The sequence below is a fragment of the Collinsella aerofaciens genome, assembly GCF_028206995.1.
GTDB lineage: Bacteria > Actinomycetota > Coriobacteriia > Coriobacteriales > Coriobacteriaceae > Collinsella > Collinsella aerofaciens_AQ.
The window spans coordinates 1-57,671 of record NZ_JAQLFL010000005.1 but is presented as its reverse complement, the minus strand read 5'-3'; the positions used below and the strand labels follow the sequence as shown (position 1 = coordinate 57,671).

At 57.0% G+C, this 57,671-nt stretch carries 41 protein-coding genes, 4 tRNA genes and 1 pseudogene; 31 read left to right on the top strand and 15 right to left on the bottom strand.

Annotated elements, in window-relative coordinates; genetic code table 11:
* Positions 1–155: 155 nt before the first annotated feature.
* The 6 genes from PMX60_RS05025 to metK all read right to left on the bottom strand — a co-directional run bounded on the left by PMX60_RS05025 (position 156) and on the right by metK (position 8,820).
* The gene (locus PMX60_RS05025) at positions 156–1,370 is read right to left on the bottom strand and encodes an ABC transporter permease (RefSeq protein ID WP_035138239.1); all 1,215 of its coding nucleotides are present in this window, start codon (positions 1,368–1,370) and stop codon (positions 156–158) included.
* The gene (locus PMX60_RS05020; protein WP_271747118.1) at positions 1,367–2,140 is read right to left on the bottom strand and encodes an ABC transporter ATP-binding protein; all 774 of its coding nucleotides are present in this window, start codon (positions 2,138–2,140) and stop codon (positions 1,367–1,369) included. Before PMX60_RS05020 ends, PMX60_RS05025 begins: the two co-directional genes overlap by 4 nt.
* Positions 2,140–3,573, bottom strand: a complete 1,434-nt coding sequence (locus PMX60_RS05015) for an efflux RND transporter periplasmic adaptor subunit (protein WP_271747117.1) — start codon at positions 3,571–3,573, stop codon at positions 2,140–2,142. Before PMX60_RS05015 ends, PMX60_RS05020 begins: the two co-directional genes overlap by 1 nt.
* Before the next feature lie 132 nt (positions 3,574–3,705).
* The gene (locus PMX60_RS05010) at positions 3,706–5,439 is read right to left on the bottom strand and encodes a L,D-transpeptidase (protein WP_271747116.1); all 1,734 of its coding nucleotides are present in this window, start codon (positions 5,437–5,439) and stop codon (positions 3,706–3,708) included.
* A 149-nt stretch (positions 5,440–5,588) separates the two neighbouring features.
* Positions 5,589–7,196: an L-serine ammonia-lyase, iron-sulfur-dependent, subunit alpha gene (gene sdaAA / locus PMX60_RS05005; RefSeq protein ID WP_271747115.1), complete on the bottom strand. Its 1,608-nt coding sequence runs from the start codon at positions 7,194–7,196 to the stop codon at positions 5,589–5,591.
* A gap of 343 nt (positions 7,197–7,539) precedes the next feature.
* Complete coding sequence (gene metK / locus PMX60_RS05000; protein ID WP_271747114.1) at positions 7,540–8,820, bottom strand: methionine adenosyltransferase; 1,281 nt, start codon at positions 8,818–8,820, stop codon at positions 7,540–7,542.
* Positions 8,821–9,103: 283 nt separating this feature from the next.
* Here metK and gltX point away from each other — a divergent pair, with 283 nt between their 5' ends.
* The 5 genes from gltX (at position 9,104) to PMX60_RS04975 (ending at position 16,299) form a co-directional block, all read left to right on the top strand.
* Positions 9,104–10,579 carry a glutamate--tRNA ligase gene (gene gltX, locus PMX60_RS04995; protein WP_271747113.1) on the top strand — a complete coding sequence of 492 codons (1,476 nt, stop codon included), beginning with the start codon at positions 9,104–9,106 and terminating at the stop codon, positions 10,577–10,579.
* Positions 10,580–10,650: 71 nt separating this feature from the next.
* On the top strand, positions 10,651–13,095 hold the full coding sequence (gene priA / locus PMX60_RS04990) for a replication restart helicase PriA (RefSeq protein ID WP_271747112.1): 2,445 nt from the start codon (positions 10,651–10,653) through the stop codon (positions 13,093–13,095).
* An 18-nt stretch (positions 13,096–13,113) separates the two neighbouring features.
* Positions 13,114–13,650, top strand: coding sequence for a peptide deformylase (gene def, locus PMX60_RS04985; protein ID WP_118384748.1), 537 nt, complete (start codon positions 13,114–13,116; stop codon positions 13,648–13,650).
* A 331-nt stretch (positions 13,651–13,981) separates the two neighbouring features.
* Positions 13,982–14,902 carry a methionyl-tRNA formyltransferase gene (gene fmt / locus PMX60_RS04980; RefSeq protein ID WP_271747110.1) on the top strand — a complete coding sequence of 307 codons (921 nt, stop codon included), beginning with the start codon at positions 13,982–13,984 and terminating at the stop codon, positions 14,900–14,902.
* Entirely contained in the window at positions 14,899–16,299 is a 1,401-nt protein-coding gene (locus tag PMX60_RS04975; RefSeq protein ID WP_271747108.1) for an RsmB/NOP family class I SAM-dependent RNA methyltransferase, read from the top strand. The genes fmt and PMX60_RS04975 overlap by 4 nt, the downstream gene beginning before the upstream one ends.
* A gap of 140 nt (positions 16,300–16,439) precedes the next feature.
* Here the strand turns inward: PMX60_RS04975 and PMX60_RS04970 are convergent, their stop codons facing one another.
* From PMX60_RS04970 to glgB, 7 genes are all read right to left on the bottom strand, one after another.
* Positions 16,440–16,676, bottom strand: a complete 237-nt coding sequence (locus PMX60_RS04970) for an FmdB family zinc ribbon protein (protein WP_055310612.1) — start codon at positions 16,674–16,676, stop codon at positions 16,440–16,442.
* Positions 16,677–16,764: 88 nt separating this feature from the next.
* The gene (locus PMX60_RS04965) at positions 16,765–20,061 is read right to left on the bottom strand and encodes a 4-alpha-glucanotransferase (RefSeq protein WP_271747107.1); all 3,297 of its coding nucleotides are present in this window, start codon (positions 20,059–20,061) and stop codon (positions 16,765–16,767) included.
* Between the two features lie 218 nt (positions 20,062–20,279).
* On the bottom strand, positions 20,280–22,571 hold the full coding sequence (gene glgA, locus PMX60_RS04960) for a glycogen synthase GlgA (protein WP_271747106.1): 2,292 nt from the start codon (positions 22,569–22,571) through the stop codon (positions 20,280–20,282).
* Positions 22,572–22,660: 89 nt separating this feature from the next.
* On the bottom strand, positions 22,661–23,788 hold the full coding sequence (gene glgD, locus PMX60_RS04955; protein WP_271747105.1) for a glucose-1-phosphate adenylyltransferase subunit GlgD: 1,128 nt from the start codon (positions 23,786–23,788) through the stop codon (positions 22,661–22,663).
* 4 nt (positions 23,789–23,792) lie between these two features.
* Positions 23,793–24,941, bottom strand: a complete 1,149-nt coding sequence (locus PMX60_RS04950) for a glucose-1-phosphate adenylyltransferase (RefSeq protein ID WP_006233920.1) — start codon at positions 24,939–24,941, stop codon at positions 23,793–23,795.
* A gap of 105 nt (positions 24,942–25,046) precedes the next feature.
* A complete protein-coding gene (locus PMX60_RS04945; RefSeq protein WP_271747104.1) occupies positions 25,047–27,473 on the bottom strand; it encodes a glycogen/starch/alpha-glucan phosphorylase in 2,427 nt (808 codons plus the stop codon).
* A 94-nt stretch (positions 27,474–27,567) separates the two neighbouring features.
* Positions 27,568–29,829, bottom strand: a complete 2,262-nt coding sequence (gene glgB, locus PMX60_RS04940) for a 1,4-alpha-glucan branching protein GlgB (protein ID WP_271747187.1) — start codon at positions 29,827–29,829, stop codon at positions 27,568–27,570.
* A 331-nt stretch (positions 29,830–30,160) separates the two neighbouring features.
* On the opposite strand from glgB, the gene PMX60_RS04935 reads away from it, so the two are divergent.
* From PMX60_RS04935 to PMX60_RS04925, 3 genes are all read left to right on the top strand, one after another.
* Entirely contained in the window at positions 30,161–30,850 is a 690-nt protein-coding gene (locus PMX60_RS04935; RefSeq protein ID WP_271747103.1) for an HAD family hydrolase, read from the top strand.
* A gap of 9 nt (positions 30,851–30,859) precedes the next feature.
* A complete protein-coding gene (locus tag PMX60_RS04930) occupies positions 30,860–31,501 on the top strand; it encodes a thiamine diphosphokinase (RefSeq protein WP_271747102.1) in 642 nt (213 codons plus the stop codon).
* A 70-nt stretch (positions 31,502–31,571) separates the two neighbouring features.
* Positions 31,572–31,647 (top strand) — tRNA-Ala (locus PMX60_RS04925).
* 146 nt (positions 31,648–31,793) lie between these two features.
* On the opposite strand, the gene rhuM is transcribed toward PMX60_RS04925, so the two are convergent.
* Positions 31,794–32,729: a RhuM family protein gene (gene rhuM / locus PMX60_RS04920; protein ID WP_271747101.1), complete on the bottom strand. Its 936-nt coding sequence runs from the start codon at positions 32,727–32,729 to the stop codon at positions 31,794–31,796.
* Positions 32,730–33,861: 1,132 nt separating this feature from the next.
* On the opposite strand from rhuM, the gene loaP reads away from it, so the two are divergent.
* From loaP to PMX60_RS04830, 19 genes and pseudogenes are all read left to right on the top strand, one after another.
* Positions 33,862–34,413: an antiterminator LoaP gene (gene loaP, locus PMX60_RS04915; protein WP_271747100.1), complete on the top strand. Its 552-nt coding sequence runs from the start codon at positions 33,862–33,864 to the stop codon at positions 34,411–34,413.
* 66 nt (positions 34,414–34,479) lie between these two features.
* A complete protein-coding gene (locus PMX60_RS04910; protein WP_271747099.1) occupies positions 34,480–35,229 on the top strand; it encodes a sugar transferase in 750 nt (249 codons plus the stop codon).
* Entirely contained in the window at positions 35,230–35,697 is a 468-nt protein-coding gene (gene pssD, locus PMX60_RS04905; RefSeq protein ID WP_271747097.1) for a PssD/Cps14F family polysaccharide biosynthesis glycosyltransferase, read from the top strand. It begins immediately after the preceding gene.
* An 11-nt stretch (positions 35,698–35,708) separates the two neighbouring features.
* Positions 35,709–36,194, top strand: coding sequence for a glycosyltransferase (locus PMX60_RS04900; protein ID WP_271747096.1), 486 nt, complete (start codon positions 35,709–35,711; stop codon positions 36,192–36,194).
* Positions 36,195–36,198: 4 nt separating this feature from the next.
* Positions 36,199–36,942 carry a glycosyltransferase family 32 protein gene (locus PMX60_RS04895; RefSeq protein WP_271747095.1) on the top strand — a complete coding sequence of 248 codons (744 nt, stop codon included), beginning with the start codon at positions 36,199–36,201 and terminating at the stop codon, positions 36,940–36,942.
* On the top strand, positions 36,942–37,838 hold the full coding sequence (locus tag PMX60_RS04890) for a glycosyltransferase family 2 protein (protein ID WP_271747094.1): 897 nt from the start codon (positions 36,942–36,944) through the stop codon (positions 37,836–37,838). Before PMX60_RS04895 ends, PMX60_RS04890 begins: the two co-directional genes overlap by 1 nt.
* Complete coding sequence (locus PMX60_RS04885; RefSeq protein WP_271747093.1) at positions 37,835–38,977, top strand: hypothetical protein; 1,143 nt, start codon at positions 37,835–37,837, stop codon at positions 38,975–38,977. The genes PMX60_RS04890 and PMX60_RS04885 overlap by 4 nt, the downstream gene beginning before the upstream one ends.
* 510 nt (positions 38,978–39,487) lie before the next feature.
* The gene (locus PMX60_RS04880; protein ID WP_271747092.1) at positions 39,488–40,438 is read left to right on the top strand and encodes a glycosyltransferase family 2 protein; all 951 of its coding nucleotides are present in this window, start codon (positions 39,488–39,490) and stop codon (positions 40,436–40,438) included.
* On the top strand, positions 40,422–41,348 hold the full coding sequence (locus PMX60_RS04875) for a hypothetical protein (RefSeq protein ID WP_271747091.1): 927 nt from the start codon (positions 40,422–40,424) through the stop codon (positions 41,346–41,348). The genes PMX60_RS04880 and PMX60_RS04875 overlap by 17 nt, the downstream gene beginning before the upstream one ends.
* Positions 41,349–41,847: 499 nt before the next feature.
* Positions 41,848–43,278 (top strand): lipopolysaccharide biosynthesis protein, encoded by a 1,431-nt coding sequence (locus PMX60_RS04870; protein ID WP_271747090.1) that lies wholly within the window; start codon positions 41,848–41,850, stop codon positions 43,276–43,278.
* Between the two features lie 62 nt (positions 43,279–43,340).
* Positions 43,341–44,600, top strand: coding sequence for a nucleotide sugar dehydrogenase (locus PMX60_RS04865; protein WP_271747089.1), 1,260 nt, complete (start codon positions 43,341–43,343; stop codon positions 44,598–44,600).
* Between the two features lie 333 nt (positions 44,601–44,933).
* Entirely contained in the window at positions 44,934–48,563 is a 3,630-nt protein-coding gene (locus PMX60_RS04860; protein ID WP_271747088.1) for an nSTAND3 domain-containing NTPase, read from the top strand.
* A 32-nt stretch (positions 48,564–48,595) separates the two neighbouring features.
* Complete coding sequence (locus tag PMX60_RS04855) at positions 48,596–48,757, top strand: hypothetical protein (protein WP_271747087.1); 162 nt, start codon at positions 48,596–48,598, stop codon at positions 48,755–48,757.
* Positions 48,758–48,982: 225 nt separating this feature from the next.
* Positions 48,983–49,789, top strand: a complete 807-nt coding sequence (locus tag PMX60_RS04850; RefSeq protein ID WP_271747086.1) for an endonuclease/exonuclease/phosphatase family protein — start codon at positions 48,983–48,985, stop codon at positions 49,787–49,789.
* The gene (locus PMX60_RS04845) at positions 49,779–50,348 is read left to right on the top strand and encodes a hypothetical protein (protein WP_271747085.1); all 570 of its coding nucleotides are present in this window, start codon (positions 49,779–49,781) and stop codon (positions 50,346–50,348) included. Before PMX60_RS04850 ends, PMX60_RS04845 begins: the two co-directional genes overlap by 11 nt.
* 256 nt (positions 50,349–50,604) lie before the next feature.
* A complete protein-coding gene (locus PMX60_RS04840; RefSeq protein ID WP_271747084.1) occupies positions 50,605–51,705 on the top strand; it encodes a hypothetical protein in 1,101 nt (366 codons plus the stop codon).
* A gap of 378 nt (positions 51,706–52,083) precedes the next feature.
* On the top strand, positions 52,084–52,338 hold the full coding sequence (locus PMX60_RS04835) for a hypothetical protein (RefSeq protein ID WP_271747083.1): 255 nt from the start codon (positions 52,084–52,086) through the stop codon (positions 52,336–52,338).
* Between the two features lie 657 nt (positions 52,339–52,995).
* Positions 52,996–53,115, top strand: a pseudogene (locus tag PMX60_RS10235) (DUF3990 domain-containing protein); the annotation flags it as partial.
* 22 nt (positions 53,116–53,137) lie between these two features.
* Positions 53,138–53,623 (top strand): helix-turn-helix domain-containing protein, encoded by a 486-nt coding sequence (locus tag PMX60_RS04830; protein ID WP_271747082.1) that lies wholly within the window; start codon positions 53,138–53,140, stop codon positions 53,621–53,623.
* 36 nt (positions 53,624–53,659) lie between these two features.
* Here the strand turns inward: PMX60_RS04830 and PMX60_RS04825 are convergent, their stop codons facing one another.
* Positions 53,660–54,319, bottom strand: coding sequence for a hypothetical protein (locus PMX60_RS04825; RefSeq protein WP_271747081.1), 660 nt, complete (start codon positions 54,317–54,319; stop codon positions 53,660–53,662).
* Between the two features lie 288 nt (positions 54,320–54,607).
* Here PMX60_RS04825 and PMX60_RS04820 point away from each other — a divergent pair.
* The 4 genes from PMX60_RS04820 to PMX60_RS04805 all read left to right on the top strand — a co-directional run bounded on the left by PMX60_RS04820 (position 54,608) and on the right by PMX60_RS04805 (position 57,092).
* Positions 54,608–54,682, top strand: a tRNA-Val gene (locus PMX60_RS04820).
* 369 nt (positions 54,683–55,051) lie between these two features.
* Positions 55,052–56,209: a hypothetical protein gene (locus PMX60_RS04815; protein ID WP_271747080.1), complete on the top strand. Its 1,158-nt coding sequence runs from the start codon at positions 55,052–55,054 to the stop codon at positions 56,207–56,209.
* Positions 56,210–56,745: 536 nt separating this feature from the next.
* A tRNA-Ala gene (locus tag PMX60_RS04810) sits at positions 56,746–56,818 on the top strand.
* 198 nt (positions 56,819–57,016) lie between these two features.
* Positions 57,017–57,092 (top strand) — tRNA-Ile (locus tag PMX60_RS04805).
* The last annotated feature ends 579 nt before the right edge of the window (positions 57,093–57,671 follow it).

The following is a 57,671-nucleotide window of genomic DNA, read 5'->3' as shown; positions in this document are numbered from 1 at the left end:
TCGACCCGTACAAGCCTGTCATCCGTCAATCGCTCGAGGACGACGCACGGAACTGGCGCAAGCAGCCCTTCAATAAGTTGCGGTGAAATAGCGTCTGTTTTTGCTGCTAAATAGCATATTCAGTCCCTAATTCACCGCAACTTGTTGGTGGTGGCTTACTGGTAGCGTAGGCATTCCACCGGGTCGAGCTTTGCTGCACGGCGAGCGGGGTAGAAGCCAAAGATTACGCCGATGCCGACCGATACGGCAAACGCGATCAACACTGTTGTAATGGAGAAGCTTGGCGTGATCGTCCCGGTAGCTCCAAACTCGCTCATGATGCCCGAGCTTGCGGCAAAGAACGTGAGTCCCCATGCCAGCAGATAGCCAATCAGGACACCCAACAGTCCGCCGGTGACGCACAGCGCCGAGGACTCGGCCAAAAACTGCGCGGTGATATCGCGACGACTTGCGCCCAGGGCACGGCGAATGCCGATCTCACGGATGCGCTCAGTCACGTTGGTGAGCATCATATTCATAATGCCGATACCGCCGACAAGCAGCGAGATGCTGGCGACAGCGCCCATGATGAGCGAGAACGCGCCCATAAAGGAGTTGAGTGCATCGATGGCGCTTTTCATGGAGGTCGCCGATACACTGTCGTACTCATCATCCTCCGCGATGCCCTTCATTGCGCGCACCTTGGACTCGATGGTCTTACAAAGCTCGTCCATGTCTGTGCCCTCGGCGGCAAGAGCCGTCACGCTGGGGAATGAAGGATTTTCGTCGCCAAACAGGCCTGAGATGGTTTCGCGCGGCATATACAGCGTGAGCGAGCCCATGGAGTCGTTGCCGCCATCAATCACACCTACAATCTGCACCTCGCCGTTGGACACCTTGATGGTTTTCCCCAGCGCATCCTGTTCGTTGCCGTAAAGCTGATCGGCGCCGCCGCGGCTGATGAGCGCCACGCGCGAGCCTGATTGGGACTCGGCCTGGGAATAGGTGCGCCCCGCAACGAGCTTGCTGGCCCCCACGGCGTCGAGCATGTCGCTATCGACACCCTGTGCCATGACGGTATAGCTTTTATCGCCGGTCTTATACTCGGTATACGCGCTGTCGACAATGCCGATCTGCTCTATCTGCGGCACCAGTTTTTGAAGCTTCTCGATGTCGGACTCGGTGAGTTCTTGCGACGAATAGATTTGCACCATGCGTGCCGCATTGAGGCCCAGACTGTTGACCAGGCTGTTTTGGATGCCGCCGATGAGCGAAGTCATGGCGATAACCGAGGCGATGCCGATGACAATGCCCAGGATGGTGAGCAGGCTGCGCCCCTTGTTAGCTTCGAGCGAGTGAAGGGCTTCCTGGATGAGATCGCGGGCGCTCATGCCACCACTCCTTTCGGCGGGTTGGCGGAGGCGGAAATCATGGGCAGGCTATCTACAGCGCTGCGTAGGGTCCGCGGTGCATGTGGAATATACGCGCCGTCGTGAATGCGACCGTCGCGGATGGTCACGGCACGGTCGGCCTCGGCGGCGATGCCGGGGTCATGTGTGATAAGCACGATGGTTTTGCCGCGCTCCTGAAGTCTATGGAAGGTCTCCATCACAAGCGCTCCGGTGGCGGAGTCAAGGTTTCCCGTCGGCTCGTCGGCCAGAATGATGGGCGGGTCATTGACGAGGGCGCGTGCGATGGCGACACGCTGCATCTGGCCGCCCGAGAGCTCGGATATGCGGTGGTCCCAGTGGTCGACGGGCAGCGTGACGGCCTGCAGCGCGTGCACGGCGCGCATTTCGCGCTGGCTACGGGGCACATTGGTGTAGGCCAGCGGCAGCATGACGTTTTCGATAACCGACAGGCGCGGCAGCAGGTTGAAGCTCTGAAAGACAAAGCCAATGCTCAGGGCGCGAACTTCGGTGAGCTCGTCATCATCGAGCTCGGCCACGTTGACCCCTTGCAGGTAGTAGTCGCCTGCCGTTGGCTTATCCAGGCAGCCTAGGATGTTCATGAGCGTTGATTTGCCCGAACCCGAGGGGCCAGTGATAGCGACGAATTCGCCGGGATTTACCGCCAGGCTCACGTTGTGCAGGATGTGGGCGCAACCTGCCTCGCTCTCAAAGATGCGGTGCACGTTGCGGATGTCGATAACGGGACGCATTACATGTCCTCATCGGCAGACATGCTGCCCGAATCCGCGCTGTAGCCGCCGTCAGCCGTTGCGTCCGCTCCGGTGTCCATGACGAGGGTGTCACCATCGCGCAGCTTGGTAACCGGCACGTTGGGGTTGATCTCGTTGCCCTGGTCGTCGCGCTTGACCTGTGTCTTGCCGACTACGGTTTCGTTGTCGTTTTGCGTCACGACGGTCACCTTGACGCGGCGGGTTTGCTTGCCCTCGTCATCGGTTGCCACGTTGACGTAATAGTGTTCGCCGTCTTCGGTCATGAGCGCCATCGTCGGCACCATCACCACGTCGTCGAGCTGCTCGGTCACCACCGAGACCTCGGCCGTCATGCCCGGCTTCAGGCGCGCGTCGGGCGCCTCGATGAGGATGTCGACGTTAAAGGTCACGCTGCCGCCGCCGTTGGCGGCGTCGGAGTTTGCCACCGACGCGATAGCCGTGACGGTTCCCTGGCTCACGATATCGGGAAACGCGGGATACGTGACGTTGGCGCTCTGCCCAACGGCGATCTTGGCAATGTCCTTTTCGCCCACCTGCACGGTCACCTTCATCTTGGATAGGTCGGCGATCTGCATGCACTGCTTGCCGCCGCTCGTATCGCTTTCGCCCATGATCATGCCGCCTGTTACCGTTGCGCCCACCTTGGCGTTAAGCTCCACGATGCTACCCGAGCTCGGGGCCGTGACCGTGCGACTGGCGGCCTTGGCGTTCGCCTGGTCTAGGTTTGCCTGGGCCGAAGCGAGGCTGCGCTGCGCGGCCGATACGGCGTTCGTGTCCGCTGATGCGTCAGAGACGCCAGCCGCTGCGGAAGCTCCCTCGACGTCCGTCGTTGGGGTGGCCTGCGCGGCAGCTGCGGCTTTCTGCGCGTTGGCGAGGTCTTCCTGAGCGGCTGCAACTGCACGCTGCGCCTCGGCAACGTTGCGATCGAGCTCGTCGTTTTTAATGGTCATAAGCATGTCGCCCTCGTTGACGGATTGGCCTGCCTGCACGTTGATCGAATCGACCGTGCCGTCGACAGAAGGGGAGACCACTGAGGACGAAATGGGTTTGAGCTGGCCTTTCGCCTCGACCGTTGTGGTAAACGTGCCCTCGGTCACCATGTCGGTCACAGGCCCGCTAGCGCTCTGAGGCTGCGCATTGATAACCAGGGTTGCGACAATGGCAATGAGCGCGATGGCACCTACGACACCGGCAGCAATACCGCGTCGAATCAGCTTTTTGCGTCGGCGCTCGGCACGTTTTGCTTTGAGCTTGGCATATGCCTCTTCATCGGAAATCTCGGCCGTATCGTTCGTGCGTCCGTTCTGCTTATTGGCATGTACGTCTGTAATCAGAGGAATCGTTTCGGTGGCACCTTCGGGCGTGCGCTCGGTATCATCCGGGCCCGGGGTGATCGTGGGGACATTCGGCATAGCGTCTCCTTTATAGAAAGAACCTCGATAATTATATGCGCCCACCGGTTGGGGCGGGCGCATAGGACGGTTTCTTTCGGAACTGTTAGATTGGTCGCAGCGGTTCCACGTTGTAGGAATGCGCGCGTTGCACTACGAGTGGACAACCACGCACAGGCCGACTTTGATGCAGTCGTGAAGTGCCTTGGCGTCTGCCAGGCGCAGGTTGATGCAACCGTGGCTGCCGCACCACTTGTACGACTCGGCATTATCGAAGCTCTTGTCGTTTTGCCAGGTGGCGTCGTGGAAGCCGATCATGTTGCCCTCAAACGGCATCCAGTAGCTCACCGGGCTCTCGTATTTGGGCTTACCGGTCTCGGGGTCCTTGGCTCCGATCAGGGTGCTGCCGCCGTCGTTGCTGTTGATCTGCCACACGCCTTCGGGGGTGGCGTCTTCGCCCGGTTTGCCGGAAATAAAGTTGGCCTCCCAAACGATATTACCGTTCTCGTCGTAGTAGCGCGCGTGCTGCTCGGACAGATCGACATCGATGTATGCCTTCCAGTCGGGCTCTCCCTTTGCGGTAAAGGTGTCGGCCTTCTGGGAGTACTTGATCTCGATCTCGCCGGTCTGCTTGTTGTTAATGGCGTCCTCGACCTGCTTGGCGAGCGAGCTGCTGTCGATGGACCAACCAAAGTCGCCGCCTTCGACGGCGCACTGCTTGCCATCGGCGCGCGTCCACCAGCGAGTGGAGCTAACGGTATTAAAGCCATTGGCGAGCTCGGCTGCCCAGCTGCTGATCTGCGACGTATCGAGCGTGGGGTTGGCCGGATCGGCAAAGCTGATCCACTGCAGCACGGAGCTGCCGTCGACCTTTCCGGCATCCTCGCCGTTGAGCTTGAGGGTCACGTTGACGCCCAAGAAGTTGTTGGCGGCATCGCATGCGGCCTGAATCTGATCATCGGTCAGCGTTCCATTGAGCGGCTCATAGGCATCGTTGCCGAGCTTGGAAAGATCTACGGTCTCGGCCAGCGAGGCGAGCTCGAGCTCGGCATATTTAATGACATGCTCGCGGTTGAGTTTTTCGTTGGAGCGCGCCTTCTCGACGGTAAACTTGCCCGCTTGCTCGTCATAGGAGCTATTGGCCTCGAACGTGCCCGAACGTCCTTCGTTAAACTCGTCGATGGCGGCGCCCAGATCCTTCTCAAACTTCTTTTGGTCAAAGGTATCGGAGAGCATGGACAGGTCGATGTCTTGATCAAGATCGACTTCGTTGGTGGTAGCGGTTGTTTTGGTCTTGCCGCTTAAGGATTCCACAAGGCGGACCGGCCATACAAAGGCTTCGTTGTGGCTGATGATCTCTTTTGCGGCAGCTTCACCGTCGACGATGGGTTCATCGGACTCGGGCTGATAGGACCAGCTAAAGTCATCGCCTGTCACGGTGAGCTTATAGTGCTTCCATGCCGAGTTGACCTTGGTGGCGGCAGACGAAGCGTTGGAGAACGAGACGTCGACGCCGGCAATGGTGGTGTTGGGGTATGCTAGCTGCGAAAACGCTACGATGCCTACGATATAGACAATGACGATTAGACCCAGGACGACAAAGAGCGTCGTCTTTTTGCCCGACTTATTGTTGCCGGCGGACTTGCGCGCGGGGCCGCGATCGCCTCGAGCGTTCGTCGGGGGCTGCTTGGGCGCATTGCCGTTTGCCTGGCGCTGCTGACGTTGTTGACGCTGCTGTCGCTGTTGGTTCGGGCGTTGGGAAGCGTTTGCTGCACTACGCTGCTGACCGTGGCTCGGCGCGATAGGACGCGGCGACTGAACGCCGCCGGTGTGCCTGCTCGGCTGCTGCGGATCGGGAATCAGTTGAGTTCGATCGTTTTGCGACATCGTATGCATATCCTTCGATTTTCGCCTTGCGGTTCATCGTGTTTTTACTGGGCTTGCATTATAGCGATTGCCCTGCTGTTTGTGGTACGGAAACGGTGGCATTCAAAAGAGGTGGGACATTTGTCCCAACTTTGAGTCGTTCTTTGCCGCTATCCGCACACACCGCATTTTGCACAGGCCGAAAGTGCGGCCGGAGCCTGCGCGATGCCGCCCTTTGCCGTCTCGCGCAGCGTGGCCGGCAACGCGTGACCCACCGAGAGCATGACATGTGCCATCTGGTCAAACGGCACCAGGCTCTTAATGCCTGCGAGGGCGAGTTGTGCCGAGCTAAAGGCCGCTGCCACGCCAATGGCGTTGCGGTTTTGGCAGGGCACCTCCACGAGGCCACCGACGGGGTCACAAACGAGGCCCAGCAGGTTACTCAGCGCGATGGAACTGGCGTCGAGCGCCTGCTCGGGCGTGCCGCCGAGCATCTGCACCAGCGCGGCGGCTGCCATGGCAGCGGCGCTTCCCACCTCGGCTTGGCAGCCGCCCTCGGCGCCGGCAACGCAGGCGCTTGTGGTGAGGTTGAGGCCGATGGCGGCTGCGCAGTAGAGCGCGTCCATGACCTGCTCGTCGTCGAGCTGCAGGCGATCGGCGAGCGCCAGCACGCAGCCGGGCACAACACCCGCGGAGCCTGCCGTGGGGGCGGCGACAATCACGCCCATGGTAGCGGAGCGCTCGAGCACGGCCATGGCGCGGGCAACGGCGTCGGTCTGGACGGCGCCCATCAGGCTTGCACTCAAATCGTTGCGGCTGGTGGCATCGACGAGTTTGGCCTCGCCGCCGATAAGACCGCCGAGCGAACGCTGCGGATTGGCGATGGGGGCCGTGGTCTCCTCGCGCATGACGTCGAGCACGCGGCGCATGGCGGCGACGGCGTGGGCCTCGCCGGTCAGACGCGCCTCGCGAACGGCCATGACGGCGCCGATGCTGAGCCCCAGTTCCTCGCACGCATCGAGCAGCTGCTCGCCGTCGTCGAAGATTTCCTTGGCCGAGACGCCGGGGGAGAGCGACGAGGCAGAACCGGGGAGCTCGATAAAGGTCGCGTAATCGACATTGTCGAGCTTGCGGAGCATGGGGACGACGGTGTCGTCGGGCGCACCGTCGGTCTCAAAGACGGAGTAAGCCTGGCCGCCCACTTCGGTGCGGTAGGTGCGGCAGAAGGCGATGTTCACGTGGGCGTAGGCGAGCAGGTTGGTGAGCGCGGCGAGTACACCGGGGACGTCCTTGTGTGCCACGAAGAGCGTGGAGTACATGCCCGAGATGTCGACGCCGACGCCGTTAATGCGGCTAATGCGCATCTTGCCGCCGCCCAGGCTCTCGCCGCGGACCTGTGCCGTGGCGCCCGTGTCGTCGACCATGTCGATATCGACGGTATTGGGGTGGATGGAGGCGTCGTCGCCCTTGATGTCAAAGTGATATTCGAGGCCCTGCTCGCGTGCGAGGTTGAAGGCCTGCTTGATATTCTCGTCATCGGTGTCGAGGCCCAGGATGCCCGCGACGAGCGCACGGTCGGTGCCGTGGCCGCGGTAGGTGTGGGCGAAGGAGTTCCACAGGCCAAAGGTGACCTTGGTAATGCGGCCTTCTAGCAGGCTGGCGGCAACTTGGGCGCAGCGCAGGGCGCCGGCGGTGTGCGACGAGCTGGGGCCGACCATGACGGGGCCCAAGATCTCGAATGCCGAGGTCGTAGCTAGTGTTTGCGGCTTGCCTGCCATGGGTGCTCCTTATCTATCCCGTCGTCCCGAGGGGTGGGGCATACTCTGTCCCGCCGTTCCGAGGGCTTTAGTATTTGGTCGCCTGCTCGGACAGTCCTGCTCGCACGGAGGCCACATTAAGTGGCCTCCGGCTCGTGCGGAACTCGCGATCGACCAAATACTAAAGCCCTCGGAACTTAGGATACATGGTTGGAGTCGCTCTGCTGCGAAATTTATGGGCCTATGACCTATTCCATGTCCCAGGTCGGATCATCTTCACCACCTTTAAATAAAAAAGAAGTACCAGTTGGAGCCGGTACTTCTTTTGGTGCGTTGTTTCTTGGCTGCAGCTTTTGCCGTTGGCTTACAGGCCGCAGGCTGCTTTGAGTTCTTCGACTCGGTCGGTTTTTTCCCAGGTGAAGTCGGCGTCTTCTCGGCCGAAGTGACCGTAGGCTGCAGTCTTTTCGTAGATGGGGCGGCGTAGGTCCAGGTCGCGGATGATTGCGCCCGGGCGCAGGTCGAAGGTCTTCTCTACGGCCTCGACGATCTTGTCCTCGGCAACATGTGCGGTACCGAAAGTGTCGACCATGATTGAGAGGGGCTTGGAAACGCCGATGGCGTAGGCAAGCTCGACTTCGCAGCGGTCGGCTAGGCCGGCGGCGACCACGTTCTTGGCGACCCAGCGCGCGGCATACGCGGCGGATCGGTCGACCTTGGTGCAGTCCTTGCCGCTAAAGGCGCCGCCGCCGTGACGGCCGTAGCCGCCGTAGGTGTCGACGATGATCTTGCGGCCGGTCAGACCCGTGTCGCCCATGGGGCCGCCCACGACAAAGCGACCGGTGGGGTTCACGTAGATGTCCGCGTTATCCCACGGCATGTTCTCAGCGGCCATGACCGGGGTGATGACGTGCTCGATGAGGTCGGCCTTGATCTTGCCCATGTCCTCGATCTCGGCGGCGTGCTGCGTGGAGATGACGATGGTCGTTACCTCGACGGGCTTGCCGTCTTCGTAGCGCACGGTGACCTGGGTCTTGCCGTCGGGACGCAGATAGGCGAGGGTACCGTCGTGACGCACGGCGGCCAGGCGCTCAGCCAGACGGCTTGCCAGGTAGTGCGGCATGGGCATGAGGGTCTTGGTCTCGTTGGAGGCATAACCGAACATCATGCCCTGGTCGCCGGCACCGATCAGGTCGATCGGGTCGGTGGTAGCGCCGGTCTGGGTCTCGAAGGACTCGTCGACGCCCTGGGCGATATCGGGCGACTGCTCGTGGATGAGGCTCATAACGCCGCAGGTGTCGCAGTCAAAACCGAATTTGGCACGGTTGTAGCCAATGCGGCGGATAACGCCGCGGGCGATTTCCTGTACGTCGACGTAGGCCTGGGTCCGAATCTCGCCGGCGACAATGACGGTGCCGGTGGTCACGAGGGTCTCGCAGGCGCAGCGGACGTTCTCCACGTTGGCGGGCGCACCGTTGGGGGCGATGTAGCCCTGCTCCTGGAGCTCTATTTCTTTGGAGAGGATTGCGTCGAGGACGGCGTCGCTGATCTGGTCAGCGATCTTATCTGGATGACCTTCGGTCACCGACTCCGACGTAAAAACAAAGGACCCGTGTTGGGGCGGGATGGAACGAAGTTCTTCTGACATGATTGTCCTTTCAAAAACGTGTCCCGGCGACCGTTACCATTCCGCCGGGCTCTCTATGCAAGGGCACATCATAGCGCGTAAATCAAACATTCACACCCTTTCCGCACCTACTCATTGGGGACAGACTTAAATGATCAGCCTTGCCTAAGTGCCGACAGGTTGCCCAAAGACTGGTCATTTAAGTCTGTCCCCAATGAGTAGGTCGGTGCCCTTTGTGCGGAGGTTGCTTTGATGCTTTATACTGATGCGGTTAGACATCCATCCTGCAATCGAGGAGATTTCCATGGCATCAGACGTTCGCGTCCGCTTTGCACCCTCACCGACGGGCAAGCTGCACATCGGCGGCGCCCGCACCGCTATCTATAACTGGGCTTTCGCCCGCGCAAACGGCGGCACGTTCATCCTGCGCATCGACGACACCGACCCCACCCGCTCCACCGACGAGAACACGCAGATCATCCTGCGCGCCATGCGTTGGCTGGGCCTGGACTGGGACGAGGGTCCCGAGGTGGGCGGCGACTTTGGCCCCTACGCCCAGACCGAGCGCCTGGACCTGTACAAGCAGGCCGCCCAGAAGCTTTGGGACGAGGGCAAGGCCTATCCCTGCTTCTGCACCAAGGAGCAGCTCGACGCCGACCGCAAGGCCGCGCAGGAGCGCAAGGACCCCTTCCAGGGCTATCAGCGCCGTTGCCGCGATCTTGATCCCGAGGAGGCCCGCCGCCGCATCGAGGCCGGCGAGTCCTACGTCCTGCGTATCAAGGTGCCCGAGGACCGCGGCGACGTCGTCATCCACGACGCCGTCCACGGCGAGGTGACCTTCGACGCCAAGGAGCTCGACGACTTTGTCATCTTCCGTTCCGACGGCACGCCCACGTACAACTTCGCGACCGTCGTCGACGACGCCATGATGAAGATCACCCACGTCATCCGCGGCGACGACCACTTGTCCAACACCCCGCGTCAGGTCATGGTCTACGAGGCTCTCGGCGCGCCCGTGCCCACGTTCGCCCACATCTCCATGATCCTGGGCGCCGACGGCAAGAAGCTCTCCAAGCGCCACGGCGCCACCTCGGTGGAGGAGTACCGCGACGCCGGTTACCTGTCCGACGCCTTCGTCAACTACCTGGCTCTGCTCGGCTGGTCGCTCGACGGCGAGACCACGATCATCCCGCGCGATGTCCTGGCCAGCAAGTTCTCGCTCGACCGCATCTCCAAGAACCCCGCGACCTTCGACCCCAAGAAGCTCGATTGGGTCAATGCCGAGTACATCAACGGCATGTCCGATGCTCAGTTTGCCGACGAGATCATGGTCCCAGAGCTGCACGAGGCGGGTCTCATCGAGGGTAATGTCGAGTACGGCGAGGATTGGATCGACGCGCTTGCCGCCATTGTCAAGCCGCGCACCAAGATGCCGGCCGACGCCGTGACCGTCGCCGCTCCCATCTTCGCTACGGTCGAGACGCTCGAGTATGACGAGAAGTCCGTCAACAAGGGCCTGGCCAAGGACGGCATGGGCGCCATTCTTGATGCCGCCAAGGCCGCGCTCGAGGGCGTGGACGAGTGGACGGCCGCCAACATCGATGCCGCGCTTGAGCCGCTCCCCGAGCAGATGGACCTCAAGAAGCGCGTGGTGTTCCAGGCCGTGCGCGTCGCCGTCTGCGGCAACATGGTGAGCCCTCCGCTGGGCGAGACCATGGCGCTCGTCGGTCGTGACGACTGCCTGGCGCGTATCGACCGCGCCCGCACGATGGCGCTGTAACAGTCGCGTAAACGCATGTATCCGAGCCCCGCTCACCACGAGTGGGGCTCTTGTTTCTAAAGACGTATGGGATGGGAGGTACAGAGACCATGGCCGAGCAACTGTCACTGTTTGGTTCGCCGGAACCGGAGGAGACTCCGGCCAAGCCTGAGTTCGCACCTGAACCCGTCGCCGCCTATGCGAGCGTAGTCCTCGACATTCCCACCCGTGCGCTGTCCGAGCCGTTTGCTTACGGCATCCCCGAGTCCCTTGCCAACGAGGCGCAGATTGGATCCACGGTCCTGGTCCACTTTGGCAACCGCGCCGCCGCGGGCTATATCGTCGACACTACGCCTGAGCTGGGCGACCTGCAGGGCAACAACGCCATCGACCCCGCGCGCATTAAAGCTGTCGAGGCTATCCTCAGCAAACCGCTCTTTACCGCAGAGGCCGCCCGCATCGCGCGTTGGATGAGCCGCGAATATGTCGCGACGCTTTCCGAGTGTCTGCGCCTGTTCTTGCCCCCGGGCGGCAGCCCGCGCGTGGTCAAGGGCGATGACGGCGCATGGTCGGTTGAGCGCCCAGCCGTCAAGCCTATCCAAAACCGTTGGGTCATGCTTACGCCCGAGGGCTTCGACTATACGCCTCCCAAAACGGCGGTTCGTCAGCGTCAGCTCATCGAGGCGCTCCAGTGCGGACCGGTCACGACGCGCGACCTCAACCTGCTCTATAACAGCATGTCGGCGACTATCAAGGCGCTCGAAAAGCGCGGCGTCGTGGTGGTGGAGGAGCGCCGTGCGTGGCGTGGCTGCAGCGAGCAAACCACGCTGTCCTCGGCAAGCGGCAAGGCGCCGGTCGCACTCACCAACGGCCAGCAGCAGGCGCTCGCGCAGATTGAGCGCGCCCGTCTGGACGCTCATGGCGACGTGGTGCTCGTTGATGGCGTCACCGGCTCCGGCAAAACCGAGGTTTACCTTTCGGCGATTGAGCGCGTGCTGGCAGCCGGCCGTTCGGCCTGCGTGCTCGTGCCCGAGATCTCGCTGACGGCCCAGACCGTCGGCCGCTTTCGCTCGCGCTTTGGCGAGACGGTTGCCGTGTTCCATTCGCGCCTTTCGGCTGGCGAGCGCCTGGACCAGTGGGATATGGTCGCCAGCGGTGCGGCCCGCGTGGTTGTCGGCGCCCGTTCGGCGCTCTTTTGCCCGCTCAGCGACCTTGGCCTCATCATCATCGACGAGGAGCACGAGACCAGTTACAAGCAGGGCTCCAGTCCGCGCTACCATGCGCGCGAGGTGGCGGCCGAGATGGCGCGCCGCTACCGCTGCCCGCTCGTGTTGGGCTCCGCCACGCCTTCTGCCGAGGCCCTCGACCGCTGCCGCCATGGCACGTATTACGGTGCCACTTGGACGCGCGTTGAGATGCCCGAGCGCCCGGGACACGCCGTGCTGCCTACGGTTCGGATTGCCGACCTGCGCCGTGAGTTTTCTCACGGCAGCCGATCTATGTTCTCAAAACCCTTGATGGAGGGCTTGGAGCGTGTGGTCGAGCGCCGTGAGAAAGCCGTGTTACTGCACAACCGCCGCGGTTTTGCGCCGTTCCTTATGTGCCGCGAATGCGGCTGCGTCCCCACCTGCAACCACTGCTCCACCGCGCTTACGTATCACGAGCGCACGCACACGCTGCAGTGTCATACATGCGGTTCGTCTTGGCGCGTGCAGCCGTATCCCGCGCCCACGAGTCGCTGCCCCAAGTGCGGCAGCCGTTACCTGGCAAAAATGGGTCTGGGCACGCAGCAGATCGAGGACGCACTGCACCAGATGCTGCCCGAGAATGTCGCCATCATTCGCATGGATGCCGATTCCACGCGCGGCAAGGATGCGCACAAAAAACTGCTCGAGCAGTTCGATGCGGCGGATTGTGCCGTGTTGCTGGGCACCCAAATGATCGCAAAGGGTCTCGACTTTCCCGAGGTCACGCTCGTGGGCGTGGTCAATGCCGACTTCGCCCTCAAGCTGCCGGACTTCCGCGCAGGGGAGCGCGCCTACGACCTGCTGGAACAGGTGGCGGGCCGTGCCGGTCGCGGCGATCGCCCCGGCGAGGTGATCATCCAGACCTACCTGCCCGAGGATCCGGTCATTCGCGCCGTCGCTGAGCATGACCGTTCGATCTTTACCGACTACGACCTGGATCAGCGCCGCGACGCGCTGTACCCGCCGTTTGTTCGTCTGGTCAACATCTTGGTGTGGTCGGCGAACCGAGACGACGCGCAGAACTACATCGGACGTATCGCAAAGCTTCTTAAGCGCCGCTGGCATGCCGCCGCGCCCGACTTTTTGCGGGCGGGGAGTGCCGTGCCGCAGGTGCTGGGTCCGGCTTCGTGTGTAATCGAAAGAGCCAAGGACCGTTATCGCTTCCACCTGCTTGTGAAGTCGCCCGTGGGGTACCATGTCTCTGATGATATCGACGCCTGCCTCAAAGAGGTGGGCTCTGTGCGCGGCGTGAGCGTGAGCGTTGACGTCGATGCCTATGATTTGATGTAACAACCCGAAAGGATGGCCATGGAAGCCAACGGAATCGTACTGTCGCCCGACCCTCGTCTGCGCCAGGAGTGCGCCGTCATCGAGGAGATCACCCCGGCGATCGAGGCGCTTGCCGAGAAGATGAAGAAGATGATGTTCGAGAACGGCGGCTGCGGCTTGGCTGCCCCACAGATCGGCGAGCTCATTCAGCTCGTCACCATCGACTGCGACTACAGCGACAAGAACGACTACGACCCGTACGTGCTTATCAATCCCGTCATTGTTGAGCAGAGTGACCATCTGGTGCCCTTTAGCGAGGGCTGCCTTTCCATTCCTGGCATCAGCTGCGAGATCGAGCGCCCTGACCACGTTGTCGTCGAGGCATACGATCTGGATGCCAACCTGATTCGCTACGAGGCCTCGGGCGACCTGTTCTGCGTGTGCCTGCAGCACGAGATCGATCACCTGCACGGCAATACCATGTTCGAGCGATTGAAGCCGATGCAGAGGCTCAAGGCCGTCAAGGAGTACCAGGACGCCCTGGCGCGCGGCGCTCGACCGGGCGAGACCGAATAGGTTAATTGTCCGTCCCTGGGATGGGGCCCACACATATCATCCCGTGCTCAAACATTCTCGCTGCGCTGCGAAACTGCGCGCGGGACGATATGTGTGGGCCCCATCCCAGGGACTGCGTTGTTGCTCTTCGTTTCGCCCGGGTGCCGTCGGGCCAGGGAAGGGCGTCTTTGCTGATAGGTGCTTTGCTGAAAGAGCTGCTTTTATTGCGGCTCTTTCTTTGGTTTTGGGTATATTTGTTCTTGTTGAATTGTTATTGCGGATGGGCTGGGTACTTGGCTTTCCGCCGTTATTTGTAGCTATCTCGGCTTTGGTTGAGAGGAGACTAACTTTTATGCGTATTGTGTTTATGGGTACGCCTGATTTTGCTGTGCCTTCGTTGACTTCGCTTGTTGCGGCTGGGAATGAGATTGCGCTTGTTGTTACTCGTCCTGATGCTGTTCGTGGGCGTGGTAAGAAGCTTGAGCCTTCTCCTGTTAAGGCCAAGGCGCTTGAGCTGGGGTTGCCGGTTGTTGAGGCTGATCGTATGACGGCCGAGGTTGTTGAGGCGCTCCAGGCTGCCCAGGCTGACATTTTCTGCGTGGCTGCCTATGGTTGTATTTTGCCCGATGAGGTGCTACATATGGCGCCGCTTGGCATTGTGAATGTTCATGCGTCCTTACTGCCTCGTTGGCGTGGGGCTGCTCCTATTCAGCGTGCCATTCTTGCTGGTGATGAGGTTGCTGGCGTTTCCATTATGCGCATTGGACATGGCGTGGATACTGGTGCTTATTGTGCTCAAGCTTCCACGTCGGTTGCCGGTAAGCATGCTGAGGCGCTGACCATGGAGCTTGGTGAGCTTGGCGGCAAACTGTTGACTGATACGCTTCCCTCGCTTGCCGATGGCTCGGCTGTTTGGACTGAGCAGGATGAGTCGCTCGTCACACATGCTGCCAAGATTTCTAAGCAGGAGATGCGCCTGGATCCGCAAATGGCGGCACTTGATTGCGTGCGTCATGTGCTTGCTTCGTCCGATACCGCGCCTGCTCGTTGCGTGATTGCCGGCAAGACCGTGCGCGTACTCGATGCTGCGCTGGCCGATATTTCGCTTGGCGAGGGCGGCGTTGACGTTAAGAATAAGCGTGTTTTCCTTGGCCTTTCCGATGGTGCGGTTGAACTGCTCGAGGTTAAGCCCGATGGCAAGCGTGGTATGGCCGCTTCTGCTTGGGCTGCTGGGCTGCAAGGCGCCGATCTTTCGTGGGGTGTTCTGTCATGAGCAAGCTGTCTCCCGCGCGCAAGCTTGCGCTCGATGTGCTCATGGAGGCCGATCGCCGCGGCATGTATGCGCGTGACGTGCTGTCCTCTCGCGCATCCGCCAAGGCTATTGACCAGCGCGATTCCGCTTTTGCCGCTCGCTTGGCGCTGGGTGTCGCCGCCACGCAGGGTATTTTGGACGAGCTTCTCGATCAGTTTCTCGATAAGCCTAAAAAGGTTGCGCCGCGTGTTCGCATGGCGCTTCGTATCTCGGCCTTCGAGATGCTCTACCTTCATACCCCAGGCCGCGTTGCGGTGAGTCAGGGTGTTGAGCTGGTTCGCTGCGGCGCTAAGTCCGCCGCTGGCTTGGCCAATGCTGTACTGCATAAGGTTGCTGACAATGTTGATGACTTTGCTACTGCGTCCGATGTGGATGAGTCTAAGCGGCGCTTGGTTCGTCTGTCGCGCCTGATGGGTCTGCCGCGCTGGTTGTGCGCTCGTATTATGGCGTCGTTTGACACGCCAGAGGGTGCGCTTAACTTTGCCGGTAATCTGGCCCCCGCGCCGCTGGCCCTGCATGAGAATGCCTTTGCGACCAAGCCCGATCCGTATATCTCGCAGCTCGTCGCGCCTGTCTTCCCAGGCTGCCATGCCCCGGTTGATGCCCAGGTTACGGTTGCGTCGGGTGTGTTTGAGCGTGCTGCCGCGGTGGCCTCGGACCTTAACGCGCAGCTTATCGCCACAGCTGCCACGCGCCCTGGTAGCTGTCTTGAGATTGGTGCCGGTCGTGGCACCAAGACCTATGTGATGATGTGTCAGGCCAAGCGTGCGGGGTATGAGCGTCAGCATACGGCGCTCGATTTGCATGATCGCAAGTGTGACCTGAATCTTGCTCGCCTGCATAAGGCGGGTATTCAGGGCGTTCGCACGGTTTCGGGCGATGCATGCGAGCTTGATGAGGTGCTCACATCGTTTGATGCCATGCTTGGCGAGCCGGTTAAATTCGACACGGTCTTTATCGATGCGCCGTGCTCGGGCACCGGAACCATGCGTCGTCATCCCGAGATCCCGTGGCGTCTGACCGAAAAGGATGTGACGGTTGAGCTGCCCAAACTGCAGCTGTCGATGCTCAAGGAAGCCGCCGCGCGCGTGGCTGCCGGCGGCGAGCTCATCTATGCGACGTGCTCGGTCTTCGACGAGGAGAACACGCAGGTGGTGGATGCTTTCCTTGCTTCTCCTGAGGGCGCCGGCTTTAGCGTGGCACCGCTTTCCGAGGCACAGATTCTGCAACTCCCTGAGTTCGATCAGGCCAAGAAGCTCGTTTCCGTACGCCAGAACGATCGGGGCCTCTTCCAAAGCGTGCCGGTAAACGCCGATTCCTACGACGGTCACTTCTGCGCCAGACTGGTCCACAAGTAACTACTAAGTTGCGGTGAAATAGGGATTGAATAGCGGCTTCAGCCCACCAAACAGTCCTTATCTCACCGCAACTCATAGAGCCACCTATAGCGCAAAGAATCAGCCCCGCGATCGATGTCGGTCGCGGGGCTGTTTGGTTTCTAGTGGCTGTGCGGGCAGTTGGCGCAGCAGCCGCTCGTGGCGCTGGTGCTGGAGCCGCCGCTTCGCTGGTCGGTGTTGTAGAAACCGCTGCCCTCAAATTTTATGCCGCTGGCTGAGAACGTCTTGGCCGCCGGGGCACCGCAGCTGGGGCACACGACCTCGGGGGTCTCGGACATGGGATGCTCAACCTCAAACACGTTGCCGCAGCTCGAGCACTTGTAATCGTAGCGTGCCATATTACTTCCTTTTCAGCACAAAGCGGGCAGATCGCTCTGCCCGCAAAAATTCAAACGTCTGTAACTGTACCCTATATCGGGCGTTTTATCACGCTTCGCCCCAGAATCTATGGGTGTTGCGCAGGAGCTGTGCAGTTTTGCCCTCGGCGGCCGCAACGTCGGCCTCGTCAGCCTGCCAGGTCCAGTTGCCCGTGGCCACGCCCGGTACGTTCATGCGCGCGTCGTCGCCAAGCCCCAGGACATCTTGCAGCGGCATCATCACCAGGGGAGCGTCGCTTGCCAGCGCGTCGCTCATCAGCTTAGCCGCCACCTCAACACCGCTTGGTTCATCGCCGCCCGCAAAGGAACGCGTGCACCAACCGGCCAGCGTCGACGTATCGTGCGTCGAGGTGTACAGAATCTTGCCAGGCGTGGGGTGCACACCGCAGCGAACGTCGTAGTCGCTAAACTCCAGCACGTCCATGCCGGGGAAGCCGCAGGTCGAAGCCATCGCACGAACACCGGGCGTCAGATAGCCCAGATCCTCGGCGATAAAGTTGAGCGGACCAAGCTCGTCGTAGGCGGTCTGGAACAGGTCCTTGCCTGGGCCCGCCAGCCAGCGGCCGTCGGCGCATGCCTTGCCCGCGGGAATGCTGTAATAGCTGTGGAATCCCAGGAAGTGATCCAGACGCACGCGGTCGTAGAGCGAGAACGCGCGGCGCAGGCGATCCATCCACCAGCTATAACCGTTCTGCTTCATGTGGTCCCAGCGGAACGTCGGGTTGCCCCACACCTGACCCTCGGGCGCAAAGTTGTCGGGCGGCGCACCGGAAATCTCAATCGCCTTTCCGGTATCGGACAGCCAGAAGTTCTCGGGCTCGCTCCACGCATCCGCCGAATCGTCCGAGACATACATCGGGATATCGCCGATGACCTCGATGCCCTTCTTGTGCGCATAGTTCATGAGCTCGCACCAAGCTAGGTCAAAGCGGTACTGCATGTACGCCTGAAGCTCGGCCTCGTCCTGGAAGCGCTTGTCGTCGATCAGATGCTCGTTGTAGCGCGCGACATCTGCCGGCCAATCATGGCGCGACTCGCCCTCAAAGTACTTCTTAACGGCCATGTAGACGCAGTACTTCTCGAGCCAATCGGCATTGCGATGTTTAAACGCGGTGTACAGCGGATCGGCATCCTCGCCTCCGCGGGCCTTCCAAGTCTCAAAGTCGGCTGCCAGCTCCTCGTGGCTCTCGGGTAGCAGGTCGATATTGCCTGCAAAGGCCGAAGGACCGGCGTAAGGGGAGCGAAAGAAGTCCGTGGGGTTGACGGGGAGAACCTGCCAGTAGCGCATGCCCATGGCGGTCAGATGGTCGATAAAGCGACGCGTGGGTGCGCCGATCGTACCGGGCTTGCCGTCGTCGGTCGGTACCGAGGTGATGTGACAAACGACGCCCGCGCCGTGATCGAGCGGCTCTTGCAGACGCTGCTCGGCGTGGTGATAGATGATCGACGACCCCAGCGGATACAGATCGAGCGTGACGGTACCGTTGTGGATTTCGCATTCGTGGCCGCTGATCACGTCGCTCGCACATTCGCCGAGCGCCGGGATCGTCACGCAGTGCGAATTGCGCAGACTGCGGTTGATGATAACCGTTGCGGCCTCACCGTCTTTACCGGTGCGCGTATAGGCGAGTACCTCGTCGTTGAGCGCGAAGGCCTTGATCTCGCCATCAACCATAAACGGCAGGGCGCGGCGCACGGCCGAGGCGTTTTTTAGGATGGCGAGTGTATCGAAGTCGTGCAGGTCTTCCTTCATGGGCAGCGTGCGGCGATTGCCCGGATCAGTCAGGCCCTCAAGGCCGTACTCGTCACCATAGTAAATCGAAGGCACGCCGGGGAACGTCATCTGCATGAGCGTTGCAAGCCAAAAACGGCTCTTGGCCAGGCCCATCGAGTTCTCGTCCAGGCGCCACTTGCTGCGCTCGCACTCGGGTAGCTGCGACTCGTCGGGGCCACCGCCGAGCACCGAGATGATGCGCGGGCGGTCGTGGCTCGACAGTAGGTTGAGCGCGCAGGACAGGGCTTCGCGCGGATAATTCTCGCGCAGGGTCTCGATATCCTCGGCTGCCTGGTAGGCGTTCTTGTAGCCCATCAAAAAGCCGATGACCATGTCGCGGAAGGGGTAGTCCATGGCGGAGTCGAGCTCAGAGCCCTGTAGATAGCGGCGCAGGTGGCCATAGCTGATCTTGTTGGAGGCGTCTTCCCAGACCTCGCCGAGCAGCAGCGCGTCGGGCTTCTCGGCGAGCACGGCCTTTTTGATCTCGGCTAGGAAGCCATCGGAAAGCTCGTCGGCCACATCCAGGCGCCAGCCATGGGCGCCAGCGCGCAGCCATTTGCGTATGATACCGTCCTTGCCCAGGAGCCGCTCGCGCACCAGCTCGGAGCTCTCATTGATGGCGGGCATATTGCCCACGCCCCACCAACAGTCGTACGAGCCGTCCTCGTGGAAATAAAACGCATCGCGCCACGGCGAATCCTCGCTCTGCCAGGCACCGACGCCGGGATAATTACCGTAGCGGTTAAAGTAGATCGAGTCGTCGCCCGTGTGGTTGAACACACCGTCCAGAATGATGGAAATGCCGAGCTTCTCGGCCGCCTCGCACAGCTCGGTAAAGTCCTGCTCGGTGCCCAGAATCGGATCGATCTTGGTGTAATCGGCGGTGTCGTAGCGGTGGTTGCTCGCGGCTTCAAAAATGGGGTTGAGGTAGATGGCTGTAAAGCCCAGCTCGGCGATGCGAGGCAGGTCTTCCTGGATACCCTTGAGCGATCCGCCGTAGAAGTCCCAGGTCTTGATGGAGCCGTCCTCGGCGCGCTCGTACACAGGCGGTTCGTTCCAGTCCTCGACCATGCGGCGCTGAATGCCCTTACGCGGTTTTTCGACCTCGGCCAGTGTGCGCTCGCGCCAGTGCTCGTCGCGGGCATAGCGATCGGGGAAGATCTGGTAGACCATACCGCGCTCGTACCAGGTGGGACGGTTCTCACGGTGTTTGTAGACGGTGACCTGGAATGACGGCACCTCGGCGTAGTTGTAGGTTACGCCTTCGCCGCCGGTGCGTCCTTGCGGTGCGCCCAAGCGGACCTCGGGCTGGCCTTCGATATTGCAGATAAAGCTGTACCAGATAAGACTGGGCTCGGCGCACTCCAGCTCGGCGGTAAAGATGCCGTCGCCCTCGTGCGTCATGGGATACAGAGACTCACCGATCTCATCGACCCAGGTGCGCAGCGTAAGCGTTGCCTGCGCGGGGTCGGCATCCTCCAGAATCACGGAGAGCGAAAGGGTAGTTCCTGTGGTCACAGCGCCAAACGGAGTGCGAAACTGCGGCAGACGGCTGTTGTGTATCAATCTCATAGTACGGTCCAGTTCAATAGAATCATGACCTGCTGGCCATGGGCTTTACGCACAGGATGTAAGTATATCTGTTGCACACAGGCTGTATAAACAACATCCGTTTACCATCGGCGAACGGTTGTCCTAGAAAATCGTTTTACCAACTATCTACAGATAAGGGGCGCCCGGTTGGAGCGCCCCTTGCTAAGGGTTTGATGAGGTTTTGGATCGTCTGTGGGCTAGCGGCGCTTGCGGGTGGCCGTTGCCTTGCGGACGGACGTCTTCTTGGACGGGGCCTTTTTCTCTGCCGGAGCGGCGGGGGAGACCGGGGTCTCCTTGGCAGGCTCGGGCTTAGTCTCTGCCTTCGGTGCGGCCTTGACCTCAGCGGCCTTCGGCGCCGGCTTAGTCTTTACCTCGGCCTTGGGCTCCTCTTTGGCAGCTGGCTTAGTCTCTGCCTTGGGAGTCGTGGTCTTTGCCGTGGTCTTCTTGGCCGTCGTCGTGCGCTTTCGCGTGGTGGTCTTGGCGGCGGGCTTGGTCTCGACGGTTACCTCCGCCTTGGACTCTGCAGGCGTCTCCTCGACCTTGGCTGCCGGCTTTGCGGCTGACTTGGTCGTGGCGGCCTTCGTGGTCGTCAACTTCGTTGCCGTGGTCTTCTTGGCTGCCGTTGTCTTCTTGGCAGCAGTCTTTGCCGGAGCCTTGGTGGCCGGCTTGGCCTTAGCGACCTCGGCCTTTACCTCGGGAGCAGCCTCGGCTTCGGCGGCCTTCTTGGCAGCGGCGGTCGTGCGCTTGCGCGTGGTCGTTGCCTTGGCAGCCGTTGTTTTAGTCGCGGCAGACTTGGTCGTCGTAACCTTCTTAGTGGTCGTCTTGCGGGTCGTGGTCTTCTTAGCTGCGGGCTTTGCAGCGGGCTTGACCTCAGCCTTTGCCTCAGGAGCAACCTCAGCCTTCACCTCAGGCTCGGCCTTTGCGGGCTCAGCTTCAACCGGCTTCTCCTCGGCCTTGGGCTCCTCTGCGGCCACCGGATCAGGTGCAGCCTCAGGCTCGTCGACAACCGCCGCCGGGCGCTCAATCTCCGGGTGCATAAAGAAGTACAGGTCCAGATATTTATCGGCCGAACGCGTCCAGCTAAAGTCCTGGCTCATGGCCTGCGTGACCAGCTGGTTCCAGGCGTCGCGGTTATCCCAGAACAGACGCGCCGCGCGGAATACCGCATCGCCCATCTCGTCGCCGTTAAAGTTGCTAAACGAGAAGCCCGTGCCCTCGCCGGTAAACTCGTTGTACGGCTGCACGGTGTCCTTCAGGCCACCGGTCTCGCGAACAATCGGCAGCGTGCCGTAGCGCATGGCGATGATCTGCGACAGGCCGCAGGGCTCAAACTTCGAAGGCATCAGGAACATGTCGGCGGCGGCATACATGCGCTGCGACAGCGCCGGATCGAACGCGATGCGTGCGGCCATGGTGCCGGGGTACTTGTCCTGGAAGTAGCGCAGGCCGTCCTCGTAGTCGCGGTCGCCGGTGCCTAGCACCGCCACCTGCACGCCGCCGGACAGGATGCGGTCGAGCGCGTACATGACCAGATCCATGCCCTTCTGGCGCGTCAGGCGCGTGACCATCACCATGAGCGGACGGTCGTCGCGAACCTCGAGGCCCAGTTCCTCCTGCAGCTTGGCCTTGCACACGGCCTTGCCGGAACGGTCCTCCACGGTATAGTTGGCGGCAATTCGCTTGTCTGTTGCCGGGTCAAAGCCCGCGACGTCGATGCCATTCAAAATGCCCTGCAGCGCGTACGAGCGCTCGCGTAAAACGCCGTCCAGGCCCTCGCCAAATTCGGGCGTCTGGATCTCGTTGGCATAGGTGGGGCTCACCGTAGTGATGGCGTCGGCATAGCGCAGGGCGCCCAGCATGTAGTTGATGCTGCAGGCGTCACAACGCAGCTGCGAGGCAGCCGCCGGAATATGCGCCACACCAAGGATGTCCTCCATCACGGTGTCGCTAAACTGCCCCTGGAACGCCACGTTGTGGATCGAGAACACGGTCTTGACGCGGTCGTACAGCGGCAGGCCCTGGTAAAACTCGCGCAAAAACACGGGCGCCAGCGCCGTCTGCCAGTCGTTGCAGTGCAGGATGTCGCACTCAAAGCCGACCGGCAGGTGCTGCAGGCTCTCGGTGATGGCCTTGGAGAAGAACGCAAAGCGCTCGCCGTCGTCAAAGAAGCCGTATGGATAGTCGCGCGCGAAGTAGCGCTCGTTGTCGATGAACATATACGTGACGCCGTCGTGCTCGAGCTTCTCGAGTCCGCAGTACTCATTGCGCCAGCCCAGGCTCACGTAAAAGTCGGAGAAGTGCTCCATCTGCGCCTTGTACTCGTCCTTGATGGTGGCGTACTTGGGCACCATCACGATGACTTCGGCGCCGGCGCGCACAAGCGCCGCAGGCAGCGAGCCCGCGACGTCGCCCAGGCCACCGGTCTTCACAAACGGTGCGCACTCGGCCGAGGCAAACACGATCTGCATCTTTTTGCTGGAATCAGCCATATTGTCTCCCTGTTGCAATTCGAGAATAGCCGCCTGGCGCAAACCGGGCGGCTATTCTACGTGTTACGAGCGATGTTGCGGTGCCAAAGCTAGCTCGCGTTGGTGATATCAGAAGTTAACGGGGCCTTTCCCAGCACCAGGATGTTCTCGGGCGTGCCGCGAAGCTCGGTGTTGGTGGGAACCACGTTGTTCTTGTCCAGGATGGCGTTCTCGACGCGGGCGCCGCTCTTGATGACGCAGCTCTGGTTGATGATCGAGTTCGTCACCGAGGCGCCTTCCTCAACCACGACGCCGCGAGACAGGATCGAGTTGCGCACGGTGCCCTTGATGATGCAGCCGGCCGAGATGATCGAGTTGCATGCGTGGCTGCCGGTCGCATAGCGCGAAGGCGGCACGTCGTGAGCCTTGGTCAGAATCGGACGCTCGGGGTCAAAGAGATGGTCGGCCACGGTCTGGTCGAGCAGGTCCATGCTGCGGCGATACAGCGACTTCTCGCTAAACACGCCCACGATCTCGCCCTTGTACTCGTAGCTGCACACGTCGATGTTGCCAAAGTCGCCCTGGAGCGCCTCGAGCAGGTCCAGATAGTCGGCGGCCTGGTAGTGGTCGATGATCTCGAGCAGCGTCTCGCGGTTGACGATGCAGCAGTCCATAGACGCGTTGTCGCCATACACGACGCCGGCGCTCACGCCCGTCAGGCGGCCGTTCTCGTTGATCTGCAGCTTGGTCTCGTCATCGACGTTGCGCGTGGCCTTGCAGTACACCACGGTCATCTGGGCGCCGGAGTTCTCGTGCGCGTCGATGATGGTGTTGAGGTCCATGTTAAAGATGATGTTGGTGCCCATCATCACAACATAGGGCTTGTCCGATCGCTGGAACAGCGTCTTGTTGGAGATGATGTCGCGCAGCAAGAAGCGCATGCCGCCCTTGGTGGTGCCATACGCGTTGCCGGGCACCATGAACAGGCCGCCCTTCTTGCGGTCCAGGCCCCAGTCCTTGCCCGAGCCCACGTGGTCGATCAACGAGCGGTAGTTGCCCGGCATGACGACGCCGACGGTCTTAATGCCGGCATTCATCATGTTGGACAGCGGGAAGTCGATCAGGCGGTAGCGGCCCAAAAACGGAACGGACGCAATGGGGCGGTCCTTGAGCAGCACGCTGCCGTAGGTCGAAGAGTAGTTAGCGGTGATATAACCGATGGCCTTGCGATTGATCATCGGATCATTCCCCCTTCCCGATAACGACGTCATTTCCAACGACGGCCGTATCCTTGGTGGTATCGACAGAGCCGAGCTTCACGCCCTCTTCGACCGTGGAGTTCTCGCCCAAAATAGCGCGGCAGATGTGCGCGCCGCTCTTAACGTGCGCACCCGGCAGCAGCACGGAGTCCTCGACCACGGCGCGCTCCTCGATGATGACATCGGTCGAAAGGATCGAGTGGCGAGCGGTGCCGTAGATCTTGCAGCCGTTGGAGACCAGGCAGTCGTCCAGGCGGCCGTCCGGGCCAATGTAGTGCGGCGGACGCGTGGTGATGTTGGACATGATGGGGAAGTGCTTGTCAAACAGATCGAACTCGGGGTTGTTGCCCAGCAGGTCCATCGAGGTCTCGTGGAAGCTGGCGATGGTGCCGACGTCCTTCCAAAAGCCGTGGAACTCGTAGCTGTACAGGCGCTTGCCCTCGCCGAGCAGCTTGGGGATGATGTCCTTGCCAAAGTCGTGGCTCGAGCGCTGGTCCAGAGCGTCCTCCTCGAGCGCCTCGATTAGCACGTCGGCCGAGAAGATGTAGATGCCCATGGACGCGAGGTTCGAATCGGGCTTATCGGGCTTCTCGGTGAACTTGGTGATGCGGCCGTCCTCGGGGTCGGTGGTCAGGATGCCAAAGCGGCTGGCCTCCTCCCACGGCACGGGCATAACGCTCACCGTGAGGTCGGCGTTGTTCTCAATGTGCGTCTTGAGCATCTTGCGGTAGTCCATGCGATACAGATGATCGCCCGAAAGAATCAGGACGTACTTGGGGTCGTTGGCCTTGATGTAGTCGAGGTTCTGCGTAATGGCGTCGGCCGTGCCCGCATACCAGGCGCCGCCGGTCTGCGTCTCGTACGGCGGCAGGATCGACACGCCGCCGTCGCGGCTGTCCAGATCCCACGCCTCGCCGGAGCCCACATAGGCATGCAGCAGGTAGGGGCGATACTGCGTCAGAACGCCCACCGTGTCGATGCCCGAGTTGGAGCAGTTGGAGAGCGAAAAGTCGATAATGCGGAACTTGCCACCAAAGCTAACCGCCGGCTTAGCGATCTTTTGGGTGAGTGCCCCCAATCGGCTGCCCTGTCCTCCTGCGAGGAGCATCGCGATGCATTCTTTCTTACTCATCGATTTCTCCTTCTGTCATCGATGTTTCTAACCCATTAGCGACGGGCGCGGCGCAACGTCACGCCCGTCGAATAATGCCGTGCGGCAAAGGGAACTCGCGCGCCTTTACGCGTGCCAGATCTCGTCGCGGTACTCGCGAATGGTGCGGTCGCTCGAGAACCAGCCCGAGGAGGCGGTGTTGAGCAGGGCCTTGCGGTTCCAGGTCTCCTGGTCGCCGTAGCTGCCCGTGAGCTTCTCCCAGGCGTCGACGTAGCTGCGGAAGTCGGCCATGACCAGGTCGGGGTCGTTGTTGTTCATGAGCTCGTTATAGATGCTCTCGAAGTTGCCCGAAAGACCCGCAAAGGTGTTGTCCTTGAGCTCGTCCATCACACGGCCCAGACGCTCGCGGTCGCCGTTGAGGGTATCCCACGCAAAGTAGCTGTTGGATGCCCAAAGCTGCTCGACCTCGGGAGCGGTCAGGCCAAAGATGGCCTCGTTCTCGCGGCCGGCCAGGTCGGCGATCTCGATGTTGGCGCCGTCGAGGGTGCCCAGCGTAATGGCGCCGTTCATCATGAGCTTCATGTTGGACGTGCCCGAGGCCTCCTTGCCGGCCGTGGAGATCTGCTCCGAGATCTCGGCGGCGGGGTAGATGAGCTGGGCGTTGCTCACGCGGAAGTTGGGGATAAAGCAGACCTTCATGACCTCGTTCACGCGGGGGTCGTTGTTGATGACGTCAGCAACGGAGTTAATGAGGCGGATGGTCTCCTTGGCAAAGGTGTAGCTCGAGGCGGCCTTGCCGCTAAAGATGAAGGTCGTCGGCGTCACGTGGAAGTTGGGATCGGCGATGCGACGGTTATAGATGTCCATCACCTTCATGATGTTCATGAGCTGGCGCTTGTAGGCATGGAAGCGCTTGACCTGGACATCGAAGACGGTGTTGGGGTCGATGGCCAGACCGGTCTCGGCCTTGACGTAGGCGGCCAGGCGCTCCTTGTTGGCGCGCTTGGAGGCACCCACGGCCTTGAGGAACTCGGTGTCGTTTTGGAACTCTTTGAGCTTTTCCAGCTCAAAGGCGTCCTTCAGCCAGCCATCGCCAATGGCCTCGGTCACGAGCTTGGCATAGGTGGGGTTGGCCTCGGCAAAGAAGCGACGGTGCGAGATGCCGTTGGTCTTGTTGTTGAACTTCTCGGGCGTCAGGGCATAGAAGTCCTTGAGCACGATGTTCTTGATGATGTCGGAGTGGATCTTGGCTACGCCGTTGACGCTATGGCTGCAAATCACAGACAGGTTGGCCATGCGAATCTCGCCGTCCCACAGGATGGCGGTCTGGCGCAGACGCTCCTGCCAGCCCTCCTGCGTGGTGTCGAACGACTCGTGCCAACGACGGCTGATCTCGTCGATGATCTGGTACACGCGGGGGAGGAGCTTGGAGAACGTGCCGATGGGCCACTTCTCCAGAGCCTCGGGCAGGATGGTGTGGTTGGTGTAGCTTACGACCTGCGTCACGATGTTCCAGGCGTCGTCCCACTCGAGCTTCTTCTCGTCGATGAGGATGCGCATGAGCTCGGGGCCGCACATGGCGGGGTGCGTGTCGTTAGTATGGATTGCCACAAACTGCGGAAGCAGCTCCCAGTTCTCGCCGTGCTCCTTCTCGAAGGTGTCGAGCAGGCTGTAGATGCCGGCCGAAACAAACAGGTACTCCTGCTTCAGGCGCAACAGACGGCCGTGCTCGCCGGCGTCGTTGGGGTAGAGGATGGCGCTGATGGCCTCGGCCTCGGCGCGCTCGGCATCGGCCTGGGCATAGTCGCCGCGGTTGAAGGCCTCAAGGTCAAAGTGCTCCTCGACCGGCTCGGCAGCCCAGACGCGCAGCTTGTTGACGGTCTCGCCGGCATAGCCCACCACGGGGATGTCGTAGGGGACAGCCAGGATATCCTGCGTGTCCACCGTGCGGTAGAACGTGCGGCCGTTCTCCTCAAAGCCCTCAACACGGCCACCAAACTTGATGGTCACGGCCTTGTCCTGACGACGGACCTCCCAGGGATAGCCGTGGGTGAGCCACTCGTCAGTGGCCTCGACCTGGCTGCCGTTGACGATCTCCTGCTTAAACAGGCCGTAGCGGTAGCGCATGCCGTTGCCGTAGCCGGTAATGCCCTCGGCTGCCATGGAATCCAGGAAGCATGCGGCCAGACGGCCCAGGCCACCGTTGCCCAGCGCCGGATCGGGCTCCTGGTTCTCGATGACGGACAGGTCAAAGCCCATGTCTTCGAGCGCCTCGGCGACCATGTCTCGCACGCCAAAGTTGAGCAGGTAGTTGTCGAGCAGGCGGCCGATCAAAAACTCGATCGAGAAGTAGTACACGCGCTTTTTGCCCTCGGCGGCGGCGCGAGCGTCACTCTTGGTGGCAACGGTGCGGGCCTTCTCGGCCACGAGCTTGGCCAGGGCGTTAAAGCGGTCCAGGTCGCTGGCGGCCTCGACGCTCTTGCCGCTAATGCTCATGACGGCATCGCGATAGAGCTCGGTAAACTCCTGCTTGTTGTCGAAGATCTTATTCATACGTTCCTTTCCCCCGGGGATGTTTCTCCCGGAACGGTTATGACTTGTATCCTACGCCCCGTCGGGGCGGGTAATTACAGCTGTAACGGCTTTGTTACGCATCCTTGGCAGGAGCTTTAACAGCAGCTGCCTTTGCCTTGGGAGCAGCCTTTTTGGTGGTTGCCTTCTTGGCCGTGGTGGACTTGGCCGAAGCCTTGGCAGCGGGCTTGGCAGCCTTCGCCTTAGCCGGAGTCTTCTTAGCAGCCGCGGCCTTGGGCTTCACCGAGGACGAACGCTTGCGCGTCGCCTTCTTGGGCTCCTCGACCACGGGCGGCTTATAGCTGCTGGGACCCCAACGCTTAAGCACCACGCCTGCCAGACCGGGCACCTTAATCTCGATGGAGTCCATCTGCCCGTTCCAGGGATAGGGCTCACTCGAGCAGGTGTAGGGTTCCTCGCCGGCAAAGCCGCTGCCGCCAAACTCGGGAAGGTCGGAATCAAAGATGACCCCCCAGTCGCCCTCGCGCGGCACGCCCACACGGAAGCTCTCGTAGCTCGCCGGGTCAAAGTTAATCAGGATCACCAGGTCGTTATCGACGTCCTCGCCCTGGCGCACAAAGCTCACGATGGACTGCTTGGAGTTGTCCGCGTCGATCCAGGTAAAGCCGTCGTCGGTGTAGCCGCGCTCGTATAGGGCGGGCTCGGCGGTGTACAGATGGTTGAGCGCCTTGATAAACGCCTGATGATGACGGTGAGTCTCGTACTCCTCGGTCAGGAACCACTGGATGGACTCGTAGTAGCGCCACTCGATAAACTGGCCGATCTCGTTGCCCATAAAGTTGAGCTTTGCACCGGGGTGCGTCATCTGGTAGAAGGCCAGCGTGCGCAGGCCGGCAAACTGGCGCCACCAGTCGCCCGGCATGCGGCCGATCAGCGAGCACTTGCCGTGCACGACCTCGTCGTGACTGAGCGGGCAAATGAAGTTCTCGGTAAAGGCGTACATGATGGAGAACGTGAGCAGGCCGTGGTTGCCGGGACGCCACGGAAAATCGGTCTGCATGTAGTGCAGGGTGTCGTTCATCCAGCCCATGTCCCACTTGTAGTGGAAGCCTAGGCCGCCGTCCTGCGGCGGATAGGTCACGAGCGGCCACGCGGTGGACTCCTCGGCCATCATCATCACGTCGGGGTAGTGCGCCTCCACGGCGCAGTTGACCTGGCGAATGAACGCGCTGGCGTCCAGGTCCTCCTCGGTACCGTACTTGTTGAACTTCTTTTGGCCGGGATCATCGATGCCAAAGTTGAGGTACAGCATGCTGGACACGCCGTCCATGCGAATGCCGTCAACGTGGAAGTTCTCGAGCCAGTACAGCACGTTGGAGACCAGGAAGGAGCGGACCTCGCCGCGGGCAAAGTCAAACTTGTGCGTGCCCCAGTTGGGGTGAATCTCGTGCTCAAACAGCATGTGACCGTTAAAAGTGGCAAGGCCGTGGGAGTCGGCACAAAAGCCACCGGGCACCCAGTCCATGATCACGCCGATGCCTGCCTCGTGGCACGCATCGATAAAGTGCATGAGCTGCTGCGGGTTGCCGTAGCGCGAGGTGGCGGCGTAGTAGCCGGTCGTCTGGTAGCCCCAGGAGCCATCGAAGGGATGCTCCATAAGCGGCATGACCTCGATATGCGTATATCCCATGTCGCGCACGTAGTCTACGAGCTCTACCGACAGGTCGTCGTAGGTGTAAAACTCACCGCGCTGCGCGGGGAAGGGATCCATGGGGCCGGGGTAGTTGCCGTACTCGTCGGGCTCGCCCTGCGGCGCGTCACCGTGGCGCTTCCACGAGCCAATATGCACCTCGTAGATGTTAAGCGGCTGCGACATATGGTTGTGGCCGGCGCGGCGTTTGAGCCACGCGGCGTCGTTCCACTTGTAGCCATCGAGGGTCCACAGCATGCTCGCGGTACCCGGAGGGCACTCGGCCTTAAAGGCATACGGATCGGCCTTGTAGAGCTTTTCGCCCTCGTTGGTCTCGATGAGGTACTTATAGAGCTGGCCCTGCTTGGCGCCAGGAATAAAGCCTTCCCAGATAGCGCTCGTATGCACGGGCACCAGCGGGTTGGCTTGTTCATCCCAATTGTTGAATTCACCGATAACGTGGACGCTTTTAACGTCGGGCGCCCAAACGCAAAAACGCCAGCCGCGCGTGCGCTGCTGCGTGTCGGGATGCGCGCCCATCTTTTCCCAGCTGCGCTCCCACGTACCGATGCCAAACAGATAGACATCGTCCTTGGTGAGCTCCGGTGCGTGCGGGGCGGCTTTACGGGTAGCAGGCTTTTTGGTTGCTGGCTTTAGCTTTGTATCGCTCACGTTTGATCCCATCATGACGCGGCAGCGTGTTGCCTTGGTGACTAGATGCGAAAGGTCCAAGGCTGCACGAATCGAAGGGACGGCAAAGTTTCTGTGATTCGTGCAGCCTCGCGTGCTCGGTGGAACTTTCGGCAAAAACTACGATAACACCTGTACGTTAGTTTTATGAACGAAAGCGGATTTGCGGGGGCGTTTAATCGGTAAGCGACATGTTTATACCACTGGCAGAATTGACGTGGTAAAACTCTTGACAGTTTTACCAATTTGGGTTTCAAAATTGTTTATTTGACGTTGGGTAAAACGTTTTTAGCAGGATGTTTACCATTTGATATCGAAAGGTTCGTTTATGTCCCATACCGCCGCTCCCCAGGTTGCTTTTATTTTCGATTGCGACGGCACGCTGGTAAATAGCACCCCCGTCTGGGGCTATGCGCAGCCCGAGTTATTGCACCGTCACGGGATCGACGTGACCGTGGATGACTTTGCCCAATTTGAGCACCTGTCACTGGAGGACGAGTGCCAGGCCTACCACGACACGTGGGGCATTGGCGCGAATGGCGAGGAGCTGTATCGTGAGCTGAGTGAGATTTTGATTGATGGGTACTCCAAGGTGCCCCCGCGCGAGGGGCTCCTGGCTTTTTTGGAGCAGGCGAAGGCGGCGGGCATTGCCATGTGCGTGGCTACGTCCACGCCGGCCGAGTTGGTTAAGTCTGCGCTCGCTGGTGCCGGACTCGACGCTTACATGGAGTTTGTTACCACGACGGGTGAGGCAGGACGCTCCAAGCAGTTCCCCGATGTGTACGAGCTGGCGCTGCGCCGCTTGGAGGAGCGCCATGGGTGCAAGTTTGAGCGCGCTTGGGTGTTTGAGGACGCGGTCTTTGGCCTTAAGAGCTCTGGGACCGCCGGCTTTAAGCGCGTGGGTATTTATGACCCGCATGGCCGCATGAAGCGCGACGACGTCCGCGCCAACTGCGATATCTTTATCGACAGCTACGAGGAGCTGGATTTGGCCCGCGTGCTTTCGTTTGAGGGATAGGCGAGGGCCGTGGCTTGCAAAGTAGTAGTGGTCTGCGGCTCGCCTGTGGTGGCGAGCGCGGATCTGTTACGTAGGCTAGCAGGGAAGTGCGACCACGTTGTCGCCGTGGACCGCGGACTCGACGCACTGCTGGGCGCCGGCCTAGGCTGCGACGTTTATGTGGGGGATGCCGACACGGTGAGTGATGCTGGTCGCGCGTTGGTCGATGCCGCCGAAGCCTTTGAGGTAGAACGCCACGACCCCTACAAGGACTATACCGATCTGGCGCTGGCGCTCGATTCAGTCCGCCGTCGCTGGCCGGGTGCCGAAGTGGTTGCGACCTGCGCCACCGGCGGCCGTCCTGATATGGCACTTTCCGTTCTGGGCCTGCTCGCGGGCTACGAGGACGCTCCAGTCTGGATTGCTGAGGACAAGGTGATCGCCCGTATCCTCCACGCAGGCGAATCGTGGACCATCGAAGGCACCGAGGGTAAGACGTTCTCCATCATCGCCATTGCCCCCAACACCAAGGTAAGTGAACACGGCCTAGAGTGGGAACTCGATCACGCCTCCCTGGGCTTGCTGGCCGACACGGGCATCAGCAACGTCGTCAGGTCAACAGCCACGATCCAAGTCCACACCGGCACCGCCATCGCTTACCTCTATCAATAGGCATTTAGAGTCTGGCCCAAAAAAGTCCTTGCACCCCACGCCAACTTCCCTTATAGTATCTCGTCGTCACGGGGGCGTAGCTCAGCTGGGAGAGCGCTTGACTGGCAGTCAAGAGGTCAGGGGTTCGATCCCCCTCGTCTCCACCATCGTGAATGTAAGGCCACTCAATTGAGTGGCCTTTTTATTTCTAAACTCTCAGACTCCCATCTGAGGATTGACTCTCGTTGTGCGTGTTCGAAACCACCACATCGATGTTTGCCTCCAAGTGGAAGATTGTGTGTCGGCGTCCTATCTACTCCAAAAAGTTCATAACCAGCGAGACCATGGACTCTTTTTCTTCAGGTCTCGACTCAGCAATCATAAGCGCGACAGCAACAAGCGTGCTGTCTGCGATTCGTTTGTCTAAGCCGCGAAAAAGCAGTCCGTTGCGATCGAGATAGTAGAGAAAGAGGCTGCATCCGATTCGCTTGTTTCCATCGAGAAATGAATGGTTTTTGATGATGAGGTACAACAGATTTGCAGCTTTTTCCTGTACGGATCGATATAGGTCTTGGCCACCAAACGACTGGTTGATTACCGAGATACTGCTGCGGAAGGACTCATCTTTTTCTACGCCAAACAGGTCGCTCGTAAATCGGCTGCGCATTTGGGCTATTAATCTCATACAGAGTTCGTATTCGAGTGTGTAAACCCCAGTTTGTCCCTTGGGCCGATCAATGGATTCACGATCATACTCATCGAGCAATTTAAAGACATCTATATAGCTCTCAACGATATCGAGTATCTCACGAGAGCCGAGGTCTTCGGGAAGACGTTCGATAATCTGAGCGACTGTCCCTAGTTGCTCGAGTCTACGTTCGTTTTCAACGTGTCCTTGAATAATAAACTTGTGGAGTATATTGGTTGCCCAGCGACGGAATTCAACACCGCGTTGAGATTTAACGCGGTATCCAATGGACAATATCATGTCTAAGCTGTAATGATCGGTTTGATATCTTTTGCCGTCAGCAGCAGTTGTCGCAAATTTTGCGACAACTGAATCATCGTCGCTTAATTCCTCCTTTAAAGCGTTATTGATATGCTTGCCGATTGTTTTGACATCCCTATCAAACAGCGCTGCCATCTCATTTCGGGTCAGCCAAACAGTTTCGCTTCCTTTGTCAATTACAACAGGAATCGTGACCTCTCGGTCGTTGGATTCAAAGAGAACAATCTGATTGCCATTCATTTTCGAGCTCCACATCAATCCTTTGGGCACTTGCATGTCTAATTCGATACTCGATTGTCTGCCGAACTTAATGGGTGCCGGCGAGCAGGGGCGCGTACCTGCCTAGGGGCTCTGAGTGACGGTCGTTGTGAATAAAGCATCCATCTCGCCGATACGTACCATTGGGGGCCTCCGCACCGGCTCACGTTACCCGTATACCTTGACTCTATTCTATCAAATATAGAACGCATGTTCTATATGTATTCTCTTCTATTTTTGGTGAGCCTCGCACTGGGAGACGCAATCGTCAACCTCGTCCCATAAACCGTACGCTCACATCTAGCTGTACCCTAAAAGATTTCCAACAAATCGCCTTAAAATGCGTTGACTCTGTAGCCAGGCGTGCCTAGTGTGTGATGACCATCTTCGCAATTCGGCGCCCATACCCACACGCTCGCAAAATGTTGTGCAATTTATTTCCCAGTTCTGTACATTATTCGTAAGCACCGCGTAATTCCTTTGGCGTATTTATGCCTAAGTTTGCCTGCATTTTCTCGGGCCCCCGTTGCGGGCACTTTATTAACCTGCGTCAACGTGAACAACTTAGGCAAACAACCCCCTCAAGCTCGGATTTGTCGCATATGTTGTTTAACACAGCCCAAATCGGTTTCGACAATTCCTTGTGCTAGGATACCTAACGTTACATGGGTTCAACTGTGTTCACGGCTCCAGTAAGCCGCAAAGCGCAGGGTCGATCAGCATCCGGCCGTAACGGCGGTGTTAGAAACACCACGAGCTCCAATATCGATTGCCATGCGCGATTTTGCACTTGCTTTTGTGGCTATTTATAAGTTCGCATTACGCAGTGTAATTAGTTGCCGTGGTAAACCAAGCAGTCCTTCAGCTGTTTGCGTGCGGTCCAGTATTGTACCCGCTTGACTGGTTCGCACGCAGCCAGCTGGGGTCGCGGTTATTTTTACGATACACATCCGCGTCTCTAGCAGCTGCACGTATACATACCGTTCACGGTGGGGCAGAGCCACGTGCTTGTCTAACTGGGCTCAGGGTTTGAATATGGAGCGCCTTCGCGCACAAGCGCCCTGGCGAAGCCATACCAAACCCCGTGAGCCACACGTAAGACAGCAAGGGGGTGGTGCTCGTGTGGTATGTGATCCAGGTCATTAACGGTCGCGAAGACGTAATGCGCGAGCGCATCGAGCGCATGGTGCCGGCTAGCGCCATACAGGAGCTCTTTTATCCCCAATTTCAAACCGAAATTAAGGTACACGGCGAATGGGTCGATACGACCAAGCCGCTCTTTCCCGGATATCTTATCTGCGATACGGCAGATCCTCGCACCGTGCAACAGTATCTGCTGCGCATGGACGACTTTGCCCGGGTGCTTTCCCAGGACGGTCAGTTTGTGCCGCTGGCAAAAGAAGAGACTCAGCTCATTGGCAGCTTTACGCATAGGGGAGACCGCGTAGTTCCCATGAGCGAGGCCCTAAAGGATGGCGACCAGGTCGTAGTGACGGCAGGCCCACTGCTGGGCCACGAAGGCCTTATCAAAACCATTAACAGACGTAAGAGCACTGCTTATTTGGAGCTCGACCTGTGTGGCCGACGCGTAACAACTCGCGTTGGCCTCGCCGTGCTTTCAGCCGAGCAGCGCGTCACGCGAAACCTTAAAAAGGCGATCGCCTAGTTGCAAGCGATCGCTACACAGAACAGGGAGGATCCCCGACCCGGGGACGAAGTCTTGGAAGAAAACGTGTCGGATAAAACTCAATTTGTAACGGATGCGCCTGCGGGGGCAGCGCTCATTGCTCAGGCCATGGGCCGACGCGAGGGCGCCGGCCGCTACAAGGCCATGCAATCCATCGTGGACTGGGACCGCTCGCGCCTGGCCTACCGTGCCGTCAAGCGCGCATTCGACGTCGTGTTCAGCGGTGCCGTGCTCGTCGTCATCGCGATCCCCAGCCTGGTGCTCGCGGCGCTCATCCGCCTGGAGAGCGAGGGCAACCCCTTCTACAGCCAGATCCGCGTCGGCCAGACCCACCGCGACGGCAGGCTGTCTACCTTCCGTATGTGGAAGTTCCGCTCTATGTACAGGGACGCCGACGAGCGACTCGCCGAGCTCAAGGAACAGAACGAGATCGATGGCGCCATGTTCAAGATGAAGGAGGACCCTCGCGTCACCAAGATCGGCAAGTTCATCCGCAAGCACTCCATCGACGAGTTCCCGCAGTTCCTTAACGTGTTCCTGGGCCAGATGTCCGTCGTCGGCCCGCGCCCGCCGCTGCCGAATGAAGTCGCGGATTACACCGAGTACGACCTGCAGCGCCTGGCCGTGAAGCCTGGCATCACCGGCTGGTGGCAGGTGACGGAGCGCAACTCGACCGGGTTCGACGGCATGGTCCGCCGAGACCTGGAGTACATCGCCAAGCGCGGACCCGTCACGGACCTCAAGATCGTCATCCTCACGGTAATCGAGGTCATCACCGGAAAGGGGGCGTGCTAGATGGATCTCTCGAAAGCAAAGGTTTGCATTCCCAGCTCCAGCGGTGGACACCTAACGCATATGTGGCTACTCAAGCCTATATGGTCGCAAGCCGTTGAACGGTTTTGGGTGACGTTCGACAAAGAGGATGCGAACTCGCTGCTCAAGGACGAGCGCGTCATCCACTGCCATTACCCAACAAATCGAAATATCCCCAATTTATTGAAGAACACTGTTCTTGCCTGGAAGGTGTTGCGGAAGGAGCGTCCTAACCTAATTATCTCGTCTGGAGCTGCCGTGGCAGTTCCTTTCTTCGTACTGGGCAAGCTGCTGGGTGCCAAATGCGTTTACGTAGAGGTGTTCGACCGCGTGGATAAGCCGACCATGACAGGTCGGATGCTCAACGGGATCGCTGACCTGTTCGTTGTCCAGTGGCCGGAGCAACTGGAAGTATACAAGCACGCCGTGAACCTCGGCTCGATTTTCTAAGAAGTGATCGAATGATTTTCGTTACCGTGGGCACCCACGAGCAGCAGTTCAATCGCTTGGTCAAGGCTGTCGACGAACTCAGGGCGGACGGGATACTTACGGAACCGGTTTTCATTCAGACAGGCTATTCAACATATGAGCCTATCCATTGTGATCACTCGCGTTTTGTGCCGTTCCATCAGATGAAGAATTATATGGAAGTTGCGGATGTGGTGATTACGCATGGTGGCCCTTCGAGCTTCATTGAGGCGATGGCGGCCGGGAAGGTCCCTGTTGTTGTTCCGCGTCGAGGGGACCTTGGCGAACACGTGAATGATCATCAAGCGGATTTCGTTCGCATTGTGGCGGAGCGCCAGGGCGGTATCGTGCCTATTTATGACGTTAAAGAGCTGCCTCAAGCAATAGAACGAGCCCGTGAACTTTCATGCGGAACCTATTTTAGGAGCCATAACTTAGAGTTCTGTAAGGAGCTCTGTGGTTTGATTGAGGAGCTTTAACCCCATGATACCCAAGAAGATTCATTACATTTGGTTTGGCGGTAATCCGCTTCCCCCTCTAGCTGAACGCTGCATTGCTTCATGGGAAAAATATATGCCAGGCTACGAGATCGTTCGTTGGGACGAATCAAACTTTGATACTGATTGCTGTGATTATGTTCGCGAAGCTATAAGCGTAAAGAAATGGGCATTTGCAAGCGACTATGCGCGATTCAAGATTTTGTATGAGCATGGAGGGGTCTACTTAGATACTGATGTCGAGCTTTTGAAGCCTCTCGATGAAATTATTCAAAGGGGCCCTTTTATGGGTTTTGAACAGGATTTCAGCTCTGGTGCTGCCGGCGCTGTCGCTCCGGGGCTTGGCCTTGCGGCCAATCCGGGGCTTGGCCTCTACAAGACCATCCTCGATTCCTATGAGTCGGATCACTTTATAAAGACTGGTGGTGTTTACGACCAAACTACTGTCGTTGTTCGTACAACTGATATTCTTAAAGGTTTTGGACTTGAAGATAAACCTGGCATCCAGGAAGTTGCTGGGATAACTATTTATCCAAGTGAATATTTTTGCCCAAAGGATTTCCTTACGCATGAGATTAACGTAACTAAAAATACGTATGCTATTCATCATTTCGACGGATCATGGGCTGGACCTGCGACGCATTTTAAGCATAAAGTTATGAGAGCGGTTGGCCCTAGAGGGGTTATTCTTTTCAAGGCGTTTAAGAACATAATTAAGGGCGATCGTTAATGGGCAACAAATTATTAACGATATTTACACCGACCTATAATCGTATTAATGAGCTTGAGCGCCTGTATTCATCACTAATATCTCAGACCGACTTTCGATTCGAATGGCTCATTGTGGATGATGGATCGACTGACGATACTGAGAACATGGTTGTCTCTTGGTTAGACACGTCGCCCTTTCCTATTCGATATATCAAACAGCCGAACTCTGGAAAACACGTTGCACATAATCTTGGTGCTACAGAGGCATCTGGAGAATATTTTATTTGCGTTGACTCGGACGACTGGCTTGAGCCCAACGCCGTGGAGACTATCTTGCACGACATAACAGCTTTGGATACGGAAGAAGGTCTTCTGTATCCAAGGCTGTTTGCTGCGCAAACAGCCTTGGATACATGGTTTCCCGATGGCGCTGACAAGATTGAGCTTGCCGATATGCGCATGAAATACGGTCTCGTCATCGAGACGGCGATTGTCTTTAACACTGATGTTTTAAGGCGGCATCCATTTCCCGTTGTTCAGGGCGAGCGTTTCATTCCTGAAGGCTCGGCTTACTACGACTTCGTTGCTCCCGAGCTGTTTTGCGTGCACAACGAACCCTTCTACAGATGTGAATACCTCGAGGAAGGTCTCACCAAAAACATCTGGAAGAATTGGCTGGGCAGCCCCGTGGGTACGCGCATGGCACTTGTCAAGCGACATGAATCTGCCAGGCGGTACTCGAGCGTCCGAGCGCTGAGGGAAAGGATTTCGGCCCTCGTCGGAATCGAGTCCCTGAACATGGCGGTCGCTGAGCCCGTCTTCTCCGGAATCGATTCTAATAGGGTATTGGCCCTCCTTGTATTCCCCTTGTCTGTGCTGGTCGAAAGGAGACGTTTTGGAAGGAAAGTATCTTGATTAAGCGCAAGGCTGCCATAAAGCAATACACCGACATGAATGCGGGGAACGTTTCCTCCATGAGAGTCGTGGACTTTCTGTACTGCGCGTATCTTTTCTCGGTAGTGTTTATGAGCACGCTTGGCCTGAGCGCTGGTGACGATATTTATGTCGCCTGCGTCGGGCTCGGTGCCGCATTCGCGGTTATTAGGTTTCTTGCTATGGACTTTGATCCGCGCTTCTTCTTGATTGCAATGGGTCTTGCAGCCCTCGGCGTCATCGAGTTGGTTGTTAGCAAACGGTTCACCCTGCTACTTACGGTCATGCTGTTGGTTGGCGCCAAGGACATTGATATCAAGAGGGTGCTACTTACATTTCTGACCGCGAAAATCGTAGGACTTCTTTTCGTAGTGCTGTTTGCCGCTACGGGTATTTATGAAGTTGAATTTTACCAATATTATAAAATGGCGACAGACACATACATTCAGCGAGTCCTTGTAAACGGCTCCTCTACCAACGTCATGCACTTGTCTTTTCTCACGGTCGTCTTCTTGACGCTCTATATGAAAAGGGGAAATTGCGGAATTATCGTCTACCTCGTGTTTGCCGTTTTGAACATCTTGTGTGAATACATCACGGGCAGTTACATCGGCCTGTTCCTCGGCATGGGTGGTCTGCTCCTGTTCTATGTACTTCAGCATTCAGGGAAGATAAGGGAACTGTTCGTCAGGTTCTCAACGGCCGTGCTCCCGCTTCTTATCGCATTTTCGTTCGGCACTGCGTTGCTCTATGGAAGAAACGGTTTTGTCGGCGTTCTCGATAGGATTTTTCAGGGTCGTATCTATTACAACAACTTCTTTCTCAGTAACTACGCGGCAAGCCCATTCGGTCATGGCATGCTGACCTCAGAGGGTAATTTTGACAATAGCTACGTCTTCGTCTTCGTTGCCTACGGATTAATTGCCTTCATTTTGCTATTCGGATCAATGCAGTTAATTGTTAAACGGCTTAAAGAAACACGCGATTGGGCATCTCTTGCATTTGTGGTTATTTACATGATTGCAGCTCTGAGTGAAAGTTTTTACCCGGCTGCTGCTGTCAATCCATCCTTATTTCTGCTTGTTCCATTATTTAGCTTTAATGGGCATTTTGATATATGAAGCAGGGCTGCGTCCTGAATAAACAATCTACTTTATAAAAACTTGAAACCTTGTTCGTAATGGGAATAGCTTACCATGTCACAAGAAATATCGTATTCATCTAGCGAAGGCAGCTTTGCACTAGTTGCGATTACAACGTTGAGTAGAATCGAGTGCCTAAAAACAACGATTGATTCTCTCGGTAAATGCCATTGTGCCGAGTGCGCTGACGTCTTCCCTCCTTGACGCTCGCATTTAAATTTGGACTTGTATTTGCAGTTGGTGCAGCGTTTCTTATCTTGCTGCCATCAATTAAGAACTCTGTTGCAACGGGAAACTATTCTATTCTGTTCATGGGAATTTTGATGCTTACTTACTTCTCGACCTTTAACGGCATGGCCAATATTCCGGATGTCTACCACGTTATGGCTTTATTTTGCTTAGTGCTTAATCTGCTGGGTGAACGCACCTCTAAAAATGACTCTGTCGACTCCGCAGTCAGTGACGTTATCGGCCCGAAGGGTTTATGAGATGGTGATGCCTTCAGTGAATTCAAACGCCCCGCTAGTCAGTGTCGTGATCCCGACATATTCACGTTCTGACATGCTGACTCGGGCATTGGAAAGTGTCAATTCCCAGACTTACTCCAATATCGAGATTGTTGTCGTAGATGACAATGGTAAAGGCACGAATCAACAGCTTGAGACTCAAGCTCGTGTTCTTGCATTCGAGACTCGGCCGGGCGTTGAATTGCGCTATGTCGTTCGCGAAAAAAACGGAGGCGGATCGCTTGCGCGTAACACTGGCATCGATGCTTCAAAGGCCGATTTTGTTGCCTTTCTTGACGATGATGATGAGTTTCTACCGCGCAAGCTAGAGCTGCAGATGGAACCAATGTCCGATTCTAATGTCTCGTTGACCTATGCGCACTGCAAGGGCGTCCAGCCCGATGGCACAGAGATTTACTACCGCCGAGTCTGCAACGGGGTGCCTGTTTTCGAGCAGGCCTACTGCGGCTGTATTGCGGCGACGAGCCAATGGCTGGCGCGCAAGGATGCGTTACGGAGCGTCGGTTGCTTCAGCGATACGCCTGCGAAGCAGGACTCCATTCTCATGTTCAAGCTTTTGATAGCGGGCTTCCAGATTAGATGCGTCCCCGAGGTGCTCTCAGTCTACTACGATGACTTAGGGACGGTGAGGATAAGCACGAGCGGCAAGTCTTTGGCGGGGGAGCTGAACTATGATCGGCTCATACGGGAGTATTCTGGGATGTTTACGCTCAACCAAAGGCGTCGTGTAGAGCATGCGATGCACTATCGAGTCGGCCTGATGCTCGTTGGAATGAACGCGAGTGCTGAGGGCGCAGTCCAGCTGTTATCCTCGTTTGCGCTTGCTCCCTTTGCTTTTATACATAAAGCATATCGCGTTGTTGGTCACAATGCGAAGCAGGCTCTTAAGAAACTTAATGCTCATCGTGGTTAGGAATTGCATGTTATTAAGAAAAGCCGCTCGCTGTGTTAAGCACCCTTCGCTTGTTAGGTTCGAGATTGAGAGGCGTTCCAGGCTGCGTGAGGTCAGTAAATTTGATTTTCGCCCTTACATGAGCGCGCCCATCAGCAATAATACATATATATCTCTTACAAGCTATGGGGCGCGTCTCAATGCGGTCCATATGGCCATCCGTTCCCTACTCATGCAATCAGTGAGACCCTCAAAGGTTCTGCTTTATCTTGATGAGTCTATCCAAAGGGACACGCTTTCCGATGATTTGCTTGACCTTGAACAATATGGTCTTGAAATCAGAATGGGTTACGAGGATTTGGGGCCGCACAAGAAATATCTCTTCGCATTTCAAGAGTTCCCGGACTCGCTCATTATCACGGCGGACGATGATCTCATCTATCCAGCAGACATGGTCGAATCGCTTCTCACGGCCCACGAGGCTGTTCCCTATTGCGTTGTGGCAAGGCGCTGTCATCTCATAGGGTTTGATGTTGCCGGAGATTTACTTCCTTATGAAAAATGGGGCTGGGAGCATAAGGACGCTTTTTCAGTCCCCAGCCGCCGGTTGCTTGCAACCGGCGGCGCCGGGACGTTGTATCCTGCCGCAGCTTTCGACCTCGCATCGCTGGATATAGAGGCCATACGTGGAGTAGCCTGGCCTGCAGACGACCTTTATCTCAAGTTCTTCGAGCTCGCCAACGGCATCGAGGTGGCATATGCTCCGAACAGACAGAATCATCCCTATCAATTGGAGGGTCCTCGTTCAGACGCTCTTTGCAACGCGAATGTGGCGGGAGGGCGTAACGATGCCATCATGGCCGAGCTCATGTGCCGCTATGGATTGAGTCCATCGTATTTCGAGGAGGGATATCGTGTGACTTCTTCCTAATGTTCAGAATAGGCTTTCGCAATCCAAGGCTAACGAATGACTTGAGACTAACATGCAGGAACTGAGGGGGATCGGCTCTCTCGGTTGACCGACGGCCGACATAGCGATTCGTTATCCTGAACATATATTCATCGGGAGGGGCGTATGTCAACGGTGGGATGCTGGCTACCTCGATGCGTGAAAGACGTCATTGGGCGCGACTGAATGTTGCCTATGGTTCTCTCGTGCGTGCGGACTTGCATCGCCATTAAAGACTTGATAAACCGATGAATGAGCAAAGCAACGTTGGGCTGAGAAAGTGTTGGGCAATGACGCTTGGATCGGGTGCTGCGTACAAATAATGTCCGGCGTCACTGTTGGCTCGCACGCCATTGTGGGTGAAGTGGTCGCGCGTAATTTCCCGGAGCGACAGGTTGTTGGCGGCGTGCCGGCGCGTGTAATCCACAAGAGGAACAGATATACCAGGCCATTGAGGCCGCTAAAGTTTGGAATATGGAAAGTGTCTAAATCAAATACGGGCATGCGCAGTGCTGCCCTTATGCAGTTTGGGTCTAAGTATGTCAGCATGGGTGCTCAACTCGTGATAACGGCCGTGCTGGCAAGACTGATCTCGCCGGGTGATTTTGGGCTTATGGCTATTGTCACCGTGTTCACTGGGCTATTCAGCTTGTTTTCTGATATGGGCGTGGGCACTGCTATCGTGCAGTATCGCGACCTTACGGAACGTGAGTATGGCGGTCTATTTGCATTTTCGGCACTTTTGGCTGCAGGGCTTTCTCTGGTCTTTTGTGCCGCATCGCCATGCATCGCCGCAGTCTACGGGGACGCCCGGCTTGTGCCCTTGTGCCTTGCCTCGGCCCCCGCGCTGCTGTTCTCCACGCTCAATATGGTGCCAAATGGCCTTATGCTCAAGGAGTTGCGCTTCGCCGCCATTGGCGTACGTCTTGTGGCGGCTACAGTAGTCTCTGGAGGGGTCGCAATCGCGGCCTCCGCCTTGGGTGCGGGCTGCTATGCGCTCGTCCTTCAGACTGTGCTATCTGCAGCGGTGGTGTTCTTCTGGAACATCGTAGCGCGACCAATCAGGCAGATAAACGCTCATTTCATTTGCACGCTTAAGAAGATATTCTCCTATTCTGCTTACCAGTTTGGGTTCAGCTTGGTCAATTACTTCTCCCGCAACCTCGATAACATGCTCGTTGGCGGTATGCAGGGAACTGCGGCCTTGGGCTTTTACGATAAGGCTTATAAATTGACAACCTATCCCATGACAGCGTTCTCCAGTGTCATAGGCTCGGTCATCCAGCCGTTCATGGCAGAGCATCAAGACGATGTCGACCGCATCTACGAGTGCTGGATGCGTATCGAAAAGCTGCTCTCGCTAGTGGGTGTTGCTGTGGCGGTGGTATTCAGCTGTGCTTCGGCGGAAATCATTGCTGTCTTCTACGGGCCAGGATGGGAGCAAGCCGCGCCGGTGTTCGCCGTGCTTGCTTTGTCGGTCTACTTCCAGATGATGGGCAACCCTTCGGGTGCGTTTTTCCAGAGCATAGGACGCACAGATTACATGTTTAAGGTTGGTCTTGTGAACACCGCGATCACCATTTCCGGGCTGCTGGCGGGCCTGGCTGGCGGTTCCATCCTCACAGTGGCTTACGGCATCTTCGCAGCATACTGCCTTCATATGGTTCCTCTAGCGTATTTCCTAGTGAAACGTGGTTTCGGCAGACCTTACTATTGCCTGCTAAATTTCTTGCCTGAGATTGCTGTTGGCATCGTGGGCATTGCTGCTGTTGCGGGAGTTGGCGCCTTTATACCCATGGAAGATGTTTTCCTCTCTCTCATCGTAAAGTTGCTTGTGAGCAGCATTGCGCTAATCACTGGATATGCGCTCACTGGCCAGCTGAAATACCTCACGGCTCTAATTAAGAGATAGCTCATTCTGATCGTTCCATCACGTATGGCACCTTGAAAACCCCAGATAGAAAGAAGATTCCCATGAAAATCGCTGTCGCCGGTACCGGCTATGTCGGCCTGTCCCTCGCCGTACTTCTTTCGCAGTACAACGAGGTGCACGCGCTGGACATCGTGCCCGAGAAGGTCGAGAAGATCAACGGCTACGTATCGCCCATCCAGGACGACGAGATCGAGCGCTTCCTGGCAGAGGCCAAGGCGGGGGAGCGCGAGCTCGACCTGCACGCCACTGTGGATGTGGCCGAGGCCTACGCGGGCGCTGACTACGTCGTCATCGCCACGCCCACCAACTACGACTCCGATAAGAACTTCTTTGATACTTCCTCCGTCGAGGCCGCCATCGCCGCTGTTCGCTCGGTGAACCCGGACGCCTGGATCGTCATCAAGTCGACTATCCCCGTTGGCTACACCGCGGGCCTGCGCGAGAGGCTGGGAGACTCCAAGATCTTCTTCAGCCCCGAGTTCCTGCGCGAGAGCAAAGCTCTATACGACAACCTGCACCCCAGTCGTATCGTGGTGGGCGCGCCGAAGGACGACGCCGAGGCCGTGGCGGCCGCCGAGCGCTTCGCCGGCCTGCTCGCGCAGGGCGCCGACCCCGCCGAGCTCGAGCGTGTGAATGCCGACGGTACCAAGGGCATCCCGGAGCTCGTCCTGGGCACCACCGAGGCCGAGGCCGTCAAGCTCTTCGCAAACACCTACCTGGCGCTGCGCGTGGCCTACTTCAACGAGCTCGACACCTACTGCGAGGTCCGCGGCCTCAACACCCGCGACGTCATCGACGGCGTGTGCCTGGAGCCGCGCATCGGCAGCCACTACAACAACCCCAGCTTCGGCTACGGCGGCTACTGCCTGCCCAAGGACACCAAGCAGCTGCTCGCGAACTACAAGGACGTGCCCCAGAACCTGATCGAGGCCATCGTCGAGGCCAACCGCACCCGTAAGGACTTCGTGGCGGACGAGGTGCTGCAGATGGTGTGGGACCGCGTGTACGAGGGCAAGGAGAGGCCGGTCGTGGGCGTCTACCGCCTGACGATGAAGTCCAACTCCGACAACTTCCGTGCGAGCTCCATCCAGGGCGTCATGAAGCGCGTGAAGGCAAAGGGCGTGCCCGTGGTGGTCTACGAGCCCACGCTGGACGCGCCGGAGTTCTTCGGCTCCGAGGTGACCCACGACCTGGAGGCCTTCAAGGCCGGCTGCGACGTGATCGTCGCCAACCGCTGGAGCGACGAGCTCGCGGACGTCGCGGACAAGGTCTATACCAGGGATCTGTTTAAGCGGGACTAGGGAATAGCGTCTTGCGCAGGTCTTCCGCAATCTAAATACAGAAACTAAGTTGAGCACGGGGTGTATCGGCTGGCGCCGATACACCCCGTGCTCTGTTATTCTCGCCTAATACATTTACTGCCACTGCTGTCCCAAGCCCAGTGTCATTTGTTCCGCGGTGTGCGCGAGAAGGTGCGACGCGCGCGCCGCGGAACGGTATCGTTTTGCTATCGGCAATCGTGTTTTCGCCAATGCGGCGTATGCCATATTATCAATCTTACTGTGGCGGTTTGAGACAACCATTAGCCGAGGGCCTTTGGATTGCCAGAGAAAGCGGAGGAGCGTGCAGCTTTGATGAGCAGAGAAATTGAAATCAGAGACAGAATCGCCAGGCTTGATCCTGCTGCCTTTCAGAACCTTGCTCAGGAATTGCTTTCGCAGCGTTTTAGGTATGACAAGCCCGTACACAGGGGGTCTGCTGCTCACTCGGCTGCAACGGCCCCGGGGACGCCGGACACAATCTGGCTTTTACCCCACAACAAATTCGCCTATCTCGAATGCGGCCATTATCCGGATAGAGCTGAAGCGAAGAATAAAATTGAAGCGGATATCGAGAAGTGCCTAGAGACCGAAAGAAAAGAGCTCGAGTCCGGGCAGTTGGTCAAGATAGTCATCGCATATTCATGCCGAAGGCTAGACAGTTCTGACCTCAGCTATCTAAGGGGCGTCGACGATCGCGTCGAACTTGTGGGCACGGACGAAATGGCGAGTTTGTTAGCCCGGCGGTACCCAAATCTTGCGAAAGAGCATCTGGGCATCGAGGTGGGTACTGGGCAAATTATGTCCCCGGACCAATTCGAATCCGCGGTCGAAAGAAACAGCTTCGCCTCAACTCTAAAGGTCGATTTGTTTGGCAGGGATAATGAAATCAATGAGCTTCTTACTGCACTCGAAGAAAATCAGTTCGTCTTGGTGCATGGGCGCCCTGGCTGCGGAAAGACCAGGCTTTGCCTAGAGGTTCTACGTAGATTTGCAAATAGCAGCGGCGCGCATCCTCTTGTCATTCAATCGAACAAGTTGCCAATCTGGGACGATTTGGCGAATGATGTTCCCAAAGAGGACCCTACGATAATTCTGCTCGATGACGCCAACGAGCTTTCCGATCTTGCTGGGTTTGCGGATTTCGTGTCCAACAGGGGTAATATCAAGGTCCTTTTGACCGTAAGAAATTATGCGTTCGAGCATGTTAAGATCTCCATTTCAAAGTTCTGTATGCCTTATCTCTATGAGGTCAACCCGCTTGACGAAGAAACGGCCTTAAACGTGGTCGAGAACGGATTCGGTATCGCGAAAGGGGGAGCATCTGCGGATATTGCCCGCTTGTCGAGGGGTAATATGCGGTTAGCCTGCGCGGCAGCCGAGGTCGCTAAAGAACGTGGGGTCGAAGTATTCTCCACGATGCCGCGCCTCATAGAAGCTTGCTACGGAGAGAAGGTTTCCCTTCTGGGCGGCAACGCCAAAAGGGCAGCTACGATCGTCTCGGTTTTGGACGCACACAGGGTAGAGGGGAACAAAGATCTAGACAAGCTGCTTGCCAAGGCTGGAATTTCTCGTGACTGCTACGTAGATGCTTGCGCAGAACTGTGCCACGACGAGCTAGTGGATGCCTGCCAGGGTATGGTTGCGGTGGCGCCGGGCGAACAGGTTTTGAGGGATTATTTGCTTTACCAGGCTTTCATCGCGGAGAAAAGCCTGACTCTTTCCGATGTCGATGAGCTTGAACACGGCAATGCTCGATGCCCCAGTATTGTCGCCATCCTTGTAAACAATTTCTACAGCGAAGAGCTTATTTCCTCCTTGAAATCGCAGTTGGACGACATTTGGGTATTGGCCAACGAGGAGAAACGATGGGAAATGGTGGGCGAATATCATTTCCTTCTCGGCGAGAAGGGCCTTGGTCACATTCTCGGGGCAATCGAAGACAGCAAGCCTGGTAGCTACGATTACCTTGCTTGCCGATTTGACAAGAGCCCTAGTTCCTATTTACCTGAATCTCGGATTCTCGTATCCCTCACACCCTTTTTGCATGCCCCTCAATTCAGCGAGCCTGAAGAGCTGTTCTTCATGGCTTTAGGGAAGAACATCCTGCCTCCACAGGAGGCGAAGAAAGCTCTCACGACGACCATGTGCTTCAACGAAGACTCGTATTCGGACGATTTTCAATACGAGAACGAGGTCCTTGAACGCCTTGCGTGTGAGTTTCGCAAAACAAAAGAAAATAGATACGGGGTCCTGCTTGCCTATTATGTTGAGGCTTTACTGGCGGCAACGTACGACGGCCCGACAAGGATGGAGGGAAACAAGGTCACGTTCATCCACGGTAACCATGTTTACACCGAGGCGATGATCGGCTTGCGGAGGCGAGCAATCGCTTGCCTCAAGGAGCTCAGGGGCTGTTCGGAGCTGAGCCTTCTCTGCGATTCGGTGATTACTGGGCTTCGGGGTATCGGCGGCGACGACGGGGCCGGTAAGTTGTGGAAAGAGACCTTGGAGGAGATATATGAAGGATATGTTTCCCGAATTGAATCGATTAAGATTTGCAGCTTGCCTGGGTTTGTCCAATTGGAGAAAGAACTCATTTCCCAAGGTGTCATTGCCGAAGAAGGACTCCCGTTTCTCGCCGCGTCGCCCGAGATTCGGATTGCAGCCCAGATCTTCTTAGACGACTTCCTTGGACACGGTATCTCAGAGGAATTGACCGAGGTTGTTCAAACAGCAAGCTCGGCAGAACTGGTGAAGGCAATCTCGATTGTGAGCTCTGCCGGCCGGCAGAGCTCAACTTACATTCCTTACCCACTCCTGAGGGATGTCATGATTCTTGGTGCTGATACTTTGACCGAATGCGCAGATTCGATCATCCTGTCAGATGCACCCTTGTATACGATCCCGGACGATTTGCTTATTCGCTGGATTGACTTGCTCGGCGTCGATCGGGTTCGTGCTCTTGCTCTGAAGCGAGGGAAGAATGAGATTCCCGAATGGCTTAGTCGGATTGACGAAGTGCTATTTGAGAAGTACGGAGTCAGTCCCGAGCTGGCAAGGGATATCGAGGAAGGAGCCAGCGAATACGGCGAAACCGTTTCGTATGAGGTGGCAATGGAAATCGAATCTGCTACGCCGGGGTTTTTCGCTAGATACGTGGCCGGCGTCCTGCAGAAGCTGGACAGGGGTTCGCGAGGCTTTTACAGGCTTCTTCCCAGCAACATCAACAATGCCGAGCAGAAGGCGTTTGTCTACAAGCCTGAAATGCTGCGCCTTGCGGAAGAAATCTTGCTTTATCTCGTAAGCGGAACGAGCGCCCATTGGAATGAGGATCTTCTTCGTTTTATCGTCGCCAACGATGGTCAATTTCCTGAGAGGGCAATGCCCGTGCTCATGGAGTTTAATGCGACTTATGCGATGAAGAATTTAGGCGAAGCAGTATGGAGGGAGGAGAACTGCGAAATCGCAACCGATGGCGTATGGAAGGCCATAGAGGGAGTTGAGACAAGCCCGCGGCGCATGATGAAGTCTTTCGCTCTGAAGCATTTTCTTAATTACTCTATTGAACATTGCGGCGATGCTGTCGTGTCTTGGCTGGCGTCGCGTTCGATGCGTGATGGGAAGCTTGTCGACTATCTGCCAGATATCGCAATGGAGTTACCCAAGAATCTTAAGGTCAGGTACATAGTATTGCTATGCCAAGAGGGCCTTAGCTCAGAAGAGCTCAAGGAGATCCCAGTAATCATGTCTTATTTCGGCGCATCGTGGAGCGGAAGCGAAATCCCTCTTCTTCAAGGGAAGATTGACTTCATTGAAGAGGTGATTGAGAATTTGCCCGGAGTTACCTATATGCGGCACCGCATGGTTTTAGAAGACGCGATAGCCTCGGTGAAGCGATGGATGGAAGACGCAGAGGTCCGCGAGTTCCTTCGCCCATTTTAGCCGTCGGAGCGAGGGCCCAGGGCGCGAACGTGGTGGCCAAAGAGCTCACACCGAACGCGACTGAGTTCTTTAAATTCGATGTCGCTCACGACCTGGAGTTCTTCAATTCCGGCTGCTGCGTGATCGTGGCCAACCGCTGGAGCGACGTGTTAGCGGATGTTGCGGACAATATGTACACAAGGGCTCTGTTTTAGCGGGACTCGGGGAAGGCTAGCTGCGCTGGGCGGCTGCGCCTTCAGAAGGTTGCCGTATTGAGCGCGGGTTGTATCGGCTGACGCCGATCCAACCCGCCATATTCAAATAGAAGGACTCTTCCCAAACCAAATTGTTGAAATTAATTACTTACTTTCAAAAATGAACCCCATCTCAAGGGTATATATCATTGAGTGAGTATATTCCGAGGGCTGTCAGGTGGAGTTTTGAAAATATTCTTTTGGAATTTAAAACGAAAATGCCTTGCGGATCTCATTCAATCGGCTCTTCAACAGAATGACGTGGATCTAGCGGCTTTTGCCGAGGTTAATCAAACGGACTACCAGAAATTAATTGAACTCTTTGATGGGCAATATCGGCCCGTGGAAACAATAGATGGTAACGAGAAAACGAAGCTACTCGTCAAGTCCTCGATTTGTTCACAGCATGCCTCTGCGGTTATTAAAAATCTGACATGTACATTAATGCTTGACGGTGTTCCCGTGAATACTTCGATTGTTCACCTACCAGACAAGCGCAACGATCCACATGGATATCGTCGCGAAAGAATAATTAAAGAGCTCGTGATTGAGCTAAATACTACCAAGGGGGCGTATCCCGGCAGTTTCAATATGTTATTAGGCGATTTCAATTGCAATCCATTTGACCCTGAAATGATAATAATCGATTCCTTAAATTCGACCTTTTTCAAAGAGGTTGCACAGAGACTGAAGGTTAGAGATAGCTACGGGTTGTCATATCCAGTAATGTACAATCCCGCTCTTGAATTCCTATCAGAATCCAATTCTAATCAGGGTTCATTTTATTGGGGTTCGGGCGACTGCACCTATTATTGGCATTCTCTGGATCAAATCGTTGTTGATTGGCAGTTGGCGGATTGCATTATTGATTGCCGCTATCTTCGTCAAATCGGTGATACTAAACTAATTGTTAATTCAAAGCCGTGTTCAAAGTACAGTGACCATTTGCCACTATTGGTAACTATGGAAATGGGGAATTGTCATGGTAGGTAACGAAAATTTCTGGGCGAGCATTATTGATCAGCCCTTAGAAAAATCAGCTGAGAACGTTGAAGCAATCATGCAGGGGCAGTGCGTTGACGTAAAATCTGCATCGCATGATTTGATTGACGCTCGCTTTATCAAACTATCTTTTACCACAAAAAAAACCACCAACATGTGGACAACTCAAGAAATAAAGCAGCAATTCACAGGTCCAAAAACAATTAAAGTTGAGGAAACAGCCTTGGACCGCACAGATGCGAACGACTCCTACTCGCCGTCTGATTATGCTTTTGACCTTTTTACCACTGAGTATAAATTTAGAGTGCTGACAATGAGACTAGGCGCTGTCTATCCAATAGATTTAGTCTTAGATGACGATATCTTCTATCAAACCTGGGATTCATACGCCGAGGAAATTAAAGTTTCGAAGAAAAACAACCTCATTGTTGTTCAAAATGATGATGAGCTCAAAGACTGCCTGGAAATAATTATTTCCAAGAATGAAAAAATGAAATTTGTCGTTCGTAAAATGATTGAATCCGAAACGGCATTACGTGCCGCCAACTGATGAAGATAGCGCTAGCATGATATATATTTAACCTTCAATTGTTTGCATTGACATTGACTTTCAATCTTATTGAACTGCAAATTAACCTGAGACGCTGTTCCTTTCACCGACTGGCAAAACGATTTACACCTAATTCTCAGTGCTGCTCACAGGTATTTCCTTTGTTTATGCCTTGATCTCGCTAAACTGATAACTGCTGCTACCAGGTCATTTTCTGGTGCACATTCTATTGGCTTCTGCGAAGATCGGAGCGGTTATGTTTACTGCCGCGTTCCACACTAGCCGACACTACATCCTGTTTACCGCCATGGCCTGCCTATGCGTTTTGCTGGGCGGGCCTTCTTATGCCGCGGGTGCGGAGAGCCTCATCATTGCGGGCGCGACGTACTACGAGCCGGGCGTCTCGGGCCCCGGTTGGGCTTGGACCGATGCCGACCACCTGGAGCTCAACGACTTTTCTGGCGAGGCCATCGGGGCCGATGGCGACCTGGTGGTGACCCTGACCGGGCAAAACTCCGTAAAGGAGATGCAAACGTCCATCGTTGACATTTCGCAGTGCGGTCTGGAGGTGTGGGGCAACCTGACGCTCCGCGGCACCGGGTCGCTAACGGCCACGGGGTCGCAGTGCGGGATTCACGCGTTTCAGGCATTGGTGGTAGACGGCTGCACTGTCAATGCCCAGGCCGACGGGGCCGGCATTGAGGATGAGGTCGTGGCCGGCCTGGTCGCGGGTCGTCTTGTCGTTCGCGGTGGCGGGCGCCTTGTTGCTGCGGGCGCGGGCTCCGGAGCGGGCGTGCGCACTTTCGGCGCGTACCTGCTAGACGAGGATCCAGGCGATGGCGCGCCCTTCGGAACGCTTGCCGTCGATGCCTCGTGGCTAGATGCGACCGGCGCCGACGGCGGCGTTGGCTGCCTGGCCGGATCGCTTACGTCCGCGCGCTTTGTGGCGCCCGCCGGTGGGGCCTTTGGTGCCGGCGGTGTGGTGGATGCTGCTGGGGTTACGGCCGCGCATGTGGTTGTGGAGCCTGCGGAGGCTACGCCACTGGCAGGGGAGACCGATTCGCGCGACGTACCGAGCGATGCCGGCAAGCCTGCTACCGGCGATCCTGCCGCCGGGCAGCCCGGTGCCGGTTCGTCGACGGACCCCGTCCTGAAGCCCGCAACCACAACGCCTAAGACGACCACGACGATCAAGACGACCGTGACCAAGACCACGGTGTCCACGCCGTCCAAGCCCAAGATCTACACCGCGACAACCGCCTCGCTCCCAAAGACCGGCGACAATTGTTGGTTTTCCGTGTCAATAACGCTTTTCCTACTCGGCATAACGCTCCTAGGCGTCGCACATCGCTTTTAAAGCGGTCGATCTCCGGAAGTGCGGGGAAAATTGGAAACCGCTGAGCACAACCCGGTTTTCGCATGCAAAACCGCAAGTCGCGGAAGTATGATATGTCGGCCTGATTGGCAGATCTCGCTTTTCCCGCACTTCTGGAATTACAAACACGGAAGTATGCGGCAAATTCTGGAACCCTTGACCATACCGGCCTTTTCAAACAAAGAAACCGCTGGTAGAGGCATAGCAGACACTTGACGTGGTCGGCAAGTCCGAGATTTGCCGCATACTTCCGGACAGGGCCAGCTGTCAGAGTTCAGGTCTTATTAGAGAATTTCAGTTCACGTCGCGTTGCATCAAATCCGTTCTTTATACTCGGATGTAGACGCTAAGGAGATGGTCATGCTTTGGAGCTATGTTCAGCTTGATGATGACACCCAGTTTGCCTACTCGGAAACAAGAGAAGACGGGACGGTTCATGTAGCCGTTGAGCGTCCGGTTGATTTTGGCTTTGACCACGCTGAATGCTACTTGCCTACGGTCAAGTGGTTCAACGTCGAAGGATTTACTGCCGACGATCTGGATTTCTTGACAGAATTTGTTAGATCAAACGCCCCGTTTATCTTCGAGCTTGCCGATCGGCCGCGATGTTTTTAATGCTGACCTAAGAACCCCTGAAGTGTGAGACAATGCAACCACCGAAGAGGCAGTTGCCTCGGAAGTTTCAGATCGGCGAGGTACGTACCTCGCCATTTTTGTTCGCCTGCGGACATTGGAACTATCCCGCTAGCTAGCTGCATAACCATAGCTCATGGTGATATAGTTCCGACCACAGCAAGGCTGACTTGGGATGGATTCAGCTGGGTTCCCGAATGGGAGTAGGTCCTTTGGACCGAGAATTCCTTTGCTACTGGGGTCAAGCCTTGCTTATGCTTGCCGCATAATTTGGTTAGTTGGAATGGTTCTAAGGCACGGCCTGCGAGCGCGACCGTGAGATTTCTGAGTCTGCCATGCAGATCTTCCCATTCATTTGTATGTTTGACTTAGCTTTTGGTCGTAAGGCGCGACCAACGGAATCAAAAGAAGGCCTACCGAGAAAATCTTGGTCGCAGGGCACGACCAACGCAATCAAAAAATGCTCGCCGAGAAGACGCTTTCGATCGTTCTGGTTGGAGGCGTCTCAAATACCAAACTATATCGATTCTGCGGGAGAGTCTGGAGCAAGGTCGGCGGTCGATTGCTTCTGATAACGAGTATCGCTCTGACGATATTCTGGTTAACTATCGTTAAAGCGATACCCATTAGGAGGCTCGCGTGAAATTGTGGCATGGATCTCAGAAAATCTTTGAGGTTCCCCAGTTTGGCCTGGGGAAAGTCCATAACGACTATGGACAGGGATTCTATTGCACAGAGAGCCTCGACCTCGCAAAGGAATGGGCGTGTTCTCGGGATGTCGATGGTTTTGCAAATCGATATGAACTCAATTACCGCCCGCGCAGGGCTAAAACCCGTCGAATGCAGGGAGATCCACCCATTCGACTGTTCCCCGCAATACTGGGCGGGCTGGGTTTTGGCCTATACGCAATGGACGAGCTGCTTGGGTTTTAGCGACCTATTCGAAGTCGCCCCGCTCGATTGGATTATCGGGTCGTACCATCCGCTTCACGAAGCATCCGAAGACAAATTTGCCCAGATTGTCATTGATAAATGGAACGGAGCCCAAGCATACAAAAAGGGCCTCAAGGCAGCGCGTAAGGCGGCCGGCCTGAAACAAAAGCAGCTCGCAACCCGATCGGGAGTTAAACTCCGCGCCATACAGCTCTACGAGCAAAATCAACTAGACCTGCGCCGCGCCTCGGACTCCTCGGCATTAGCGCTCGCAAACACCCTGGGCTGCGCCATCGAAGACCTCGTCTGGCAACCGATCACACTGGAAGAATAGGGCTGGCGAGGTACGCACCTCGCCAGCCCCGTATAGTTACGATTTTCTGAGCCATTTCTTCATGACGGCATTGCTAAAGTGAGTGGGAGTTTCTCGTTTAGCGTGCTCAGGGTCGCGTTCTCGTAACTTCGCTGCGTATTCACTATTGGAATTAAGAATGACATCCCAGTATTTCGCCCATGACACAAAGTAGTGCCAGCGAGGGTCGACTCTCATGCCGTCATCCCTCTTACCGCGGACTTTCTTTTCATTGGCCTTCTTGGCGATTTCACTCCGCCATGGCTCTGCTACATAAGGAGCAAATGGTTTCACGCTAACGGTAAACGGACCGTCTTTCATGGGTAACGTAATGTCAAAGGATTTATCTTTTACGTCCTCGTCCTTAACGGTATCGGGATCAATGCCCAACTCTTCGATGAGAGCCATATAGAAGGCCCAGTTATCGGACCCGTCATCTTTGCCGTCATTTTTGATGCATTCTGTAAAACACTCGGCGAGCTTGTAGGTAGAATTCTTGCGTTTACGTTTTCCCTCCTCAGCCAGATTGTCTAGTAATTCTTTTAATTCCTCGTCTCCGCAAGCGCGTGCCCAATGGTCAAGACCGAGAAGGGGCTTGACCCTCTCCATGTCATCCCTAAAATCATCGAAAAGAAATTTACAGTCTTTCTCGCAAGTCGCTTCCTGATCAGAACCCATGATTGCGTCCTTTCTCGATTAGACTCCGCAGATACAGCAGGGCAAGACCTGCGGTTGTCCATATTTATTACGCATCAAATTGTCGCATAGCGTACGGACAACAACGCGCGGCTTATCTGCCGCCCCGAGACCTCGTGGGTCAACCGATAAATGGTGGTTTAGCTGCAAGTTTGCCTGCTTGTTTGGTTGCGTTCGCACGGCTTGCTCTCACGAATTTAAAATCGGGGGCAAAAAGTTCTTGGTAAACCACGTGCGGCTATGTTAGTATCTCTTTTGCCGAAAGGCGACGGGCGATTGGCTCAGGGGTAGAGCATATCCTTCACACGGATGGGGTCACAAGTTCGAATCTTGTATCGCCCACCATCTAAAGCACAGGTCAGAGGTATTAAGCCTCTGGCCTTTTTCTTTTTGACACCATAATCGAAGCGAAGTTACCTAAGGCGTTATATGTTACGCAGTTCACCTTAGGTGTCGTTATTGCGCGTTTTGCAAAATGCGTCTGCGTTTATTCTTTGAATTCCCCGCGTAATCTATGTGCAATTGTGGAGACAGAGACCACTGGCTCACGGCTCGTACCAGCACGTTCATGACTATGGCGGCTTTTCAACAGATTGCGTCAAGCTTTTGGTCAGCATTTGGTTTGCTTCCCGTACTTACCCGCATGATGCCCCGGTAGATAATCGGCCATGCCCGCAATCCGCACGGCCTACGGTCGAAACCAGGGGAGGCCACATGGACGAAATCGTCTGCGCAAACACCGCATTCCGCTACTGGCGCTGCCCACCGCAGGTGCATGACCTCTACCCGCGCCTACCCAGCTCCGACGACGGCTGGCGGGCCCTATCCCAAGCCCCTTTCGTAACCGATGTCCTCAAGACCCCGATTATCGCTGTTGCTTCGCCAGGTTGTTGTAATCACCACTCGGGATTGCGCTCCACTATTCGCTGGGAAGGGGCTTCGGATACCGGCACAACAACCGACACTCATTTAGGCTTTAGCGTCACCAATCCGCTTAACACGTTATTTACTATGACACGCTTTGTGTCCCAAATAGATCTCGTACTGGCTATGTACGAACTTTGCGGCTGGTTTTCTGTTTTCGAGCCGACCCCCGCTGTCGAAATGCAGTTAAAAATCGCGTTAAAGGAGAATCGCAATTCCAGCACGCAGAATCTGTTCGAACTTGGAGAAGGCGAAGACGAGATTCCTTGGAAACGAGTTTATGCCCGCACAACCGTAAAGGTCCCAGCAAATGAAGGCCAAACGAACAATCACGAGGATGGAAGAGAGGTTACGAAACTCAAAGGTACTTCGCTTTGGATGAGAAAGCCACTCATCGAACTGAGCGACTTGCATCGATTCGCCGAAAAGGTCAAAAGTCAAATGTGGGGAAAGCAGTTTTATGATGCCGCTCAGCAGGTTATCGGCATTGCTGCATCTCCACTCGAGGTCGCGGGGGTCCTGCTTCTAAGTCGTTCTCGAAGTCTAGGTGGTTCAGGATTCAGATACGTATACCTCAACGATTTAACCCCTCTATCCGAGGAAGCCCAAAGCATCGCAGGTCAAAAGGTTTGCTACGGTGACATCGTGATTGTAAACCCAATCCTAATGAAGGCAGCAATTATCGAAATCCAAGGTGAGGTCATCCATGGGTCAGGCGCGGTACTTGACCAAGATGCGGAGCGCATGACTGCGCTCCAGAGCATGGGTTTCGATGTGTTCCTGGTAACCCACGATATGCTTAACGACAAAAAACAGCTAGACGCCATAGTCAAAAGCGTCTGCAGTCGTTTGGGGATTCGATATAAAGCCAAATCCGAGGCAATGAAGCGCGCCGAGACGCGACTGCGAGCAAATGTTCTGTGCAACTGGTTGGAACTCGGAAATTAGCCGGCGACAAGGCGCTAGAACGACCTAGTTTTCCTGCTAGTGAATTAGTATCATTTCAAAACCATGCCGGATTACGGGGCTGGACCCGGACCGGCCGTCCATACCCTGCATTTCGCTGAATGCGCAAGTCGTCTACCTGCGGTTTTGATTTTACCGATTACGGCATGCTCGGGGGTTCCCGGCCTGGCCCCGTAAACCGGCATGGTTTTAAAATCGCCGGGTCGGCGGGAGCGCGATTGGCCCCGATAATGGGCCCGGCGCCGGCGGGATGGTCGTTGGGCGGATGGCGGCCCGTGGGGTGGAAGCGAAAACCGGCGAGCGGCGGAACCCGAGATGCCCTGGGGGCGCCGGGGAGGGGGGCGGCGGCAGCGCCGCCCCCCGCGGGGCGCGCCCCGCGGGCCGGATCCGGCATCGCGGGTCCCTTGCCCTCGAGTCCGCGCCGCGCTCTCGTCCCAGCGGCGCCCGCGCCTCCGGAAAGTTTTTCCAAAATTGTCCTTGCATCGGCGGGGGAGTTCCCGTATAGTACTTCTTCGCACGGGGGCGTAGCTCAGCTGGGAGAGCGCTTGACTGGCAGTCAAGAGGTCAGGGGTTCGATCCCCCTCGTCTCCACCCGAGCATTGAATGAGGCTCCAACGCAAGTTGGGGCCTTTTTTCATATAGGCACACAAGGTCAAAGGCGGCACCATGATCCTCCTGGTCGACAAGATCGTGCGTTGAACGGGCGTCGCGTGCATGGTAGTATTTCACGTCGTGGTTCAAGATGGGTGGCCCGTTTTGATGGCCTCTATCACATCCACCACTAAACAAGGGCTCTTGGCGCAACGGTTAGCGCAGGGGACTCATAATCCCTGGGTTCTGGGTTCGAATCCCGGAGGGCCCACCAAGATTTACAGAAGGCCGGGCATATTGTCTGGCCTTCTTGCTTTTCAACGACAATAACATGCGCCTGCAAGCGAACGGTCTGCTCATAATCAGGCTCCACTCGGCGGCTGTCTGAGATGCCCCCGCCACGAAACCGGCCCATCTACTACGTTTGACCCCGGCACCACGACCATACCGCGGATTCCGCGAAACCGGCGAGCCGTTTACCTGCGGTTTTGTTTTCACCAAGTCGGGCATGGTCGGGGGATGCGGCCCAAACGTAGTAGATGGGCCGGTTTCATGGCGGGCGATCCGCGGTGGGCCCGAAAGCGCGCCGTCGGGGCGGGCGGCGGCCATGCGGGCGGCCCCGGGGGCGATCGGGCTGGAGTCGGGAAGGCGTGAGGCGGCACCGCCGCCTCACGCGGGGCGCGCCCCGCGGGCGCTTTCGGGCGCTTCGGGCTCGATCGGGCGCCCCGCGCCCCGCCGGCGAAAGTTTTTCCAAAAATGTCCTTGCATCGTGATCCGAGTTCCCGTATAGTACTTCTTCGCACGGGGGCGTAGCTCAGCTGGGAGAGCGCTTGACTGGCAGTCAAGAGGTCAG

Coding starts and splice junctions, on each gene's coding strand:
- def (WP_118384748.1), top strand. CDS start 13,114: ATGGAAGCCAACGGAATCGTACTGTCGCCCGACCCTCGTCTGCGCCAG.
- PMX60_RS04880 (WP_271747092.1), top strand. CDS start 39,488: ATGGTGATGCCTTCAGTGAATTCAAACGCCCCGCTAGTCAGTGTCGTG.
- rhuM (WP_271747101.1), bottom strand. CDS start 32,729: ATGAATGGCAATCAGATTGTTCTCTTTGAATCCAACGACCGAGAGGTC.
- PMX60_RS04845 (WP_271747085.1), top strand. CDS start 49,779: ATGGTAGGTAACGAAAATTTCTGGGCGAGCATTATTGATCAGCCCTTA.
- PMX60_RS04895 (WP_271747095.1), top strand. CDS start 36,199: ATGATACCCAAGAAGATTCATTACATTTGGTTTGGCGGTAATCCGCTT.
- metK (WP_271747114.1), bottom strand. CDS start 8,820: ATGTCAGAAGAACTTCGTTCCATCCCGCCCCAACACGGGTCCTTTGTT.
- pssD (WP_271747097.1), top strand. CDS start 35,230: ATGGATCTCTCGAAAGCAAAGGTTTGCATTCCCAGCTCCAGCGGTGGA.
- PMX60_RS04945 (WP_271747104.1), bottom strand. CDS start 27,473: ATGAATAAGATCTTCGACAACAAGCAGGAGTTTACCGAGCTCTATCGC.
- glgD (WP_271747105.1), bottom strand. CDS start 23,788: ATGATCAATCGCAAGGCCATCGGTTATATCACCGCTAACTACTCTTCG.
- PMX60_RS05015 (WP_271747117.1), bottom strand. CDS start 3,573: ATGCCGAATGTCCCCACGATCACCCCGGGCCCGGATGATACCGAGCGC.
- PMX60_RS04825 (WP_271747081.1), bottom strand. CDS start 54,319: ATGGGTTCTGATCAGGAAGCGACTTGCGAGAAAGACTGTAAATTTCTT.
- PMX60_RS04860 (WP_271747088.1), top strand. CDS start 44,934: ATGAGCAGAGAAATTGAAATCAGAGACAGAATCGCCAGGCTTGATCCT.
- PMX60_RS04840 (WP_271747084.1), top strand. CDS start 50,605: ATGTTTACTGCCGCGTTCCACACTAGCCGACACTACATCCTGTTTACC.
- PMX60_RS04970 (WP_055310612.1), bottom strand. CDS start 16,676: ATGGCACGCTACGATTACAAGTGCTCGAGCTGCGGCAACGTGTTTGAG.
- PMX60_RS04830 (WP_271747082.1), top strand. CDS start 53,138: ATGGTTTTGCAAATCGATATGAACTCAATTACCGCCCGCGCAGGGCTA.
- PMX60_RS04815 (WP_271747080.1), top strand. CDS start 55,052: ATGGACGAAATCGTCTGCGCAAACACCGCATTCCGCTACTGGCGCTGC.
- PMX60_RS04965 (WP_271747107.1), bottom strand. CDS start 20,061: ATGAGATTGATACACAACAGCCGTCTGCCGCAGTTTCGCACTCCGTTT.
- glgA (WP_271747106.1), bottom strand. CDS start 22,571: ATGGCTGATTCCAGCAAAAAGATGCAGATCGTGTTTGCCTCGGCCGAG.
- PMX60_RS04900 (WP_271747096.1), top strand. CDS start 35,709: ATGATTTTCGTTACCGTGGGCACCCACGAGCAGCAGTTCAATCGCTTG.
- PMX60_RS04890 (WP_271747094.1), top strand. CDS start 36,942: ATGGGCAACAAATTATTAACGATATTTACACCGACCTATAATCGTATT.
- priA (WP_271747112.1), top strand. CDS start 10,651: ATGGGAGGTACAGAGACCATGGCCGAGCAACTGTCACTGTTTGGTTCG.
- PMX60_RS05025 (WP_035138239.1), bottom strand. CDS start 1,370: ATGAGCGCCCGCGATCTCATCCAGGAAGCCCTTCACTCGCTCGAAGCT.
- glgB (WP_271747187.1), bottom strand. CDS start 29,829: ATGATGGGATCAAACGTGAGCGATACAAAGCTAAAGCCAGCAACCAAA.
- PMX60_RS04950 (WP_006233920.1), bottom strand. CDS start 24,941: ATGAGTAAGAAAGAATGCATCGCGATGCTCCTCGCAGGAGGACAGGGC.
- PMX60_RS04875 (WP_271747091.1), top strand. CDS start 40,422: ATGCTCATCGTGGTTAGGAATTGCATGTTATTAAGAAAAGCCGCTCGC.
- fmt (WP_271747110.1), top strand. CDS start 13,982: ATGCGTATTGTGTTTATGGGTACGCCTGATTTTGCTGTGCCTTCGTTG.
- PMX60_RS04835 (WP_271747083.1), top strand. CDS start 52,084: ATGCTTTGGAGCTATGTTCAGCTTGATGATGACACCCAGTTTGCCTAC.
- sdaAA (WP_271747115.1), bottom strand. CDS start 7,196: ATGGCAGGCAAGCCGCAAACACTAGCTACGACCTCGGCATTCGAGATC.
- PMX60_RS05020 (WP_271747118.1), bottom strand. CDS start 2,140: ATGCGTCCCGTTATCGACATCCGCAACGTGCACCGCATCTTTGAGAGC.
- PMX60_RS04935 (WP_271747103.1), top strand. CDS start 30,161: ATGTCCCATACCGCCGCTCCCCAGGTTGCTTTTATTTTCGATTGCGAC.
- gltX (WP_271747113.1), top strand. CDS start 9,104: ATGGCATCAGACGTTCGCGTCCGCTTTGCACCCTCACCGACGGGCAAG.
- PMX60_RS04975 (WP_271747108.1), top strand. CDS start 14,899: ATGAGCAAGCTGTCTCCCGCGCGCAAGCTTGCGCTCGATGTGCTCATG.
- PMX60_RS04865 (WP_271747089.1), top strand. CDS start 43,341: ATGAAAATCGCTGTCGCCGGTACCGGCTATGTCGGCCTGTCCCTCGCC.
- PMX60_RS05010 (WP_271747116.1), bottom strand. CDS start 5,439: ATGTCGCAAAACGATCGAACTCAACTGATTCCCGATCCGCAGCAGCCG.